Below are 57,671 nucleotides of genomic sequence, written 5' to 3' on the forward strand. Positions count from 1 at the left end.
GACGGACCTGGAGCGTCCGCTGCGCATTCCGGGCATGGGCGTGATCGCGCCGTTCGCGTTCGTGTGCGCGTCGCTGATCCTGTACTGGGCGAAGTGGCCGCTGACGGGTGAGATCATCCTGCTGATGATCGTCGCGCTGCCGGTGTTCTTCTACTTCCAGGCGAAGTCGGGTTTCACGGGCTTCAACGAGGACCTGAAGGCGGCGTGGTGGCTGGTCGCGTACCTGCCGGTCATGGCGATCCTGTCGCTGATCGGCAGCAGGCAGTTCGGCGGGATGGGGCTGTTGCCGTACGGCTGGGACATGCTGGTCGTGATCGTGTTCTCGCTGGTGTTCTATTACTGGGGTGTGCATACGGGCTATCGCTCGGCCTATCTCGACGAGCGAGACACAATTCGCGCAAAAGAGGCTGAGTACGCGACAAGCGGTCTTTCAGGAGAAGAGTGGATGTCGGCGCGCTAATTCGCTCGACGTTGCCAGCGGATCACGCACGTCGTGGTCCGCTTTGCGTTTTGCTCGCATCAAAACGCGACCGTTTCGAGCGCAAACATCGCGTGCTAGAATCGGTTCACGGAGATGGCATTCCTCCCGTAACCGCCGGTTTGCCGGCTAATGATGCCTACGGTTCCTGGGTCAGGAAGTCGTAGGTGCGTCCTTCAGCGTCCTGCTGCCCAGATTTGATCTTCTCTTTTCACGTCTGGTTCGATGTTCCCGCTTTCCGTCTCCTGTCGCCCTTTTGTCGCCGACCGAATGTTCGTCGTATAAACGACGGACGGTTGCGGATTCGCTTCTGGGGAAGTTAATCATCGGACCATCAGTGAAATTCACAGGAGGTTCTCGTGACGAAAGGCAGCCAGCTCACACTCTACGCATCCAACGAGAGTCATCGCAAACTGCACTCGACGGTCGTCGAGTGGGTGCTCGATGAAATAACTAAGGTTGGCATCCACGGGGCGACCGTGACCGAGGTCAGTGAGGGAATCGACGCCCACGGGAAGTATCACGCTGCCCGCTTTTTCGAGCTCGCCGATCAGTCTGTCGCCGTCATGGTTGCGGCGGCGGATGAGCAGATCGATACCTTGCTTGCGAACCTCGACGCCGGTGGCGTTCGAATGTTTTACACCCGTTGTCCCGTTGAATTCGAAACGCTCGGCGAGCCTGACAGCGCGCAGCCGAACCTCTAAGGGAACGACCATGGAATTCCGCAAGAAGCTCTCGTGACCGAATACGGGCGTGGCCTGGTGATTGCGTCGCACAATCCGCATGCGCGCGACGGCCTGCATTAGAATGAAATGGGTCATGGTTCCGCGCGCCTGTTGCCGGAAAGGACTGTGGCTTTGCGGTCCGGCGGGTCCAGTCGGTCCACGGAGATTCGTATGAACGGATATCAACTGACGTTCTACACCGAGCAGAACAAGCGGCACGGTCACAGGACGGTTTGCGAATGGCTGCTGCATGAGGTGAAGGCACTGGGCATACGCGGCGCGACGGTCATCAGCGGCAGCGAGGGCGTCGGACATGCGGGCGCTCATCATGCCGCGCACATGCTCAAGCTCGCCGACCAGCCGGTGCAAATCATCGTTGCCGTCACCGACGAAGAGGCACAGCGTTTGCTCGACGTCGTCCGCGCCGAACGCGTACATGTTTTCTATACGCGTATGCCCATCGAGTTCGGGTTGCTGGGCGAGGACGATCCGCAGCATCATCCAAAGAAGTTCTCGCTATTTCACAAAGGCGGCGCAAACTAAGCGAGTGCGGCTGTGCAGATAGCGACCTCTTGCCTATAGTTGAAAACGTGTCGGCTGGAGATGGCATTTTTCCCTAACAGCCGCTGATCGTGCGCGGCTGATGATGCCTACAGGTTCCGGATGTGCCGGGCCGGTAGGCATTTTTATTTTCCGGCTCTCCCACCTTCACGTCATCCGGGCGTTCAATTGCCACGAGAATGCGAAGAAGATGGAATGTACTGCCTGCCTCGATTGCGGTTCAATGTCGTTCGAAAGCGTTCTGTTCTTCGACGGCCGCTCAACCGCCGACATCGACCGCGCGACTCAACCGTATATCTCGTTCTGAATCCGGTTTACCAGTTTGCGGAACAGATGCGGGCGATGCGTACAGAGTTGGCTGCATCGCAGAAGATGCAGTTTGCGCATGGCCTATATGCGACGATGAAGACAGAAGCTGTCTTCCTTCGCGCAGAACGGCACGAAGGCGGAGCGCGCACGTCCGGGGTATCGCAGGGTGAACCGCTTGAAACGAGCTATGGCGAGAACCTGTATGCGCAAATAGTCAAAGGAGACAGGACCGTGTCAAAAGACAATGGCTATGCGCTGTCGAAACGGGAGTGCATCTTCGGCCGTTTAGCCTTATAGCGAAGAGTGCGCGGCTTATTCCGCCTTCTGCCGGGTGCGCGAGCCTATTGCACTTCGCGTCTTCCAGGTCACGCCGTGCTGCTCGAGGTACTCCCTGATAAGCTGCCGAACCACCTGAGAGGGCGTCAGGTCCTGTGCGGCGCAGAGTTTCTCGAACGCCTCTTTCTTGACAGGGTCGATCAGGACGGTCAATCGGGCACTTTTCGTTTCCATGGCGGGAGTGGGATCAGGTATGTTAATCAAATTATAATGGGTCGCCCGCCTGCGTAACATCAGGAGAATGCTACCGGCGACTAATCGTCGAGCATGACATTCGCTATCGCGCACATCGCCAGCTGCTGACGATCATTCGCCGACCCGATTCAATGCAGTCGCCGACCGACGACGTCTGAAAAGAAACTGCGCAACTGCTCGTCCCAGGTTTCGCTGTCGAGCGTTAGGTCCGCCGTTCCCGACTGCCGCATTTCGGCATCCAGATATACCGCACACAGCGCCCGCGGCTGAACCGGCTTGCGAAAGATCCGGCCATCGCCGTCGAGAAACAGACATGTCTTTCCCCGATACCGGGAACCGCGTACCGACATCGCATCGAATACATGGCGGGCCGACGCCTTCGGATAAACGAAGATGACGTTGATCCCATGGGCTTCGAGTCGGTCGCAAACTTCCGCAAACCGGTAGAGCATCTGGAACCCACGTTCCCCAGCCGTGCCGACGCCGATCACGATCAGACCGTGATCGCCGGACACATCCCGTACGAGACGACACGCATGGTCGTATGACAGCAGAGCCGCGCCAGGGTCAATCACATGAGTTCCTTGCTTTCGCGCGGACTATACGAACCTGCGGTGCCGAATGCTTCATGGCTTGTCCCAGCAGGTTCAGTCCGTAAATGTCACCTGTTATCGATCAGAATTATATGTTAATGACATGATAATACCATGTGCGTCGTAAAACGCCTCGCAAACGTCGATGCATACCGCCTGCCTGCTCAATGAAGCGCTCACTCCGGCCTGCGGGCGGGGCCCCACGTTCGCTCGCGCAGATCGTCGAGCAGCGGAATGATCGCGAGTACCGTGAGCACGCAGGCCAACGGAATGGTCGCTGCGTAGCCGACGTGCTTGAAGCCTAATGCACCCGTTACGCCGCCCGCGAAGAAGCTCGCAAGCATGCGTGCATGCACCTTCAGCCGCTCCCTGTTGGCGAGAACGGGCGCGAGCGCCGGGTCGTCCCGAGACGCGTTCCAGTAAAAGAGCTTGCCGAGTTCGATGCCGATGTCCGTGACGATGCCTGTCATATGGGTGGTGCGGATTTCCGCGCCCGACAGTTTGGTGATCATCGCGTTCTGCAGGCCCATGATGAAACACAGCAGCATGACGGTTGCAGGCACGAATAGCGTGTCCAACAGCGCCAGATGGCTGCCGAGCAATCCGAAGCACAGCAGCAGCGAGGCTTCCAGCAAAAGCGGCGAAGCATATTGACTGTGCAGGCGCTGGCGACGTCCCCAGTTGACGAGCATGGCCGAGCACACGGCGCCTAGCAGAAACGAAATCAGCGAGCCGACGCCCGCGAGCAGCAGCGCGAAGTCGCCGAGCACGGCATCGTCGGCGATGGCGGAGATCACGCCGCTCATGTGCGACGTGTACTGCCTGACGGCGAGATACCCGCCTGCGTTCGCCGCGCCCGCGACGAATGCAAGTGAAAACCCGAGGCGCCTGTTTGCCGCGGTACTCCGGTCCCTTCCCGTCAATGTTCGAAAAAACTGTGCTGGCATGTGAGATCGACTGCTGTTGCCGCGTGGCGTGTACGCGTGTACGTATGAGGCGTGATCTCCTTCGCGTCGGATTCACGCTGGCCTTGGGTCCAAAGCACGGGTCGCAGTCAGGCAGCGGCGAAAACGGAAGTGCCGGCATGAAGCGGCGCACGTCATCGACGTTGTATGGAATCCTGCGGGCAAAGCTGATAGGATGATAACGCCATTATCATACTCTGATAACTGTATGTTCCTGACGCGGGACCGATGTGCCGGGTCCCGACATCGAGCGGAGACATCCCATGCAGTGCGGATTTGCGGCGAACGAACAGCCTGTTCAAACGGAAGGACGCGAACGAAACCGATCGCGTCCACGGTGCATTGAAGGCTGTGCGCGAGCCGCTGATCACCCGTCATGGACCGGTGCCATCGCTGTCCGCCGCCAGGCGCACAAGTAGATACGACACGCGATGGCTACTCCCACCATCCTTCAGGCCGTGCTGCTCGTGATTGCGGGGTGGCTTGCCATCGGGGTTCTGGGGCTCGCCAGCCTGCGCCGCACGCGGGTCGTGGCGCACGGGCTGTTTCCGGCTGGCGCCGCGTTCGGCGTCCTGTTGTGCGCGCTGGGACTTGCGGGTGTGTTTTCCGCTCCTCAGGAAACGGTCCTGCCGCTCGGGCTGCCCGGCCTGCCGTTTCATGTGCGGCTCGATGGCCTCTCATCGTATTTTCTTGCCGTGCTCGGCATGGTCGGCGCTGGCGTCAGCGCGTTTTCCGCCGGCTACTTTCGCAAGGGCGAAGGCACGCCTCCCGGTCTGCTCTGTTTCGAATATCACGTGTGCCTCGCGGGCCTCGCCCTCGTGCTCGTGGCCAACGATGCCTACTGCTTCATGGTTGCATGGGAAACGATGACGCTTGCGGCAACGTTTCTCGTGATGAGCAACCATCGCATTGAAGAAATCCGCCGTGCCGGATACCTGTACTTTCTGATCTCGCACGTCGGCGCGCTTGGTTTGCTGCTGTGTTTCGGCTTGCTGCAGGCGAATACGGGGGACTACACGTTTGCCGGCATGCGGCAGCAGCATCTGGACACGTTCTGGGCCTCAATTGCGTTCGTGCTGGCGCTGTTCGGATTCGGCGCCAAGGCGGGCATCTTTCCGCTGCATGTCTGGTTGCCGGAGGCGCATCCGGCCGCGCCATCGCCCGTATCGGCATTGATGAGCGGCTTTGTCCTGAAGGCAGGGCTCTATGGCGTGCTGCGCACGGTGTTCGATCTCTTGCACGTGCAGATCGCGTGGTGGGGCGTGGTGCTGCTCGCGCTCGGGCTCTTTACGGCGTTGTTCGGCGTCGTGTTCAGCGCGATCCAGACCGACATGAAGCGGCTGCTCGCGTACTCGTCGATCGACAACATCGGTCTGATGTTCGTCAGCATGGGGCTGGCCATTCTTTTCCGTGCGTTCGACATGCCGGCGCTCGCGGCGTTGTCGCTGACCGCGCTGCTCTATCAGATCGCCAGCCACGCGGCGTTCAAGAGCCTCCTGTTCATCGCGACGGGCTCCGTCTTGCATGCAACGGGCGAACGCAATCTCGGACGCCTCGGCGGGCTGATCCGCTTTATGCCATGGACCGCATGGGTCGCGTTGCTGGGCGCGCTTGCGAGCGCGGGGCTGCCGCCGTTGAGCGGATTCGTCTCCGAATGGCTGCTGTTGCAGAGCTTCCTGTTCACGCCGGAGCTGCCCAATTCGTTTCTGAACATGATCGTTCCGCTCGTCGCGGCACTGATCGCACTCGTCGCCGCGCTCGCTGGCTACACGATGGTCAAGTTCTTCGGGATCATCTTTCTCGGACAGCCGCGCGAAGCAAAACTGAGTGATGCCCATGACGCGAGCCCGTGGGAGCGGGCCGGCTTCGTGTGGCTCGCGGCAATGTGCGTATTGCTCGGGCTTTTGCCGGTGCAATTCGTTGCCGTGCTCGACCGGGTGACGCATGCAATGATCGGCGCGGGCATCGGCCAGACGGTCGCGCGGAATGGCTGGCTGCTGCTCGCGCCCGTCAATATCGAACGCGCGAGCTACATGCCCGTCGCTTTTCTGCTGTTCTTCCTTGCATGCTGCGCGCTGGTCTGGGTGCTGGTGCGCCGTTTCTATCATGGGCGCTTGCGCCGCGCGATTCCTTGGGCATGCGGCCATCCGTTCGTGAACGCGCGCATGCAGGATACGGCCGAAGGCTTCGGGCAACCGATCCGCGAAATCTTTGCGCCGCTCTTCAGAATCGAACGGCAACTGCCTTCGCCTTTCGATGCACGCCCCGTGTATCGCGTGGCCGTAACGGACCGCGCATGGGCGCTGATCTACCAGCCGATCGAGCGCATCGTCACGCGTATCGCGGCGGTGGCGGGCTTGCTCCAGACGGGCCGCATCGCCGTATATCTGATGTACAGCTTCCTTGTGCTCATTGTGCTGCTGATCCTGGTGCGACGATGATGACGCCCTCCGGACTGCTCTCGCAGATGCTCGAAATCGTGCTGGCGCTGGCGGCCGCTCCGCTGTTGTCCGGCTGGATCACCATGTGCCGTGCGTGGCTGCAGAACCGGCGCGCGCCTTCTATCTGGCAACCGTACCGGACGCTGCACAAGCTGTTCAACAAGGAATCGGTCGTCGCTCAACATGCGAGTCCCGTGTTTCGCGGCGCGCCGTATGTGATCTGCGCGTGCATGACACTCGCGTGTGCGATCGTGCCGACGCTATCGACGGAACTGCCGCTGTCGCCTGCCGCCGATGCAATCGCGCTCGTTGGCCTCTTCGCACTGGCGCGCGTCGCGATTTCGCTGGCGGCGATGGATGTCGGCACGGCATTCGGCACGCTCGGCGCGCGCCGCGAAATGCTGGTGGGCTTTCTCGCGGAACCGGCCCTGCTGATGGTGCTGTTCTCCGCATCGCTGATCACGCACTCCACTTTGCTCACGCATATCGTCGGCACGCTGAGCCATCAGGAACTTGCGATCTACCCGAGCCTCGCGTTCGCGGGCATTGCGTTCACGATGGTGTCGCTCGCAGAGAATGCACGACTGCCCGTCGACAACCCGACGACGCACCTCGAACTGACGATGATCCACGAGGCGTTGATCCTCGAGTATTCGGGCCGGCATCTCGCGCTGATGGAGCTGGCCGCGAGTCTGAAACTCTTTGCGTATTCGTGCATCGGGCTTGCGCTCTTCGTGCCGTGGGGCATTGCCGAGGCCGGCAATCCCGTTGCGCTGCTGCTCGCGATCCCCGCGCTGTTCGTCAAGCTGCTGGTCGGCGGTGCCGCGCTCGCGGTCGTGGAGACCACGAACGCGAAGATGCGCATCTTCCGTGTGCCGGAGTTTCTCGCCACAGCGTTCCTGCTCGCTGTGATCGGCATGCTGGTGCATTTTCTGCTGGGGGCGTGAATGCACGGTCTCGCGACGCAGATCATCAACCTGCTGGCCGCCGTTCTGCTGATGGTGTCGTTCGCGATGCTCAGCCAGCGGCGAATCCTCTCGCTGATTCACCTCTACACGCTCCAGGGCATCGCGCTCGTTTCGGCGAACCTCGTGCTCGGCTTCGTCACGGACGACGTTCATCTCTACATTTCCGGGCTGCTGACGCTCGTGCTCAAGGTCGGCGTGATTCCGTGGATTCTCTACAGGCTGGTGCAGCGCCTCAACGTGAAAACGGATGTCGAGACGCTGCTCAATATCCCGACCACGTTGCTGATCGGCATCGTGCTCGTGATCGTCGCGTTCAACGTCGCGACGCCGATCAGCCAGCTCGCGTCGTCCGTTGCGCGTGGCACGCTCGGCATCGCGCTCGCGTGCGTGCTGCTGTCGTTCATGATGATGATCACGCGCTCGAAGGCGATACCGCAGGTGATCGGCTTTCTTTCGATGGAAAATGGCCTGTTCTTCGCGGCCGCAGCGGCGACCAACGGCATGCCGATGATCGTCGAGCTCGGTATCGGGCTCGATGTGCTGGTCGGCATTCTGATTCTCGGTGTCTTCATGTTCCAGATTCGCGAGCAGTTCGACAGCCTCGACATTCATCACCTGGAAAAGCTCAAAGATGACTGACGCCTGGGTCCTGCTGCTCGTATTCGCGATTCCATTGTGCGCGGGAGCCGTTCTCGCGCTCGTTGGACAGCATGCCGTGGCGCCGGATCTCAACGTCGGATTCAGCTTCCTCACCTTCATCGCCGCGATGGTGCTCGCAGAGCAAACGGTCGCGCACGGCCCCGCGTTTGCGCTCGGCAAGCTTTTCTTCGTCGATCCGCTCAATGTCTTTCTCGTTGCATTGACGGCCTTCGTCGGCTGGACGACGTCGATCTTCTCGCGGCCATACATGCGGATCGAGCAGAGCCGCGGCAAGATGACGGGCGCGCGCATGCGCCTCTATCACAGCATGTATCAGCTGTTCGTATTCGCGATGCTGCTGGCGCTGCTGACCAACAACGTCGGCATCCTGTGGGTCGCGATGGAAGCCGCCACGCTCGCCACCGTGCTGCTCGTTAGCGTGTATCGCACGGCGGCGAGTCTCGAAGCGGCGTGGAAGTACTTCATCCTGTGCGGCGTCGGCATTGCGCAGGCGCTGTTCGGCACGATCCTGCTCTATCTCGCCGCGAGCCGGCATCTGAGCGGCGGCGATGCATTGCTGTGGAGCAGCCTGAACGCGGTCAAGGGTCAACTCGATCCGACGATCATGTCGCTGGCGTTCATGTTCCTGCTGATCGGCTACGGCACGAAAGTCGGCCTCGTGCCGATGCACAACTGGCTGCCCGACGCGCACGCCGAAGGCCCCACGCCCATTTCCGCCGTGCTCTCCGGTTTGCTGCTCAACGTCGCGCTGTATGCGGTGCTCCGCTGCAAGGTGCTCGCCGATGGCGCTCTGCAAAACGGTCTGCCTGGCCGGCTGCTGGTCGGGTTCGGGCTGGTGTCGGTGCTGGTCGCGACGTTTTCGCTGCTGCGTCAGAAAGACGTCAAGCGCCTGTTCTCGTATTCGTCGATCGAGCACATGGGCCTGATGACATTCGCGTTCGGGCTCGGCGGGCCTACCGCGACGTTCGCGGGTCTGCTGCATATGACGGTTCATTCGCTCGTCAAGTCGGCGATCTTCTTCACTGTCGGGCACGCGGCGCAGAAGGCGCACACGCAGGTGATCGACGACATTCGCGGGCTGTTGCGCGTGAGCCCGACGGTCGGGTGGGGCATGATGCTCGGCGCGCTCGCGATCCTCGGGATGCCGCCGTTCGGCGTGTTCGCGAGCGAGTTCCTGATCCTGACGACGGCAATCAGCGAACTGCCGTGGGCGACGCCGTTTCTGCTGCTCGCGCTTGCGGTTGCATTCGCGATCATCTTCGCGCGCGTGCAGCACATGGTGTTCGGCAAGACCACGGCGACGGCGCTCGAGCATCCGCCGGCGCTGCTGCCCGTATTCGTTCACCTGGGCCTGGGTCTGATGCTCGGGCTTTACATTCCGCCTTATCTTGCGACGTGGTATCGGCAGGCGGCGGCGATGCTCGCGGGGTGATGCATGCGAATCGACGAACTCGGGCTTTCTGATGTCGTGCGGCTGTCGATGTTCACCGGCAAGGCGTCGGCTTTTCTGGCGCACGTCGATTCCGCGACGTGGGTTCGCATTGCCGGCACGATTCGAGAGCATGGCGGGCGCCTGATTTCGCTGTGGGGCAAGGAAGCGGCGAGGGGCGCGTTCGTCGTTTCGGCGGCCTATGCGATGGAAGATGGTCTGCTGTGGGCGCAATTGCCCGTCGCGCGAGACGATGACGGCAAAGACGCTGGCTATCCGGACCTGTCCAGCATCTTTGCGTGTGCATCGCGGATGCAGCGCGCGGTCTACGATCTGCTCGGCCTGCGCGCAACGGGCGCGGCCGATACGCGGCCCTGGCTGAACCATGGCAACTGGCCCGCCGATTACTTTCCGCTGCAGAAGCAAGCGTCCGGAAACGAGCGCTTCGAGTCGCAGGAAGCGGACTATCCGTTCGTGCCCGTCGCCGGCGACGGTGTGCATGAAATAGCCGTCGGGCCGATTCACGCGGGCATCATCGAGCCGGGGCACTTTCGCTTTTCGGTCGTCGGAGAGAAGGTGCTGCGGCTGGAGGAGCGGCTGGGCTACGCGCATCGGGGCATCGAGCGGCTATTCGAGCAGACACCCGTGCTGCTCGGTCAGCGCCTCGCTGCGCGCATTGCCGGCGACACGACGGTTGCCTTTTCGTGGGCGTATTGCATGGCCGTCGAACGCGCCTGGAACGTCTTCGTTCCGCCGCGTGCGCAGTGGCTGAGAGCGCTATTGCTCGAACGCGAGCGCGTTGCCAATCACCTGGGCGATCTGGGCGCGCTCGGCAACGATGCCGGGTTCGCATTCGGCCTCGCGCAATTTTCCCGAATGAAGGAAGACTGGCTGCGCCTGAACGATCGCGTGTTCGGTCATCGTTATCTGATGGATCAGATAATCCCGGGTGGTGTCGCGCGTGACGTGACTGCGGATTTCATCGCGGCACTTACGGACCAGTGCGAACGGATCGAAGCCGAAGTCCGCGTGATGCAGCGCATCTACGACGATCAGTCGGGCTTGCAGGATCGCTTTGCAGGCGCGGGCAAGCTCGCCGCGAACGTCGCGATGCATTTCAGCGTGTGCGGCCTCGCGGCACGGGCAAGCGGGCTGCGCATCGATGTGCGCGTCGATCATCCGTATGCGCCGTATCACGAAGTCGAGGCGCAACTCGTCACCGACAACCGGTGCGACGTGGCCGCGCGCGTCGCCGTGCGGTTCAACGAGGTCTACGAGTCGCTGCGGCTGATTTGTGCGTTTCTCGACGCTCTGCCCGATGGCGACATTGCAGAATCAATCGACGCGGGCCAGCCGCCGTCTTGCGGCGTGGGCTGGGTCGAAGGCTGGCGCGGCGATGTGTTCGTCGCGATCGAGACGGGCGAAAACGGGACGATCTCGCGCTGTCATTGCCATGATCCTTCATGGCAGAACTGGCCGGCGCTGGAGCACGCGATCATCGGCAACATCGTTCCCGATTTCCCGTTGATCAACAAGTCGTTCAATCTGAACTACGCGGGACACGATCTCTAATGTGGCAACTTCTCAAGCGGATCGCGCAGACTGATATTCCGTCCCAGCGCATCCCCACCGACAACGATGCGTGGCGAACCGAGCATCAGCAGCTCCACGCGGAAATTCTCGACGTGCTCGGCCGCGCGCTGTGCATTCGCCAGATCGACGCGGGCTCGTGCAACGGATGTGAGCTGGAAATCCATGCGCTGAACAATCCGTACTACAACATCGAAGGTCTCGGCATCAAATTCGTCGCGAGTCCGCGGCATGCGGACATGCTGCTGGTCACGGGGCCGCTGTCGCTGAACATGAAGGAAGCCGTGCGCCGCGCGTGGGAGGCCACGCCGCATCCGAAGCTGGTGGTCGCCGCCGGCGACTGTGCATGCACGGGCGGCATCTTCGGCGGCAGTTACGCGGTATGCGGGCCGCTGTCGAATCTTGTTCCCGTGGACGTCACCGTACCGGGCTGTCCGCCGCCGCCCGCCGATCTGCTTAGAGGCATTCTCACTGCGCTTCGTACGAGAGGGGACACGTCCGCACCGTAAGCGGCGCATTGTCCGTATTCCCAGCCGCGATCAGTCTTTCGCTTTCCACTAACGCACGATCAGCGCAGCCGCGCCTGACACGCGGCCGCCGCGGAGATCGTCGAGCGCGCGGTTCGCTTCGACGAGCGGATAGCGCGTGACTTCGATATCGAGTTGCGTTTCGCCGACGATTTTCATGAACGCCGCGCCATCGGCTCGCGTCAGATTCGCCACCGACACCACGCGACGCTCTCCCCATAGGAACGAATACGGGAACGCGGGGATGTCGCTCATGTGGATGCCGCCGCACACCACGATGCCGCCCTTGACGATGGCCTTCAGCGCTGCCGGCACGAGCGCGCCGATGGGCGCGAAGATCAGCGCGGCGTCGAGCGGATCGGGCGCGGTTTCGTCGCTGCCGCCTGCCCAAACCGCGCCGAGTCTGCGCGCGAGTTGTTGTGCCGTCGTGTCGCCGGGGCGCGTGAACGCGTACACGCTGCGGCCCTGATGACGCGCAACCTGCGCGACGATATGCGCTGCCGCACCGAATCCGTAGATGCCGACGCGCTGCGCGTCGCCCGCCATGCTGAGGGTCCGGTAGCCGATGAGCCCGGCGCAAAGCAGCGGCGCGGCTTGCGCGTCGTCGTAGTTCGCGGGCAGGTGCAGGCAGTAGCGACTATCGGCGACGGCCTGTTCGGCGTAACCGCCGTCGATCGTGTAGCCGGTAAAGGCGGGCGCATCGCAGAGGTTTTCACGGCCGCCCGCGCAGTACGGACAGACGCCGCATGTCTTGCCGAGCCACGGCACGCCGACGCGGTCGCCGATTTCGAACGCGGTTACGTCCGCGCCACGCGCCGCGACTCTGCCGACGATTTCATGGCCCGGAATCACGGGACGTTTCGGCTCGCTCAACTCGCCATCGACGACATGCAGATCTGTTCTGCACACACCGCACGCGTGAACGTCGATCAGCAATTCGCCCGCCGCGAGCGTGCGGTCAGGCAGATCGCGTTCGGCGAGCAGCGGACTCGAACCATCGAAAACCATGGCGCGCATGATCAATCCTCCTCGCTCGGAGCGGGCAATGGCCGCTACCGATTGAATCGCACAGCCGCGTCATGCGGCCCATCGATTCACATGTGCAAGAGGAATGTTAGCGCGCTGTGGCGGCGTGCGTTTGCGTCAATGCGTACCAGAGGCCGCGTTGTCATCCGGCAGCCGTTTTTCGCGCGCTTGTGCCGCGTGCCCAGGCGCGGCGACAAAGCCGAGCCACGGTTGCCACGCGCGCATCCACATCGCCCAGATCGATATCGGGGACATGAGGGGAGACGTGACGGGAGACATGAGGGGAGACATCAGCGAGAAGAGGCTGGGTTGCAAGAACCACTGCGCGGCCGCTTCGACGGTCGGTACGGCCGTGATGTGAATCGCGATGCTTTCCGCGCCCAGATCGGGCAGCTTGCGTCGCGTGATTTCCACGTCGACGGTCGGCAAGTGGGCAGTCAGTTTCGTTTCCATGCTCAACCTCGCATTGATCGGTGAGGCCGCAAGTGCGGGCGTTTGTCGGCGGACAGCTACATTCTCCGATCACCAGTTTATCGAAGGCTCTGCGTGCTGTCCTCTCGCCGCTTCCGCCTCTTTCAGATGCAACGGTGCTGCATGAAAATGGGACCGCACACATCAATAGATTTGCAATCCGAACTAACGATCGTTCTATTCGTTGTCGTCGTGCGCAGCGATGAACATCGCACCGGGAAGAACGACTCGCGCAAGCTTAAGGCGAAGCGCACCGATGTCGCGGATTTGCCGGAAGTCGCTACGCGTATCGCATTGCCGTTTATTGCATTGCGGCAACAACCGCGCACACCGAAAGCCCACGTTACGTGTAAATCGACAAAAACTTCGCACCTTATGCCGGCTTCGACTGTCAAAGGATAAGGCTGTCGGGACACGCGTCCACGTCGGCCGGGCACGCCCGCGCCAACCGGCACAGGATGTGCACGTGAGCTCCTGCACGCATTCAGATCTGAACGAACAAGGAGGGGCGGTCATGACCACGACTGCCAGTTTTCACATCGGGTACACGCAATACCTCGGCCCCGGCGGCGAGCCCGTGCAGTCCTTGCCGGCCTTCGCGCGGGAACCGGCGGCGCTGATCCCGCTCTATCGCGCGATGGTGCTGACGCGCGCATTCGATTCCAAAGCGGTTGCGCTGCAACGCACCGGCAAGCTCGGGACGTTCGCTTCGTCGGTTGGGCAAGAGGCGATCGGCGTCGGTGTCGCGAGCGCGATGCGCGCCGACGACGTCCTGTTCCCGTCCTACCGCGATCACGCCGCGCAATTGCTGCGCGGCGTCACGATGACGGAAAGCCTGCTGTACTGGGGCGGCGACGAGCGCGGCAGCGACTTCAGCGGGCCGCGTCTCGACTTTCCGAACTGTGTGCCCATCGGCACGCAGGTATGTCATGCGGCAGGCGCGGCCTACGCGTTCAAGCTGCGCGGCGAGCCGCGCGTGGCCGTCGCGATCTTCGGCGACGGCAGCACGTCGAAAGGCGACTTCTACGAAGCGATGAACATGGCGGGCATCTGGCAAGCGCCGCTCGTGCTCGTCATCAACAACAACCAGTGGGCGATCTCGGTGCCGCGCGGCATGCAGAGCGCGGCGCAGACGCTCGCGCAGAAGGCGATCGCGGCGGGCATCGACGGCTTGCAGGTCGACGGCAACGACGTGATCGCGATGCATCATGTCGTGCATGCGGCGCTCGATAAGGCGCGGCGCGGCGATGGCCCGACGCTGATCGAAGCGCTCAGCTATCGCCTCGGCGATCACACGACGGCCGACGACGCCACCCGCTATCGCGATTCCGAAGTCATTCGCCAGCAATGGGCGCACGAGCCGCTCGTGCGTCTGCGCACGTATCTGATGCGGATGAACGTCTGGGACAAGGCGCAGGACGAAGCGCTCGGCAAGGCCTGTCATGCGCAAGTCGAAGAGGCTGTCGAAGCGTATCTCGCCGTGCCGCCGCCCGATGTGTCCGCGATGTTCGATCACCTGTACGAGAGCCTGCCTCACGCATTGCGCGAGCAGCTCGAAGCTGCGCAGCGCTTCGCGCCCGTTGCGGCGAATGGGCGGGAGAATGGCCGGGCGAATGGCCAGGCGAATGGCCAGGCGAATGGCCAGGCGAATGGGCAAGGCAACGGTCAGGAGAACGGTCATGGCTGATCTCAACATGATCGATGCGCTCAATCAGGCGATGGCCTACGAGCTCGAACACGATCCCGCCGTCGTGCTGCTCGGCGAAGATATCGGCGTGAACGGCGGCGTGTTTCGCGCGACGGCCGGCTTGCAGGCGCGCTTCGGCGCGCAACGCGTGCTCGATACGCCGCTCGCCGAAACGGGAATTGCAGGCACGGCCATCGGTATGGCGGCGATGGGGCTGCGGCCCGTCGCGGAAATCCAGTTCAGCGGCTTCCTTTATCCGACGATCGATCACGTGCTGAATCACGCGTCGCGCCTGCGGCACCGAACGCGCGGACGTCTCGCGTGTCCGCTCGTGATCCGCGCGCCGTGCGGCGCCGGCATCCATGCGCCCGAGCACCACTCCGAAAGCCCCGAGGCGTTCTTCGCGCACATTCCGGGCTTGCGCGTCGTGACGCCGTCGTCGCCGGCGCGCGCATACGGCCTGTTGCTCGCGTCGATCCGCGATCCCGACCCGGTGATCTTCTTCGAGCCGACGCGCCTCTATCGTCTCTACCGGCAAACGGTCGAAGACACGGGCGAAGCGCTGCCGCTCGATACCTGCTTCACGCTGCGCGACGGCTCCGACGTCACGCTCGTCAGCTGGGGCGGCGCGGTGCAGGACGCACAGGCCGCCGCCGATCTGCTCGCACAGGAAGGCGTGCTGGCCGAGGTGATCGACGTCGCGACGCTCAAGCCGATCGACATGAACACGATTCTCACATCGGTCGCGAAGACGGGCCGCTGCGTGATCGTGCACGAGGGTTCGCGCACGGGCGGCATCGGCGCGGAGATCGCCGCGAACATCGCGGAGCGCGGGCTTTACTCGCTGCTCGCGCCCGTGCAGCGCGTGACCGGCTACGACGTCGTGGTGCCGCTGTACCGGCTCGAAAATCAATACATGCCGGGCGTCGCGCGCATCGTCGCGGCCGTCAGGCAGGCTCTGGAGGCGTCGTGAGGCCATGAAGATCTTCAAACTGCCCGACCTGGGCGAAGGCTTGCAGGAAGCGGAAATCGTCGAGTGGCACGTGAAGAGCGGCGATGACGTCCGCGCGGATCAACCGTTGCTGTCGGTCGAGACGGCGAAGGCGATCGTCGATATTCCGTCGCCGCAATCCGGCCGGATCGCGAAGCTGTTCGGACAGACGGGCGACATCGTGCATCTCGGCGCGCCGCTCGTCGCGTTTGAAGGCGAGGGTGAGGAGGACGCCGATGCGGGCACCGTGGTCGGCCACATGGAGGTCGGCCAGCATGTCGTGCAGGAGTCGCCCGCATCGCTCACGTCGGGTGTGGGTGCAGGCGGCGTGATCAAGGCGATTCCGGCCGCGCGCGCGCTCGCGCGCAAGCTCGACGTCGATCTGTCGATGGTGACGCCGTCCGGACCCGAAGGCGTCATCACGGCGGCAGACGTGCAGCGCGTCGCGAAGATACTCGGCGAGCTCGGACCGCCCGAAGTGCTGCGCGGCGTGCGTCGCGCGATGGCGCACAACATGGCGCGCGCGCAGAGCGAAGTGGCCGCGGCGACCGTGATCGACGATGCCGATATCCACGCATGGCCGCCGCACACCGACGTGACGATCCGGCTGATCCGCGCGCTGGTCGCGGGCTGCCGCGTGGAGCCGGGTCTGAACGCATGGTTCGACGGCCATACGGGGCGGCGTCACGTGCTGGAGAAGATCGATCTCGGCATCGCTGTCGATCTGCCCGACGGGCTCTTCGTCCCCGTGCTGCGCAACGTCGCGCATCGCGACGCCGCCGATCTGCGCGGCGGGCTCGACCGGATGCGCGCCGATATCCGCGCGCGCAAGATTCCGCCCGAAGAGATGCGCGGCAACACGATCACGCTGTCGAACTTCGGGATGATCGCGGGCAAATACGCGGCGCCCGTGGTCGTGCCGCCGACCGTCGCGATCCTCGGCGCGGGGCGCATCCACGAGCAGGTCGTCGCGGCGGACGGCGTGCCCGCCGTGCACCGCATCCTGCCTCTCAGCCTCACGTTCGATCATCGCGTCGTCACGGGCGGCGAGGCGGCGCGCTTTCTCGCGGCCACCATTGCGGACTTGCAGAGCGCGCAATAGCGGTTCGCCGCAAACGTCGAAGCGCTGACAGGCGCGCGTGCCTGCCAGTGCATTTTTTTGTGTTTCGCCAGGGGAGCGAACGTGAGCTTCTTCAGATGTGTCTTGCTGCGTGCATTCGGCCGCCCGCAAGGCGCGCTCGGACGAATCGGCGGCAGGATCATGGCGAACATGAACGCGCCGTGCGCGGCATGGGCGATCGATCTGCTCGACGTTCGCGCAAGCGACCGCGTGATCGAGATCGGCTTTGGACCGGGCGTCGGCATTCAGCTTCTCGCGCAGAAGGCGACAGCGGGCAAGATCGCGGGCGTCGATCCGTCGCCGGAGATGCTCGCGCAGGCCGCCGCGCGCAACACGCAAGCGATCGCGCGCGGACAGGTCGATCTGCGCCAGGGCTCGGCCGAGCGCCTGCCCTTCGACGACGATATATTCGACAAGGCGCTCGCGGTCAACTCGATGCAAGTCTGGCCCGATGCGGCTGCCGGTCTTGCCGAGCTGAGGCGAGTGATGAAGCCGGGTGCAACGCTCGCGCTCGCCTTCACGATCCATTCGGGTCAACAACAAAGCGGCCTTCTCGAACGCGTGACGGGCGCCCGTTTCGCCGACGCAAAACTGACACAGAAGGACGGCGATGCTTTCTGTGTGACCGCCCGAGCGTGACAGCAAGCAGGCTGTAACGGCTTGGCATTCAACGCACCTGAAATGATCGGCGCACCGGCAGCCGTGCATTCGACGCACGCCAGGATTTGTACTCGCTGCAATTTTCTCTGCGCTTCCCTATAAATCAATCAGGACGAACGCCGCGTTCTTCACAACGGCTGAGCCGTGGGAACGCGCGTGCGAGCGTATCGCTCGCATCCCTCATCGTCCATCGCGGCAAACATGCAGCTGAATCTCACGTCGGCTTCGATCCGCCGAAAAACGCATAACGGGTCGATCTCATCCATGCGCGCTCGCGCATGGAGCGCCCGACCCTATCCGTCGCGCCGGCTGACTGGGCTCCTTTTCTTTTCGACTTCATCGGTGTGCTGCATCACACTCGCTTGCCGCCGCGCGCGAAATAATTTCTTCACAGTGCCAGGCATAACGACCGCCATGGAGGTGCGCTGTGCTTCACCCGACCCTATCCCGCAGCGTGTTTTACATCGCCGTGACGACGGCATGTCTCGCCGGCTATTCCTGCACCGACGCATTCGCGGCGACCGCGTCTCCCGCCGCCGCGTCCGCATCCGCGGGGGCCGTCGCGCCAGCGAAAGAGAAGCGGACCGCACCGGCGAACACGTCCATCGACTTTCCGATGATCGTCGAGCGTTATGGGCCGGCTGTCGTGAACATCCGCGCGGTGGTGCAGGACAAGACGGCGGCGGGCGCGGCGCCCGCTTCGGCTACGGCGCCGGCTTCGGGGCCTGGCTCCGAGGCGATCGACGGTGACGATCCACTCTTCGCGTTCTTCAAGCAGACCATGCCGCATTCGCAGGACGGCCAGAGCAGTTCGCCGCGCGCGATCTCGGGTGTCGGCTCGGGTTTTATCGTGAGCCCGAACGGCCTCATTCTGACGACGGCGCATGTCGTCGATCAGTCGGATGACGTGACCGTTCGCCTGACCGACCGGCGCGAGTTCAAGGCGAAGGTGGTGGCCGTCGATACGCAGAGCGACGTCGCCGTGATCCAGATCGACGCGACGAAGCTGCCGACCGTCAAGCTCGGCGACTCGACGCGCGTGCGAGTCGGCGAGCAGGTGCTGACGATCGGCTCGCCCGACAGCTACCAGAACACGGTGACGGCGGGCATCGTCAGCGCGACTTCGCGCACGCTCGCCGATGGCAGCACGTTTCCGTTCTTCCAGACGAACGTTTCGTTGAACCCCGACAATTCCGGCGGCCCCGTGTTCAACCGCGCGGGCGAAGTGGTCGGCATCGACGTGCAGGTATACGGCGATGGCGAACGTTCCCAGAGCCTGACGTTCGCTATCCCGATCAATATGGCGAACAAGGTGCGCGCGCAGTTGCAAAGCCAGGACAAGAACGCGAACGCGCGCGGCAGCCTGGGCATCCAGGTGCAGGACGTCGATCCGGGGCTGGCGGGCGCATTCGGCCTGCCGCGCGCGGCGGGTGCGCTCGTGATCGCCGTCGACCCGGGCAGCCCGGCTGCGGCGAGCAACCTCAAGCCCGGCGACGTGATCGTAAAACTCGCCGACAAGCCCGTCGAACACGCAGCCGATTTCGCCGCGCAGGACGAGGCGCTGCCATTGGGAACGAAAGTCCCGCTGACGCTCATTCGCAATCGCAAGCAGATGACGGTGATGGTCGGCGTCGGCGCATCGGCGCAACAGCCGGATGCTGCCGGGGGCACGGAGGTGAGCACGAGCATGAGCGGTGCAGGTCCGCTGGATCATCTCGGCCTCACGATGCATCCCCTCACGGATGACGAGCGGCGCACCACGGGCCTCGCCGAAGGTCTGATGGTCGAGAACGTGTCGGGGACGGCGGGCAGCGCCGGCATCAAGCCCGGCGATGTCGTGCTGTCGCTCAACGGCACGCTGGTCGCATCGCAGGATGAACTCGCGTCGCTCGCGGCGAAGGCGGGCAAGAAGGCCGCGTTGCTGATCCAGCGCAATCACGCGCGCAGCTTCGTGACCGTCGATCTCAAGTGAAGCGCGAAGCAGGACGGGCGATCGGCACACGATGCCCGCTCTGCACACCGACTAAAAGCGCAAGACGGGCGGCTGTTCCCGTTCATCTCACTGCCGGCGCGCCCACGTAAGCTGGATAACACCTCGCGCTCGCGGTTTGCGTTAGAGTGATGCGCGCATTGCCGTTCACATCGGCGCAATGCGCGAATCCAGACTTCACGCCCGTCGGCGACCTTTATGGAAAGTGAAAGCACGTCGCGTCGACAGACGCGCGCAGGCAACGCATTCGAAGTGCTATGGGTCTTCCTGCAAATGGGCTGCACCTGCTTCGGCGGGCCGATTGCGCACCTTGGATATTTCCGCCGCGAGTTCGTCGAGCGCCGCCGCTGGCTCGACGATAAGACATACTCCGATCTCATTGCGCTGTGCCAGTTCCTGCCCGGACCGGCGAGCAGCCAGGTCGGCTTTTCGATTGGCTTGCTGCGCGCCGGATGGTGGGGCGGGCTCGCGGCGTGGCTGGGCTTCACGCTGCCTTCGGCAGTCTTGCTGACGGGTTACGCGAGCCTTGCACGACTGCTCGACAACACGCTCGGCAAAGGACTCGTTCATGGGCTGAAGCTGGTCGCCGTGGCCGTCGTCGCGCAGGCGATCTGGGACATGGCGCGCCGCCTGTGTCCCGATCGTGCGCGCGCCGCGATTGCGCTTGCCGCGCTCGCGCTGCTGAGCGTGCTCGATACGGTGTACGCGCAGCTCATCGTGATCGGCGGCGGCGCGTTGCTCGGCATCGTCGTGTGGCGAATGTCGGTGGCATCGTCGGCATCGGTGGCATCGTCGGCACCCGTTGCAGGCAGCGCTTCCGCCGACGCGCACGCCTTCGCCTTGCCGCGCGCCGCAAGCGGCATTGCGCTCGTGCTGTTCTGCGTTCTGCTCGCAGGCTTGCCCGCACTGGAAGCGCTTCTGCCTGCCACGTGGACGATCAGGATCTTCGATGTGTTCTATCGTTCGGGCGCGCTCGTGTTCGGCGGCGGCCATGTCGTGCTGCCGCTGCTGCAACAGGCGACGGTCGCAAGCGGATGGATTTCTGCGAATGATTTTCTCGCGGGCTACGGCGCGGCGCAGGCCGTTCCGGGACCGCTCTTCACGTTCGCGTCGTACCTCGGCTGGATGATGAGCCCTTCATCCGCGCACTGGCTCGGCGCGCTCTGCGCAACCGTCGGCATCTTTCTGCCGGGACTGCTGCTCGTCATCGCCGTGTTGCCGCACTGGCAGGCATTGAGAACGCGTCCGTCCGTTGCCGCATTGCTTGCGGGCGCGAATGCCGCCGTCGTCGGTCTGCTGGCGAGCGCGTTTTATGCGCCTGTGTGGACGAGCGCCGTATTGTCGGCAACCGATTTCGCCGTCGCAGTCGTGTCGCTGTTCCTGCTCACGTGCTGGAACGTGCGGCCTTTGCTCGTCGTGCTGTTGTGCGCGGGTGCGGGAATCGTCGAGACGTTCGTGCGTTGAAGCACTGAAACCCGATCGGCAGCGAGACGCATTGTCTTGCGTCGCCTATAACGGTTAGCGACGCGCACGCTTTCATTCGCCACGACACTATATTCATACGATAAAGACGGCTGCAAGCAGTGCGTACGGACTCTGGACCATCCGGAAAGCACGTCACGCGCATGCTGATTCTTTTCATCGCTCCCGCAGGTCTGTTTCGCGATGGCGTCGCGCGTCTGCTCGGCGACCTGGCCGAGTGCGTGCAAGTGAAATGCGCGGACTTCGCCTCGAACATACTCGACGATGAACGGCTCGCCGACCTCGTCGTGCTCGACGGCGACAGCGTGCCCGACGCGCTCAGCGTGGCCCACGCGTCGCAGCGGCTGCAGACGGGACTGCCCGTGCTCGTGCTGTTGACGGCCGTCGATCCGCAGACCGTCGAGGAATTCGTCGCGGCAGGCGTCGCGGGCCATCTCGACAAATCGGAATCGGGCGAGGCGCTGCTGGATGCGCTGCGTCTTCTGCTCGCGGGCAGCCGGTATCCCGCTTCGACGCCGCTCGTGCCGGATGAAGCAGCGCTGCGTGCAACTGAGAACGATGTGCACGCATCCGATGCGCTCGCCGACGAAATCAAGGAGCACGTGTTGACGCCGCGCCAGATCCAGGTGCTTGCGCTGGCGGCGCGCGGCGAAACGAACAAGTCGATCGCGAAGCAGTTGAACATCACGGAGGGCACCGTCAAGGTGCATCTGTACACCGTGTACAAGGCGCTGAAGGTCGGCAGCCGCGGGCAGGCGAGCGTGGCGGCCGCGCGGCTGCGGCAGATCGGCGATGCGCAGTTGCATCGCGCGCTCGATGGCCAGCTTTCCGTCGGCAGGCTGCTCGCGTTCACGACGCCCACGCGCTTCAAGTCCGGCGAAGTGCTCTTTCACAAGAACGATCCCAGCGATGCGCTGTACTACGTCGTGCGCGGCACCGTGAGTCTCGCGGAGATCAATATCGAAGTGGGGCGCGGCGCGATACTCGGCGAGATCGGACTCTTCTCGCCCGACCATCGGCGTACCTGCACCGCGCGCTGCGTCAGCGATTGCGAACTGCTGATGGTATCGGCCACTGACGCGATGCGCCTCTACTATCAGGACCCCGAGTTCGCGACGTATCTGATCCACCTGATCACGCGGCGACTCGAAGCGGACAAGCTGCGCTCGAAAAGCTAGTTTCGTTTGCAGCGGTTTATTTACATACGCGCTATCAATCGCTGTGCCCTCGTTCCCATCAACGAATGACGCACGTGCGTTGCAAGAAAAAAGGCCGTTTTAAACGGTATTTTTTGATCTATAACACATAGCAATCGCACGTCGATCCGAGGTGTCGGGCGCGCATTCCACAGCGCCCGGCAAGACAGGCGAACCATCCGTTTGTTCGATCAACTCTGCGCAGCGCCATATGGCGCGTGTGCCGCAATTGCATTGCGAGACATTCGCAGAGTTGCCTCATCGCGATGCAACGGATCGTGAGCCGGTAGCAGGTGCTCTTCAAAAAGGCTTGAAGAAGGTGATCACAGATTCTTCCTGCCCATCCGACGGATTGGCGCGCGTCGTCCGCACGGTTCTGTTCATGGACCTCGTGGAATCGTGCCGGCTGATCCAGGACAACGAAGTGGAAGCAGCGGGACGGTGGCGCAAGTTCAAGGCACACATCGAGAACGACATCGTACCCGCGCATCGCGGACGGCTGATCAGAACGGAAGGCGACGGACTGATGGTCACGTTCGTCGAGCTGCGCGACGGGCTCGCGGCGACCTTCGAGATCCAGCACGCGTCGGGCGAAGTCAACACGGGGCTGCCGCCGCAGCAGCACATGTTGTTGCGCATGTGCCTGCACGTCACCGAGCTATACGAAGACGAGCGCGACGTCTATGGCCGCGGCGTCAATCTCGCGGCGCGGCTCTATACGCTCGCGGGGCCTGGCGAGATCGTCGTTTCGGCGCAGGTGCGGGATCAGCTGACACCCGATCTCGATGCCGACATCGAAGATCTGGGCGAATGTCACGTCAAGCATTTCGATCAGCCCGTGCGCGCGTATCGGATCGGCCCGCCTGGTCCGCGTCCCGTGATCGAACGCGGGACCGCATTCCTGCCCGAGCTGCGGCCGACGATCGCCGTGATTCCTTTCGCGTCGCGCGGCAGCGAGGCGGGGCAACAGGTGCTCGGCGAAGTGATGGCGGACGAGATCATCTCGTCGCTGTCGCGCACGGCCGAACTGCAAGTGATCTCGCGTCTGTCGACGACGGCGTTTCGCGAGCGCGATGCGACGCTCGACGAAATCAGTGCGTTTCTCGGCGCGCGTTACGTGCTGTCGGGCGCGTATCGGACGTCGGGCGATCAGGTCGTGCTGGTCGCCGAACTCGCGGAAGCGAAGTCGCGCCACATTCTGTGGACGGCGAGCATCAAAGGGCGCGCGACGCACATCATGCTCGGCGAAGACGAAATGATCGATCGCATCGTCGCCGAAACGAGCGGCGCGATCATCGACCGCGAGTTGCAGCGCGCGCGCTCGCAGGCGCTGCCGACGCTCGAAAGCTCGACGCTGCTGATGAGCGCGATCGTGCTGATGCATCGCGGCGTCTCGCATGATTTCAATCGTGCGCGCGACATGCTCGAAGCGCTGATCGAGCGTGCACGCAGACAGGCCTTGCCGCATGCGTGGCTCGGGAAATGGCACGTACTGCGTTTCAATCGAGGCTGGACCAACGATCGCGCCGCCGAGGCGCAGGCCGCGCTTGGCTGCACGCGCCGCGCACTCGACGCCGATCCCGAATGCTCGCTCGCGATGACGATCGACGGCTTCGTGCATACGAACCTCCTCAAGCAGCTCGACGTCGGACAGCAGCGCTACGAAAGCGCGCTCGCGGTCAATCCAAACGATTCGCTTGCGTGGCTGCTCAAAGGCACGCTGCTCGCATTCGAAGGCGAAGGCGATGAAGCCGTCGACGCGACCGAGCGCGCGCTGCGCCTGTCGCCGCTCGATCCGTTGCGCTACTTCTACGAATCACTGGGCGCGACGGCGGCGCTGTCGGCCGGGCGCTATGAGCGCGCCGTCGAACTCGCGCAGCGCTCGTTGCGCGTGAATCGCACCCATACATCGACATTGCGCGCGCTGGCGATTGCGCAATCGCTGCTCGGCGATGTCTATGCCGCGAGGCTGACGCTCAACGAAGTACTCGCGATCGAGCCGACGCTGACGGTCACGAGCTATCTCGAACGCTCGCCGAGCGGCGCGTACAAGACCGGGAAGATATGGTCGGAAGCATTGCGGCAGGCAGGCTTGCCTGCGTAAAAGAAGGTTTGAATGCGGTGCAGGATTCCTGACAGAGGAGGCCTATCGTGAGCGGACTTGGCGGTGCAGGAGGAGCAGGGGGAGCGGGTGGCGCAGGTGGTGCGGGCGGCGCAGGCGGAGCGGGTGGCGCAGGCGGTGCGGGCGGTGCAGGCGTGCCTTCGGGCGGCGGCGGCGCGGGCGGCGTCTACGATGTGGGCGGCGGGTCGGCGGATGGGCCGCTTCTTGCCGGCGCGCTGATCGGGCATCGCGATGGCATTGTCGGCAGCTGGCATCCGCCGGAACGCGTCACGGTCGATTTCGACAAGCAGAACTTCTGTGCAATCGACGACTACCGTCAGCTATGGCGATGGGAGCCGTGGGTGCGCGCGACGGTGTTCGATTTCGAGCTGCTGTCGAACCTGCACTTCTGGATACAGAACGAAGGGAGCAAGACGCTCGCGTATCCGCAGCTCTCGCACCGGCCGGCGAGGGGCGGCACCGGAATCGATATCGTGAGCCTGCATCGTCCGGATAAGGACGTGTTCGCGAAGCAGGCCGAATGGCTCGACTTCTATGCGGACCTTCGCGAAGATCGCTCAGCGGAAATTCTCTGCCAGATGGGGCCGCAACTGGCCTTCTGGAGCATGCTGATCTATCTGCATCCGAGCCGCACGCCGAAGACGATCGAACTGCTCGATACCGCAGTGCGCCTCGCGATTTACGCCGAAATCCGCTTCAAGCATGCAATCGCGGCGCCACGAGCGGTGGAGTACTCGCAACAGGTGCAGCCGATGATCCAGACGCCGGGGCACGGTTCGCTGCCGAGCGGCCACTCGACCCAGGCGTTCATCATCGCCGTCGTGCTGTGCGCGCTGTTCAAGCAGGGCCGCCATACCGTCTACTACCAGCAGGCGATGCGCCAGGCGTATCGCGTCGCCGTCAACCGAACGGTGGCGGGCGTTCATTTCCCCATCGACAGCATTGCGGGTCATGTGCTCGGCATCGCGCTCGGCGAGTACTTCGTCGCGCGCTGCATGCGCAACCTGAGGAAGCCGAGAGGAAGTGCGAAGCGCGATCCTCTCGCAGACGGCAAGATCACGTCGCGCGAGTTCAAGGGGCATGTGCTGTCGGCGAAGAACCCTGACGGCAATCCCGACTTCGATTATCACGAGCCGCTGAGCGACGACGATGTCGATGCATACGCAAAGGCGCACAAGATATCGAAGGCGACCGTGCTGGCGAAGTTTCCGTTTCTCGGCTGGAAGAAGCCGGGCGCGCAATCCGTCGACGGTTCGAACATTCTGTCGTGGCTGTGGAGCCAGGCTGAGAGCGAGTGGAACGGCAACGCCCTCGCGAACACGATGTTCTAGCGTCTTCATCCTGTTCGAGCGAGGTGGGCGATGACCTGGCAATCGTTGACGGGCAAGACGGGCGCGTGGAGCGGTCTGGACTGGACGGGGCGCGCGAACGGCACGGCGCGGGCCGACCCGTATCTGGCATGGGCCGATGCGACGCTGTTCGCCGATCTGGGCGGACCGCCTGCGGGCTGGGTGCGCGTCATCATCGAGCTCGAAGAGCTTGGGCCGGATGGCTCGCCGTTGACGGCGCAGTCGTTCGCGGAGAGTCTCGAAAGCACGCACGCGGGGTGGAAAGCGTGGCTACGTGTGTCGTCGCTCTATCGCTATCCGCCGCGCGATCTCGAGCACACGCACTTTCTGACGGCCTCCATCACGAAAGTGTTCTTTGCGAAACTCGATACGACGTTAAAGGGCTTCGTGAAGCGCTTCGAACTCGGCATGCCGATCGTGCCCGACGATCAGCCTGCTGGCGCATCGCAGGCCACGACGGCGCTCGCAACGGGCACGGGCCCGCAGTTCGCTGCCGCTTCCCAGGCAAAGACAGGCGCAGCGGGCGCGAAGCGCGAGCGCATCGTGTTCCTCGGCGTGATGGACGACGGCCTCGCATTCGCGCACGAACGCTTTCGTTCTTCCGGCGATCCGTCGGCCACGCGGATCGAATACTTCTGGAATCAGGACGACACGCCCGGCACGCCGCCTGGTCTGCACTATGGACGGGAACTTTCGAAGGCCGGCATCGACGATATGCTCGCGCGTTACACGCAAGGCGGATTGATCGACGAAGACGCCGCGTATCGGGAGGCAGGCTATATCGGCGTGCGCAGGCGCTGGGCGCACGGAACGGAAGCGCTGGACCTCGCAGGCGGCGTGCGGCCCGGCGATCTGCATGCGGCTTTCCTGCAGCGGCAGGGCGACGAAAGGAAGGCGCTGGAGAAAGTGCGTCTGATCGGCGTGCAGTTCAGGACGCCTGGACGGACCGTGCGCGATACGTCGGGACTCTGGTTCGCCACTCAGGCGCTCGATGCGATGCGCTACATCTTGCGCCGCGCCGACGATCTCGCGCGAAGCCACGGCCACGACTACTGCGTGGTGCTCAATCTGAGCTACGGCTATATGGCGGGACCGCATGACGGCAGCTCGATCATCGAACGGGCCATCGACGAGCTGATCGCTCAGCATCGCGATCTGTCCGTCGTCGTGCCCGCTGGGAACAGCAACCTGCTGCGCTGTCATGCGAATATCGAGCTTGCGCATGGCGAATCGAAGAGCCTCACATGGCGTGTGTTGCCCGATTGCGCGACGCCCAGTTTTCTGGAGATCTGGTTGCCCGAGCACGCCGATCCGTCGAAGGTCAAAATTCAGGTGTGCCCGCCGACGGGCGATAAAAGCCCTGCCATGTCGGTGAAAAATTTGTACGCGTGGCAACCGGGCAGCAATGTGCTGTGCGCATCCGTGTATCTGGACCGCGTCGCGACGGGCGACAACAGGATGATCCTGATCGCGCTCGCGCCCACGATCACGCGCGATCCGTCGCGCGATGCAACGCCGGCAGGCAACTGGAGCGTGACTGTATCGAACACGGCGCGTCGCGGCGACGCGCTGAACATACACGCGTGGGTACAGCGCAACGAAACGGCGTTCGGCTTTCCGATGCGCGGACGCCAGTCGCGCTTCGACGATCCGCTCTACAAGCGCTTCATCTCGGGTTCGCATGTGAGGGACTTCGATGAACGCAACATGGACTCGTGGATAAGGCGCGGCAGCACATTGAGTTCGATCGCGACGGGTGACTATACCGTCGTGGTCGGCGCTTATCGGCGTACGGACGGCAAGGCGGCGCTCTATTCATCGACGGGACCTTCATTGCGCACGAAGCAGAGGAACGGACCCGACGCGACTGCCGTCGGCGAGGACTCGCCCGCTTGCATCGGCGTGCTCGGCGCCAGCACGCGCAGCGGAAGTCTCGCCGCTATCACGGGGACGAGCGCGGCCGCGCCGCAGGTGTCGCGTCTATTCGCGCAAGCGAAGGTGACGGGCGATGCCGTGGTCATCACGCCGATGACGGCAGCGAAGAAGGCATCGAAGAATGTGTCGCAGAAAACAGCGAAGATCGCGCCGACGACGATGAATCCGCTCGCAAGCCGCAAGTGGATCGAACAGAAAGCGGCCGATGAAGACCAGCCGGGCGCATCGCCGCATGAACTTGTCCACGCCTGTCCTGCCACGGCGCGCCCGCCCGCCGTGCCCGTCGGAGAGCATGCGTGGCTGCCGAAATTGCCAGCGGAGCGGGGCGGCGCGGGGCGCTTTCAGTCACGCCGGTCGAAGAAACGCGGCATCGATCCGTAACGCGAATATGCAACGGGGCCTGTCTGCGCTGACAGGCCCCGCTTCGTGCCGGGCTTTCAAACAGCATGCAACCGCTTCGCTTAGTTGCCGCCCTTGAAGAGTTCGTTCAGACGCGCGGCTTCACCACTCTTTTGCGAGCGTACGAGATCCTGATAGACCTCGCTGCGCGTCTTTCCATGCGAGATGGTCGCGCCGCCCGACATCGACGTTGCCGACATGCCGGGGCCTTCCGAGTTGACGACGGTTTCCGGCGTCGTGGTTGCCGTGTTGGTAGCGCTTTCCTGTGCATACGCTTGCGACACTGACAGGCAGAGCACGCTGCCGCAGAGGATGAGCATCGTCTTCATTTGAGTCTCCTTCGAACAATTGCAGCGCATTACGCGGTTGCGCCGGACCGAGACAAAAGCGTGGGTCGCATTGGAAGAAAGCGGACAGCCACGCCGACTTTAGACGTGCACAACCATCAGAATCTGTAGCAAGACAGGATTGAATTCGTTGACACGTAGTCAGCCTCGCGAAAGCTCGGCCATGCGAAAGATGACTGTGCGGCCACGCGGCTTGAACCCAGTATGGTTTTCGCGGGCGCCTGGGCCTATATGACTTTGGTGGTAAGCGGGAATATAAAGTGTGCGTGCTTCAACTACTTCCACGCGTAACGCAAGCCGACCCACACGCCGCGCGGCGCGCCGATTCCGAGAAACTGCTCGTTGGTGACATTGTTCGGATCAAATGTATGGTTCGGCCCATTGAAGAAGTTCTCGCCGAGAATCGCAAAGTTCGCATAGTGCTTGTTCAGCAGATTCCTGACGGTCGCGAATACCTGTAGCTGCTTCGTCACGTTGTACGTCGTATCGAGATCGATCAGGAAGTAGCCCGCCACTGTGCCGTTCACATCCTGATTATTCTCGTCGCCGCGCGCGAAGATACTGCCGCGATACGTGAGGTTCGCGCCGATGTTCCACATCGCGATCGGTGTGTAGTCGACGCGCAGCTTCACGGTATTGGCGGGAATGCCCGGAATGCGGTCGCCCGGCTTCACGGTGATGTTGCCGTTCGCGTCGGCGCTCGAATTGCTCGCGCTGCTCTCCGTCCATGTCGATTGATACGTCGCGTCCACATAGCTATAGCTCGCGCTCACGCCGACGGGGCCGTACTTCGTGCGCGCCGCGAGCTCGATGCCTTGACGGCGCGTCTTGCCGACGTTCTGAAAGAAGCCGAGCGTGGTCGACGCGCCATTGCTGCTGACGAACTGGATGTCGTCGTCGAGCGTCGTGCGATAGAGCGCCGCACTCCATGTCGTATTGCCGCCGAGCCTTCCGCGCGCGCCGATTTCAAACGTCTTCGAGATCACGGGTTTCAGAGCCGGGTCGGCGATGAAGTCGTTCGGCAGCGAGCATGGCGCGTTCGCGTCCGCGCACGCGAGTTCGATCGACGTCGGCGAGCGCATGCCTTCGTTGTAGGTCGCATAGGCGGTGAAGTTGTCGGTCGGATTCCAGTTGACGCCGACGGCGGGATTGAACCGCGAGAACACATGGCGGCCATCGAGCAGCGGCTGCTGGCCGCTCTCGTCGCCGATCGTCGTGCGCGACCAGTTATAGCGGCCCGCAAGCGTCATCGACCATTGCTCGTTGAACGAAAACGTGTCGTTGAAATAGAGGCCGTATGTTTCGTTGCGCGTCTTCGCATCGGTGGTCGGCACGAATGGACCCGTGCCGATCGTCGCGCGCGTGTCGGTGAAGACCGCGTCTTGCGACGACTGGGTGAAATGCGAGTTCGCCAGATCGGCGGCCACGCCGAGCACCAGCTCATTGCGTTTGCCGAAGAGCTGTTGCAGCAGCGACAGTTGCAGGCTGCCGCCATAGCTTTCGGTGAAGATCGTCGATTGCAGGTTAATCGCGGGCGGCACATCGTCGGGACCGCCGGGATCGAAGTCGTCGTTGACGTTGCTGCTCACGTTCTCGTTGCGGTAGTGGCGATAGTAGAGATTGCCGCTCAACTGGATATGGGGCGTGAAGTAATGCTCGCCCGCGATTGTCAGATAGCCGACCTCGTTCCTGTTCTGATCCGGAAACGTGTAAGCCTGCGAACGGTTGTCGAGGAACGAGCGCGGGATCGTCTGCGAGCCGTCGAGCGTGTTGTCCGCAGCGCCCGCGGAGATCGACAGCGTGTTGTCGGCATCGTGATAACGCAGCTTGCCGAATGCCTGGCGCAGACGGCTGCCGTTGTGATCGGCCCAGCCGTCGTCGTTGATTGCGTTCGCCGTGAAGTAGTAGTCGAGGTTGCTGCCGATCATTCCGCCTTGCTGGATCTGCGCGCTCTTGCGTCCCCACGAGCCGCCGCTGATCTCGGCCTCGCCGCCCGGCGACGTGCTGCCGTTCTTCGTCGTGATCGCGATTGCGCCGCCGAGCGTGTTGAGGCCGAAGGTCGGATTCGAGCCGGGAATAAGCTGGATCGTTTCGATTGCGGCTTGCGGTATCAGGTCCCAGTTGACGACGTCGCCGAATGGCTCGTTGACGCGCACGCCGTCGAGAAACACGGACAGTCCCTGCGGCGTGCCGACCAGCGGCGAAGCCGTGAAGCCGCGATAGTTGATGTCGACCTGCGACGGGTTGCCTTGTGCATCGTTGATATCGACGCTCTGCAGATTGCTCGCGAAGTAGTCGGTGAGCGTGTTCGGATGCTGCCCGGCAATCTCGCGGCCACGGATGGTCTGCACGTTCGCGGGCACGAGCTCGATGGCCGTGCCGATGCCGACGAGCGGCGTCGTGCCGATCACGAGTATCGACGGCTGTACGGTTTCCTGCGGAGGGTTCTGGTTTTGCGCGACATCTTGCGAAACGCTTTGCGATTCGTTTTGTGCCGTGTTTTGTGGTGCTTCGTGCGTTGTCGCTTGCTGCACGCTGATGGGTGTTGTCGCTTCCTGCGACCATGCGCCCGCGCTGAGACTCGCCAGCGCGCCGCCGACTACGAGCTGAATCGTGCCGTTGCGCGGATGCCGGCGCGCGCGCCGCGACGTGCGCCGCGTATGTTTCATGGTTGTCGTCTCCAGCGGGTTGTTCTAGCGTTGTCGGCGGCGACCGATCGTTGGGGCTACGCATGAATGGCTGTCTGCAGCTTGTAGGCTGCTGCATACCTTGACCACCGACCGATGCAGCGTCGCATATGAAGGGTGTGTATCGCCCGGGAAGCTTTCCCGATTCTTTCGGGAAGCCTTCCCTGACGCATCCAGGAAGCGAAAGGCGCCCGTCGGATGAGTAGAATGAGTCACTGCTTCCATCGATACGCTCATGCCCGAAGCTCTCTCTCCAGTGAATGCGAACCCGGCGCCGGACCCGCGGCAAGCAGCAGGCAGCCGGGCCGATGCGGCGAGCGCAACGCAAGCGCCCGCCGCGCAACAGCGCGCGACGCCGTCGCGCGAGGCGGAGGGTCACGCGAAAGGTCACGCGCAACGTCACGTAAAAGGCCACGACCGCGCAAAAGAATCACGCTCGGCCGCATGGATCGAATTCGTGTGCGTCGTGATGCTGGCGGCGATCGTCTGGGCGTTGTGCGCGACGTTCGATGTCAGCGAGCTTACGTATCACTGGAGCCGCAATAGCGAGCGCTATCAGCTCGACGAACTGCCCGTGACGATGTTCGTGCTCGCCGCGGGCTGCGCATGGTTCGCGTGGCGGCGCTATCGTGAATCACAGAGGGAATTGCTGCGCAGGCGCGCAGCGGAGGAGAAGGCCGAGCGGTTGCTCGCCGACAACCGGCGCCTTGCGAGCGAGGGCATCGAAGCGCAGGAAGCGGAGCGCCGTCATCTCGCGCGTGAACTGCACGACGAACTGGGTCAGTACCTGAACGCGATCGCGCTCGATGCCGCGCGGATTCGCGATCTGTCGGCGGATGGCGATGAGATTCATCGCGCGTCGCTTGCCGTGATGCAAAGCGCGAGCTTCGTCTACCGGCAGATCGGCGGAATGATCCGCAAGCTGCGGCCCATCGGCCTCGATGAACTCGGCTTGCCGAGCGCACTGGAGCATTGCGTCGAAGGCTGGCGCGAACGCCTGCCCGATGCGTCGTTCAAGCTCACCATCGACGGCGACTTCGACGGCTTCACCGACGCGCTCAACATCACGCTCTACCGCTTCGTGCAGGAAGCGCTGACGAACGTGTCGAAGTTCGCGCGCGAGTCGAACGTCGAGATCTATCTGGTGAGAGCGCCGCTTGACGGCGAGCGCGGCGGCGAGGTCGTCGTGACGGTCGCCGACGACGGCCCCGGCGCCGATCTGTCGAAGCCTCGGGCGGGGCTAGGTCTCGTCGGCATGCGCGAGCGTGTCGAGGCGCTCGGCGGCGAGTTCCATGTCGCGAGCGAGCCGGGACGAGGCTTTCTGCTATGCGCGCGCGTGCCGCCTCATGTCGGGCTGCCCGAGCCCAGCGTTCCGAGTGTACCCATCGAACCCGACGAGCCGAAGAGTTCGTGAGGCGCAGCCAGTTCGGAGAACTGTAGCCCGAGACGCTGCGCGATCTGCACGAGCTGCACGCCATTGTTCGCGCCGAACTTCTGCCGGATCGCCGACTGATGATTCGCAATCGTCTTCTGGCTCAGGCCGAGCCGCTCGGCGATCACGGGCAGCGTATAGCCCTGCACGAGCAGACGCAGCACTTCGAACTCGCGCGCGGACAGCTGGCGTCCGGGCGGTCCTTCGTTGAACATCGTCCGCAATGCGAGCGCGTGGGAGACGTCCGCGCTCAGATAGCGCACGCGCCGCGCGACGGCGCGCACCGCTTCGACGAGCACATCGGGGGCGCTCGCCTTCGTCACATAGCCGCTCGCGCCCGCATCGAACGCGCGGCGCACGAAGAGCGCCTCTTCGTGCACGCTGAAGATCAGCACACGCGCATCGGGCTCGCGCGCGAGCATCCGGCGCATTGCTTCGATGCCGCTTGCGCCCGGCATCGCAAGATCCATCACGACGACATCCGGCTGCAACGCGCAGAAGCGCTGATAAGCCTGCATCGCGTCGGCCGCTTCGCCCGCGACGCGCACATCGGGGCTCAGTTCTAGCAGACGTCGATAGCCTTCGCGCACGACGGCATGATCGTCGACGAGAAGCACGGAGATGGCGGACGTCGTCATGATCGCGTTTTCTCTTTTGGGGGCGTCGCTGTCGTTGTCGTTCCCGTTCCCGTTGCCGCACGCGTGCCGCCATGTGCGCCGCTTTCCGAACCGCCGGCGAACCGCCGCGAGTTCGCGTCGTTGCGGAACATGACGGGCTGTTCGTCGGGTGCAAGCGCCGCGCCGCGCCGGGCCGCGTCGCGCACGACGTTCACGACGTGCTCGTGATGCTCCGACTTGTCGCAGACGGGATCGGCATTGGCGGCGTCGTGTGTCAGCAGATACGCCTGGCAGCGGCAGCCGCCGAGGTCTTTTTCTTTTTCGTCGCAACTGCGGCACGGCTCCTTCATCCACTCGAAGCCGCGAAAGCGGTTGAACGCGTCGCTCGCGTACCAGATGTCGGCGAGCGGCATCTCCTTCACGTTCGGAAACGTGAGGCCCGGGAGCGAGCGCGCCGAATGACAGGGCAGCGCGGCGCCATCGGGCGCGACGCCGAGGAACACCGAGCCCCAGCCGTTCATGCAGCGCTTGGGCCGCGTTTCGAAGTAGTCGGGCACGACGAAGAAGATCTTGCAGCGGTTGCCGATCTCCTTGCGATACCGTTCGACCACGGCTTCTGCTTCGCGCAGCTGCTCGGCCGTCGGCATCAGCTGCGCGCGGTTCGCGTGCGCCCAGCCGTAGTACTGCGTGTTCGCAAGCTCCAGATATTCGGCGCCCATCGCGAGCGCCATGTCGATGATCTTGTCGACGTGCGGCAGGTTATAGCGATGCAGCACGCAGTTGAGCACCATCGGAAAGCCGTGCGCCTTGATCGAACGCGCGACGCGGTTCTTCAGGTCGAACGTGCGCGTGCTGCTCAGAAAGTCGTTCAGCTCCTGGGTCGAATCCTGAAACGACAACTGGATGTGATCGAGTCCGTTCGCCTTCAGCACGTCGAGCCGCGCATCCGTCAGTCCGACGCCCGATGTGATCAGGTTCGTATAGAAGCCGAGCTTGTGCGCTTCGGCGACGAGTTCTTCGAGATCGTCGCGCATCAGCGGCTCGCCGCCTGAAAAGCCGAGTTGCGCGGCACCGAGCTTGCGCGCCTCGCGCAATACGCCGATCCATTGCGCGGTGCTCAGCTCGTCGCGATGATGGGTGTAGTCGACCGGGTTGTAGCAGAACGCGCAATGCAGCGGACAGCGGTACGTCAGTTCCGCCAGCAGCCACAACGGCGGGCCGACATCGCCGCGCTCCGGCTGCTGCGCGTGCTCCCGTTCCGCAATCGCGAGATCGCTCATGCTGTTACTCCAGCCAGCCACGCGAGCGCGCGTGGTCGACGAATGCCTCGACTTCGGGCGCGAGGCCCGTCGCGTTGAACGCCTGTTCGAGTTCGGCGACGAGCGTCGGTATGTCGCGCGTGCCGTCACAGCGCAACAGGATTTGCGCGGCGCTCTGGTTCAGCTTCACCATGCCCTCGGGATACAGCAGCACATGCGCATCCTGTGCCGGTTCCCATTGCAGACGGAACAGGCTGCTGAGCTTCGGGCCGCGCTTTTCACTGTTTTGCGCGGCATTTTCATTCGTGGGCGTGTTCATGCGGGGAAAGCCTTTTCGATTGCGTCGAGCATGGTCCACAGAATGTCGAGCTTGAACTGCAGGATGTCGAGCGCGCGTTCCTGCTGCTCGCGCGTGCGGAAGTGATCGAGCGTGACGGCGAGGCCATGTTCGACATCGCGCTGCGCAAGCGAGATGCGCGAGCGGAAATACGCAAGTCCTTCGGGCTTGATCCACGGATAGTGTTCGGGCCACGTGGCGAGCCTGTCCTTATGAATTTGCGGCGCGAAGATCTCCGTCAGCGACGAGCACACGGCTTCCTGCCACGGCGCACGGCGCGCGAAATTCACATACGCGTCGACGGCGAAGCGCACGCCCGGCACCACGTGTTCGAGCGACCACAATTCGTCGCGCGACAGGCCGACGGCATCGCCCAGGCGCGCCCATGTTTCGATGCCGCCTTCGTCGTCGCCATAGCCGTCGTGATCGAGAATGCGCAGCACCCAGCGGCGGCGCGTCGCGCGGTCGGGGCAATTGGAGAGAATCGCGGCATCCTTCAGCGGAATATTGATCTGATAATAGAAGCGGTTCGCGACCCAGCCGCGAATCTGCTCACGTGAGCATCCGCCGCTGTTCATCTTCACGTTGAACGGGTGATGAATGTGATACGCCTGACCCTTCGCGCGCAACTGCGCTTCGAATTCTTCGCCGGTCCATGCGGGGCCGGCATCGCTCTTGAGAGTCATCGATCGAATCTCCGTTTCCATGTCTGTACTGGCAGCGCGCGCTGCCGCCTACAGTTCGAACAACATCCCGTCGTGCGCGACTTCGATGCCGTGCTGCGCAAGGATGCGCCGCTCGGGACCGTCGTCGATCAAAATCGGGTTCGTGTTGTTGATATGTATTAGCACCTTTCGCGCGTTCGGCCTATCGAGCGAATCCAGCACATCGATCATGCCGCCCGCGCCCGTTTGCGCAAGATGACCCATGTCGGCGGCCGTTTTCTTCGACAGGCCCAGCTCGATCATTTCGTCGTTCGTCCACGTCGTGCCGTCGACGAGCAGCAGATCGGCGCTGCGCATCGCTTCGCGGATCTGCGGTTCGAGCACGCCGAGACCGGGCGCGTAGAACACGCGCTTGCCCGAACCGGGCGCGGTGAGCAGCAAGCCGATGTTGTCGCCGCGCTCGGGCGCCGTGCGATGCGGCGAGTAGGGCGGCGCCTTGCTCGACAGCGGCAGCGCCTCGATGCGCACGCCAGGCAGCGCGCCGATTTCGAACGGGCCCGCATCGAGCGCAATCGTGCGACGCTCGGTGCCGCAGTAGTGCGACAGGATCGAGACGATGGGAAAGCCCGTCGACAGGTCTTGCCACACGGACTCGGTCGCATGCAGCGCGAGCGGCGCGCTGTTTTCGCGCAGCATCAGCAGGCCCGTCACGTGATCGATCTGCGCATCCATCAGCAGCACGGCGGCGATGCCCGTATCGCGGGCATGGCGTGCGGGCTGCATCTCCGGATTCGCAGCGATCTGCGTGAGGATATCAGGCGACGCATTCACGAGCAGCCACGCAATGCCGTCGACGCTGACGGCAATCGACGACTGCGTGCGCCGCTGTGCATTGAGCGTGCCCTTGCGCACGCCGTCGCAGTTGTGGCAGTTGCAGTTCCATTGCGGAAAGCCTCCGCCCGCCGACGAACCGAGTACCTTGATCTTCATTGTCCGCGCGCTCCTGAACAGGCCGTGAAAATGCGCTTCGACTGATGATCGTCGAGTGTCATCGCAGTCATGGCAGCATCCTGCGCAACAGTCCGTCGCGATCGATCAGCTGATGCTTGATCGCGCCCGCGACGTGCAGCGCGATCAACACGATGAAGATCCATGCGGCGATCTCATGAATGCCGAACCAGAACTCGCGTATCGGCTTGTCGTCCCAGCCCCATTTCGGCAGCAGGAGTCCCCAGAAGCGCGTGCCGTATGTGTTGAACGACGAGCCCAGATAGCCCGTCACCGGCATCGCGATCATCGAAACGTATAAAAGAACCTGCGTGGCGCTCGCGGCGGCGCGTTGCCACGCTCGCATCGGCGGCAACGGCGGCCTGCCGGATACCATGAGAACTCCGATGCGGATCAGCACCAGCAGGAAAATCGTCAAGCCAAGCGACTTGTGAAAGTTGATCAGCGTGGCCTTGAAGGGCAGGCCGCGCGGCAAGCCGACCATGTACAGGCCGATTGCCAGCATCGCGATGATGCCGAACGCGATCAGCCAGTGCAGCACGATCAGCGACATCGGGTAGCGTGTTGGCGCTTCCCGTTCCCTGCGCGCGACGTCGGTCGAGCGTGTGGCGTTCATGATGTCGGTTCCCTCGATCATTCTGCGGCGCCCGCATTATTCGACGATCAGCAGTTCGCCGCGTCCATCGACGGCAAGATCGCCCGTGTAGCGCTGCGGCAGCCTGCGCGCATCGAGCGCTGCAAAGGGCGTAAGCCGTCGCTTCATTAACGCAGATGCAGAAGCCATCTCGCTGCATTGCGCGGCGAGCGTGCGCGCGAGCAGCGACCAGAACACGTCGAAGCCGCGCCCGCCGGCCGTAAAGGTTGGCGGCACGCGTTCCGGCCGTTGCAGCAGCAACAGCGTGCCGCGCCGCATGCCATAGCCATAGTGTGCACCCAGACGGCCAGCGATGCCGATCGTGCCCGCGACGAGCCGCGACGCCGGGTAATCGCCCGTATCGCCGCCGATCAGCACGGTGCCGCGCCGCATCCGGTCGGCGAGGCGCGCGCCCGCGTTGCGCGCGACGATCAGCGTGCCGCCCGTCATGCCTTCCATTCCGCCCAGCCGCGCACCCGCGACGAAATCGCCGCTGCGGCCCTCGACCGTCAGACGCCCGCCGCGCATTTCGCAGCCGGTGAAATGCCCCGCGTCGCCTTCGATGTCGAGCGTGCCGCCCGTCATTCGTAAGCCGGCGTAATCGCCGACTGGGCCTGTTACGCGCACGCTGCCTGCATCGAGCTGCGCGCCGACGCCATCCAGCCAGCGCGCGTCACCTTCGATCACGACGCGCGCTTCTCCATCATTCGTCGCGAGCGATACGTCGAACAGATCGCCGATCGCAAACGCTTCGTTGCCGGCGGACAGCAGCAACCGTTCGATCGCGTCGCCCGACAGCGCCGACAACGCCGACGGCAGCAGCGGCGAGCCGTCGACGCGAAAGCCCGGCGCGTGCTTCACGCGCAACGTAATCGCGGTCATGGCGCGCCGTCCTTCGCGGCATTCGCTGCGCCGCCCGACGTGTTGCCTGATGTGTCGCCCGACGTGCTGCCCGTCTCGCGCTGCACAATGCCAGCGGCGAGTTCGCGCAGCCTGAAATGATAGGGCCCGAGCTTGCCGCCATAGTTCCCCGCTGAAATGCGCACGACACCACTGCCTGCCGCCGATGCCGCGTCGATGCCCGCCGTCATGGCCTCGCCGACGTCGGCATCCGTTAGTCCGTCGATCACGATTTCGAGTACGCAGCCTGTCTGCGCATCGAGTTCGCTGCGATGCGACAGGCCGATCAATGTCGGACAAAACGCATCGTTCGTCGACGCGACGGCGCCTTTGTATTTCGACCCGATCTTCGACCCCGAACGCACGACGCCGCCGGGAAACGGCGTAATCACATTCGCGAGGCGATGCATTGCGGCGACGGCGGCTTCCGCTGCCGCCAGCGCGCTGTCGAGATCGCGCGCGAGCAGCAGCAGATTGCCGCCGCCGACGGCCTTCACCGTCTGCACCGTTTCCTCGCAGACGAACTCGCCGTCCATCACGGGCACGCGCCAGTAGCGCACGCCGTCCAATACCTTCGAAATCTGCCAGCCGTCGCCGAAAAAGCGCAGCGAGCCGCCGAGCGGCGCAAGGTCCGACAGCGGCGCGCGCGTGATCGCGGGATCGATGCCGTTGTAGACGGCCGTCGTCGGGCACGTCAGCACGCATTGGCCGACGCGCCGCACGATCTGCTTCGCCAGTTCCTTCGACGACACCGCGAAGATCAGCACGGAGATGCCGGGCCGGCCATCGGGCGACGCGTCGGCGGGGATTTCGTGCTCGATGCCCGCCTCGCAGCCGCAGTCGATCACCGACGTCGCGAAGCCCGTCAGCGAATCGGCCGCCGCGCGCGCCCAGCGCGGCGTGTGCGCGGTGATGACGAGCCGCGTCGCCTTCATCGCGAAGGCTTCCGCGAACGTGTCGTCGATCAGGGTGTCGTTGATCTGCATCGCGCGTTGTGCCCGGTCTTACGCTCACGCCCGCGCGAAACACGCGACGGGCAACAGCCGTCCGCCACGGCAGCACGCGCAGATTTCGTCGTCGCTGATCGCGGCATGGGCGAAATTGGTGGCCAGATTCGCTTCGCTGTACTGGCGCAGCGTCGTTTCGATGCTCCTGTCGAAATCGGGGGAGACGAAGTGGATGCCGCCCGTCGGCGTCGATACGAGATTGCCGTCGCGCGCGACCAGCTGGCCGTCCTTGAACACATACGCGGGCGACGTGAACATCCGCTCGCGGTCGGCGTCGTCGCGATAGACGGCGATATCGGCGGCGGCGCCCGGCCCGAGATGGCCGCGGTCTTTCAGGCCGAGCAGTCGCGCAGGGCCCGCGCGCGTGACGATCGCGATCTCGTACAGCGAGTACTCGCGCTTCAATTCCTGTAGCGCGCTCGCGACTTTCGCTTCGGGATGCAGCCGATCCAGCTGCGCGTCGCGGAACGGCTTGTCCATCAGCAGGCGAATCAGATGCGGATAGCTCGTGAACGGGCCGCCGTTCGGATGATCGGTCGTCATCGACACGCGCCACGGGTCGTTCATCAGCAGGAAAATCTCCAGCCCGATGATCCATTGCAGCGCGTTCACATAGCTTTGCTCGCGATAGCGGAACGGCACCACGCCGCAACCGGCATCGCATTCGATATCGCCGACGATCCACTTGTGCGGCCGCGCGATCGGTGCGTTCTTGAACTGCATCATCGTATCGCCGGATGCCGTGACCGTCTGCCCGAAAATGATCTGGCCGACGTCGATCGACACGTTGGGTCGCGCGTTGGCAGCTTCCGCGATCGCGCGTGCGCCCGACGAAAACTTGCGCGGACCTTCCGTGCCGTAGCTGTGGAACTGGATGTGCGTCAGATGGATGGGCAGACCGTCGGCGGCATCCATCGTCGCGATCGTCGAATCGATGTTGCCCGGCACGCCGAGGTTGCTCGCATGCACGTGCAACGGATGCGGCACGCGCAGTTCCGTCAGCGCGCGCGTCAGCGTGCGCAATACGTCGCGTGGCGTGATGCCGTAGTGCGCATGCGCCTCGTCGACATCGAGCGAGCGCTGGTTGAACTTGAACGCCGAAATGCCGCCGGGATTGACCACCTTCACGCCGAGCGCGCGGCTCGCGTGCATCGTCCAGCCGACGTAATCGCGCAGGCGCTCGAAGTCGTCCTTCGCGGCGAGCATCTGCAGGAACAGCTCGTCGTTGCCGAGCATCACGTAAGCGCCGTGATCGATGATCGGCGTGTCGCCCATTTCCAGATGCGCGTGGCGCGCATTCGACGCGATCATCGCGGGCTCGAACGCGGCCGTGTAGCCCATCTCCGCATAGCGATAGCCGGTGGCGAGCGTGCCCGGCGTGCAGACGCCGCACGACGGCATGCGCAGATAGCGGCCCCGTTCGTCCTGCACCGCTTCATACGCGGCGTCGCGCGGCGCGTCGTCGCGATGATCCTCGGGCAGCAGCAATCGCGACAGGTTCGTCTTGCCGCCGCCGATGTGCGAATGCAGATCGATGCCGCCCGCCATCACGATCATGCCTTGTGCGTCGTAGTCCACGTCGACGGCGCCATCGGCGGGCGGCGCGACGATGCGGCCTTCGCGGATATACAGGTCGCGCACTTCGCCGTCGATGCCGTTCGCGGGATCGTAGAGGCGGCCGCCCCGCAGTCGCGCGATGCTCATGACGGCCTCCGCGTCAGCGCGGCGCGCGCGGCGAGGTCGTCGGCGAGATGCGCCGCGATCGTCGCGACGCTGGGCAGCGCAATGTTGCGCGCGGGATGCAGCGGCACGACGACGGACGCATCGACGCGAAACAGATGTCCGTCGCTGTCGATGCCCGGCGTCGCGACGGGAATGAACACGGTCTTCGCGCCGCGCGGCGCGATCGACGATGCGAGCGTGGGCGCGCCGAGCACGACGACGGGCACGTCGTCGCGCAGTTCGGCGGGCAGCGCATGCGGCTCGAAGCTCGCGATCCACAACAGCGCGTCCACTTCGCCCGCTGCAAGCAGGCGTGACATCCGATAGCGATACGGATCGTGATCGAGCGGCGGCGTGCCCGGCAACCGGTCGGGCTTCGACACGCGCGTGCGCAACGGAAAGCCCGACAGCCATGTGACCGCCTGATTGACACTCAATGCGCCGTCCGCGCCGCCGAGCGTCAGCACGCCCGCGCGGCTCGTCCTGTTGATCGCCTTGACGATACGGTGCAGCGCTTCGATCAGCAGCGCCGCATGCGGTTGCGGCAAAGCGGCGGGCTCGATCACGAATGCCGTGTAGCGCGCCTCGTGTATCCGCGCCATCAGCGACGCAAGCTCGGTCGCGATGCCTGTGCCGTCTTCGAGCGCTTCGGGCTTGCGGCCTTCGGCAATCGCCGACCACAGCGTGAGCACGTCGTGCAGCGATGCGGCGGAAAGCATCGAACCGGCGCGCGCGTCGTCGAGGCGGCTCGCGACGGGATCGACCTCGCAGCCGACGAAGCGGATCTCGCGCTGCATCGCCGTGCCGCTCGCGATGCGTTCGTAGAAGCGCGGATGCTGCGCGGACGGCTCGCAGCCGACTGCGACCAGCAGGTCCGCACGCGAGCGCACTTCCGAGAGCGTCGTGAAGAACGCGCCGCGATCCTGCAATGCGAGCGTGGCGGCCGTCATCGCGTCGCCTTGCAGCGAATCGACGATGGCGCCGCAGCCGGCCGCGAGTGCGTATAGCGCGCGCGCTCCCGCGATGTCCGTTGCGCAGCCGAACAGCGGGCGGCGCGATCGGGCGAGCACGGTGACGGCTTCGTCGAGCGCGGCATCGAGCGATGCGGGCGTGCCGTCGATCGAAGGCGAGCATACGTTGTCGCTTGCGTCGTAGCGCGTCAGTGCGTGCGCGAGGCGCGGGCAATCGGTGAAGGGCGCGGCGAGCGTCCCGTCGTTGCCCGGATGGACCTCGATGTCGTCGCACAGCAGCGGGCAGAACGGGCAGGTCCAGTCGGTCGTCGCCGCGGTGAACGGCAATGGCCCATCGGCGGGCGACGCCGCATTGGCATTCGTGACGTGAGAGTTGGACTCGTGCATGAGGAGCCGTTCAGCAAGGTCCGTGCCGATTTCAACGAGGCCGCATCGTGCACGCATGAGGGGCGGCTCGCACGGCGCAACGCGTGCGTGCGCGTCATTGCGCGCTATTGCGGTGCTTACCGATGGGTCACGCGTCCCACGCTTTTTGGCGCAACGCATCGAACCGTCGAACGCGAGCGCGCACGTTCAGCGAATGAAGCAGTCCCTCGTTGCGCGCGGCTCGGCGCGCGCAGCACAGTATGTGCTCCGCGCTGCAACAGTGTGTCACTTCGGGACACCACGGCGCGCAATGTGCAGGCGACGCGCGCCGTTGCTGCAACGCAGTCCGTGTGGCATGGATATTGTTTCGCGGTTCACGCCGAAGCGTCCGCGTTCACTGTGCGCGAGTTGGAAGTGTGTCGATGAGCCTGCCGTCATGAAGCGCCGACGCGATCAGCCATGCATCGGCGCCGCTGCGTGCCGCTGCATCGAGATCGTCGCGATGACGGATGCCGCCCGCGCCGATCAGCGTGCGCTGGCCCCGCTGGTGCAACTCGTCTTGCTGGTCAGCTTGCGCGCGGATCGCGCCGAACGTATCGAGGTCCGGGCCTGCATCGGCGCCGACCTGATCGAGCGTCATCACGATCACGCGTGAAGGCCATGTCGAAGGCGAACGCAGCGTATCGGCGATGCCCGGCGCCGCGATCAGCTGGCCGCTGCGATGATCGAGCGACAGGATGGGCGCATAGCCGGCCGCTTCGGCTTCGCGCAACGCATCGGGCGAGCGCAGCGATTCGGAGCCGAACACGGGCACGATGCGCGCAATCGCCTTGCGCTCGAACGTGGAGCCGATGGCGGAAGCGATGCGCGCGAAGTGGTCGAGCATCGACGGGAAGTCGGCGTAGCCGGCGTCGAGCCAGATTTCGAGCGGCGCGCTTTGCGGGTCGTGCTGGCGTGGATCGGCGAGGCTCGCGGCAAGCGTGGCGAGCGTCGATGGGTCGGCATCGCGCGACATGATCGCGCCCAGGTCGGCGACGTACAGCACATGCGCGCGGCTCGCGGCGAGCAGCGCGCGAGCGACGGCGAGCGGTTCGCTCGTCGCGCAGAGGGAAGACTGGATGGGCCGATAGTTTGCGCGGTCGCCGCGTATCGCGCGCACCGCGTGAGCGTCGAGCAGATCGAGTACCGGAATCACCTGCATGCGGAGACGTTCCTTGATGAAACTCTGGGTTTATGAGTATCTCACCGGCGGCGGCATCGACCGGCAGTTCGCGGACAACAGCAGTCTCGCGGACCTGAGCGCGCTGGTCGTCGAAGGCCGCGTGATGCGCGATGCGATTGTCGGCGATCTGCGGCAGCTCGACGGCGTGCAGGTGAGCTTCGCCAGCTCGCGCTTCGAAACCGTCGACGAAGGCGTCGCGCATTGTCGCGCGAAACCCGGCGAAACGATGCTCGAATTCGTCGCGAGAGCGGCGCGCGAACACGACTATGCGTGGATCGTCGCGCCCGAGTGCGACGGCCTGATGCTCGATCTCGCCGATGTCGTCGGCCCCGGCCGCTGGATCGGCTGCACGACGGAAGCCATCGCGCTCGCGTCGAGCAAGCGGGCGACGGCGCAGCGCCTCGCGTCGCGCGGCATCGCCGTGACGCCTGCGCTTGAAGCGGCGCAGATCGACGCGCGCACGCAGCGGCGCTGGGTCGTCAAGCCCGACGACGGCGCGGGCGGTCTCGATACGCATGTGTTCGACGATGCGGACGGCGCGCGCGCCGAATATGCGGCGCGTTGCGCGGCAGGGCGCGACACGGTGCTTCAGGAATGGGTGGACGGCGATCCGCTGAGCCTGTCGTTGATCTGCGATGGCCGCGATGGTGGCGATGGTCGCGGTAGTGGCGATGGGTCGCGTGCGACGCTCGTCAGCATCAACCGGCAGCGCATCGGCGTGGCTGCGGCCGTCGCGGGGCATCCGGGGCAGGTCGTCGGCTTCGAAGGCGTGGACATCGGCTGCATTGACCGTCACGGCGCGCAAGGCCGTGCGCTCGATGCGCTCGCGCAACGGGTCGCGGCCGCGCTGCCGGGGCTGCGCGGGTTCGTCGGGATCGATGTCGTGTGGCATCCGAGCCGCGGCCCTGTCGTCATCGAAGTGAATCCGCGCGCGACCGTCGCGTATGCGGGTCAGTCCGCGCGGCTGGGCCGCAATCTCGCCGCCGACGTGCTCGCGGCGCACGGCCTGCATGTCCGCGCGCGTCCCGCTGTCGATCACGCGCTTTCCACTTGCGGAACGGGAACATGAGCGCACTCTCTGCTTCGCGCGAACCCGCGATCTTCGGCTGGGATGTCGGCGGCGCGCACGTGAAGGTGTCGCGCGTCGATGCATCGGGTGCCGTCGCCGATATCGCGCAATGGGCCTGTCCGCTGTGGCAGGGGCTCGAACATCTGCATCGCGCGATCGACGCCGTGGCGGCGCGCTGGCCCGATGCGCTTCACGCGTGCTCGCGTCACGCGGTGACGATGACGGGCGAAATGGTCGACCTGTTCGCGGACCGCGAGCACGGCGTACGCGCGATCGTCGATGCGCTCGCCGCGCGCATCGGCAGCGCAACGGTCTTCTTTGCGGGCGCTTCGGGTTGGCTCGACGCCGCATACAGCGTCACGCAATGGCGAGCTGTGGCATCGGCGAACTGGCTCGCGACGGCGCAATACATCGCGACGCGCATGCGCAGCTGCGTGCTGATCGACATCGGCAGCACGACGACGGATATCGTGCCCGTCGTCGCGGGGCGCGTCGTGGCGCGCGGCGCCAACGATGCGGCGCGCCTGACGACGGGCGAACTCGCGTATCACGGCGTCGTGCGCACGCCGCTGTGCGGCATCGCGCATCGGATCGCGTTTCGCGGCGAGACGACGGGTGTGATGAACGAATGGTTCGCGACGAGTGCCGACGTTTACCGGCTGACGGGTGAGCTATGGTCGCCGCACGACCAGCACGCGAGCGCGGACAACGGTCCGAAGACGGTCGCCGCGAGTTGCGCGCGGCTCGCGCGGATGATCGGCCGCGATGCCGCCGATGCGCCCGAGCACGAATGGCGCGAGTTTGCGCACGCATGGCGCGACGCGCAGTTGCAGGCGATCGGCGCGAGCTTCGCGCAGGTGTATGAAGCGCATCCGTCGTTGCAAGGGGCGCCCATCGTCGGCGCGGGGTGCGGGAGATTTCTGGCGGCGTCGCTGGCGCGCGCGAATGCGCTTGATTACGTGGACTTCGGCACGCTGACGCGCACGGCGGCGAGCGCGCCCGACCATGCTGCCGAATGGATCGCGACGTGCGCGCCGAGCGTGGCCGTCGGATTGCTGATGGCGAACGGGCTCGAGGAGCGGCGAGCATCGACGCGCGCTGCGTGAGTGTTGCCGCGAGCGCATGTGGCATGCGCGACATGCCGCTCGCTGCGCGAACGTCTCTGCGGGCGTATGTCGTTGCGCGGCATGCGGCACGTGTCAATGCGCTACACGCGCGGCCACTTGCGGACTCGCGGCATCGGGCGGGTGGCGCGTAGCAAGGCGCCGACAAGCATCAGCGTGGGTGAGGCAGGGGGCATCAGCGGAGGCAAGGAGCGCGGCACAACGCCGCCGTGGAGTCGAACGAGAGCGAGGTAACGGACATGTGGGTGGTGAAGATCGGGGGAAGCCTGAGTCACGACCCGTCGCTGCGTGACTGGCTCACGCAGCTTTGGGAAGTCGGCGGCGGGCGCGTCGTGATCGTGCCCGGCGGCGGGGACTTTGCGGACTGCGTGCGGGCGTATCAGCAGGAATGGCAGTTCGATGATCTCGCCGCGCACAACATGTGTCTGCTCGCGATGACGCAATACGCGCTTCTCATGCAGGCCGTCCTGCCCGATCTCGTGCTCGCGACGAACGAAGAACTGATCCGGCGCGCGTTGCGCAAGGGCAAGGTCGCCGTGTGGATGCCCGTGTGCCTGATGCGCGTCACGCCCGATTCGATGACCAACTGGGACACGACGTCCGACAGCCTCGCCGCATGGCTGTCGACGACGCTGAACGCCGAGCGCCTGATGGTCGTGAAGTCATGCCCGATCGGCGAAGGCGTGCCGCTCGTCACGCTCGCGTCGAAGGGCGTGGTCGATCCGAGCTTCGTCCACTACGTGAAGGAGGCGAACTACGAGGTCGAGTTGTTCAGCAAGACGGATGTCGCGCTGGTGCGCGAGCGGCTGTTGAATGCGTCGGCGGCGTGAATGTTCTTGAGCGTCTGGTTTCGAGCGCTGTATTTGAGTTCTGTATTTGAGTTCTGTATCGGCGCTGCGCTGGTAAGGCGCACGGCGCGTGTGTGCGCATACGCATTACATCACGCGGCAGCGCTCGGTGCGGCGTGATGCAGCGCGTCCGCCCATTGCGCGACGCGGCGCGGATCGAGCCGCGATGTGCGGCCGTTTTCGCAAAGCGCCGTGCGAAATCCGGCGACGTCGGGTGCGATCGCGCGGATCTGATCGAGTTGTGGCCAGCCGAGCGAGCCCGCGATGCACGCCATCGCGCCCGACGCACGTATCGTCGCAACGTAGCGCGCGAGCGTCGCGCCGTCGATGCAGTCGAAGAGCGTGCGGCCCGTCTTGCCCGCCGTATCGAACACGATGCCTTCGAAGCCGAGCGTCGCCGCATGGTCGACGAGCGACGCGTCGATGCCGTCGTCGGACAGCAGCACGGGAAGCACGGTCGCATCCAGGCCGGCGAGGTGCGTCAGACACGCATGCGCATGCGGCCCCGGCATCACGCCGACTTTCACGAAGTCCACGCCTGCATCGCCGACTTCGGCGACGCGCGCCGCGATCGTCTCGAGCGCATCGGACGGCAGGTCGCCGATGGTCGCGCTGATCGGCTTGACCGGGTAACGCGCGCGCAGCGCATGCGCGATGCGCCAGAGATCGTCGAGGCGCACGCCGCCCAGCGCGCCGTCGAGCGGCTCCTTCAGGTCGATCAGATCGGCGCCGGCAGCGGCGGCGTCGAGCGCTTCTTCCGTCGAGCGAACGCTGGCGAGCAATGCGGTCATCGAAGTCTCCGGATGTGCGATGCGCGGGCAGTGCGTGGGCGATGCGCGGATGGCGGCATCACGTGGTGCCTGCGTGCGACGATGCGGGCGCGCTGCTCTTCCCCGACTCCGACGCGGTGCCTGTTGCGCGAAAGCGTTCGACGGCGGCCGTGATCCATTGCCACGCGGCGAGTTCATCGGGGCCGGCTGTCTTGTCGATGGCGATCTGCAGATAGGCCATTTCGCGGTCGACCTTGTCGGCGGGCAGCATGAACAGGCGGCTCACCAGAATCGCGCCTTCGACGACGGCCGCCTGCGCGCGATTGAAGCCGCCGAACGGCGCGTGCATTTCGCTGTGCACGCAGCGCATGTGCAGCACGGGGCGTTGCGGATCGTCGGTCATGTGATCGAGCAGCAACTCAGTGTGCGCGAGCGATTGCTGCAGTCGCACACTGCCGACGCGGCTCGCGGCGCGGGTCGGCCAGTCGCGCTGTGCGCCCGTCACGCAGCCGGCGAAGATGCGCACGTCGGTCGTGAAGTTGATGACGGCGGCCTGGGTTTCGAGGATGTTGTCGAGGGTTTTCGACGGTTTGAACGGGGCCAGGATCGCGAGTCCATGCTCGAAGCGCACGCCCATCGGCGCCACGTGGGGGTGGCCGTCGCTTGACGCTGTCGTGATTACTGTTTCATGGATCATGGATGTGGGGTTTTCTGTGTCTGCGACGCTGTTTGCCTTTTGGGTTTTGTGTCTGCGACGGCTTTTTGTTTTGGTCTTTGGTTTGTTGCCGGCATCCGCGATTGCTTGCTTTGCCTTTCGCGGGCATACGCGATGCGGTTTTCGTCTGCGATGGCTTTTTGCTCTGGTCTGTATGGCTTGCCGCCGGCATCCGCGATGCGCCTCGCGGCGCAGGCGTTGCCCCTGTGCGGGGCGGCACCTACTTTTCTTTGCAGCGGCAAAGAAAAGTAGGCAAAAGAAAGCCGCTCACACCGCCAATGCTCTGTATTACCCACGGGCCCTCAACGTCCCCGTGTTTCATGCGGCAGCGTGCTATCTCATGCACGTTGCCAGCGCGTTTATCTGACGCCTCACCTGCATCATGCACCGGAACTGCGGCGCGCGACATCGAATATTCCCAAGCCCCTTTGCGGCAAACTATGTGTAGGCATTCGCGCCGCACAGGACACCTTCGCTACGCGAGGCGGCTCAGATGCGGGCGTTGCCGTCTATGACACAGCAACCTCGTTCACTACCGACATGCAGCGCTGAGTTTTCGATGCCCTTCGTTGTGCCGTGTGTGCATGAAGCGGGTCAGGCGTTTGGCCAGAGCGTGGGCAACGAATGCAAGCGAGCACACTGCCGCAAGAAACACGGGGATGCTGAGAGCCCGTGGGTAAGTGTCAAGCACTGGCGGTGTGAGCCCGCTTTCTTTGCTTACTTTCTTTGCGGCGGCAAAGAAAGTGAGTGCCGCCCCGCACAGGGGCAACGCCCGCGCCGCGAGGCGCATCGCGGACGCCGGCGGCAAGCCATAAAAACCAAAAACCAAAGCGTCGCAGACCCAAACCGCAATCGCGGACGCCGGCGGCAAGCCACAATAACCAAAACCAAAGCGTCGCAGACACGAAACCGCATCGCGGATGCCAGCAACAAGGCAAAAAACCAAAGCCGTCGCAGACCAAAATCTCAGATGCCCGCGCCAAGGGCAAAACAAAACAGCGTCGCAGACATCAAGACAGGAAATTCAAAAAGCGAAAGGGCCGGCCCGAAAATCGAGCCGGCCCCGGCCGGCTATCTAGTAGCGATATACATCGTGACTTCAAAGCCGAAACGCATATCGGTGTAGCCAGGGGTAGTCCATTGCATAGTCGTCCTCCTTTACGAGTGAAACGGCGGTCCCATTTGCGACCGACGCCCTCGTGACTTACAGGACACCCGATCGCGTCGGCCCATGTTGCTGATGCAACTGTCGTACCAGACACCCAAACTGCCGGAAATGGTACCGTGCGACGCGCCCCGAACCAGCTTACGCGCCTTTCTGTAGCGGAACCGCAGCAAAGTGTTCCACGAGCCGATATTCCATTGTGGACGCATTTTGCGTCATGTGCACGCGTCTTAACGGATCGCTTAAGCCTGCTGAAAAAAATCGTGAATTCACTTCATCCCGTGTGCCGCCTACATTGACCTCCAAGGCCCGCGGACGTCGATGCCCGCGAGCATTTCCCATAAGGCGCGCAGCGCTATTCGCCGACGACGGCGCACGCCGCACCGCGCCAGCGTCCCCCACGACGCGCCAGACAAAAACGCCGTACGGCAACCATCTTGCATGGGACCCGAGCAAGGCATGAGACGGAAGTAAGTCGGGACAAGAGTAAGGCGCCAAAGCGCCAAACGCTGGTCGACGCGCCAACTTCCGTCGATATGCCGGCTGTGGTCGACAGGGAGACATCGTCATGAACGCCGTCGTTAAAGACGACAAAGCGGACGCGAAAGCGAATCCCAATGCGAATCCCGAAGCGGAGCTCAAAGCGCACTCCAACGCGGAGCCCGAAACCGGGCTCGACGCGCCGACGAAAGCGCAAGCGCCGGGCGCGCAGCCGCGAGTCGATCTGCATGTGCTCTTTCGCCAATCGGGTCTCGCTGGCGTGCCAGACGAAATCGACCGCGATCTGGGCGGTCTCGCGCCTGGCAGGACGCGTATCCGCGAAATCGCCGCACAGCGGCTCGCCGGATGCGCGCCCACTCACCGCGCGCGCCTGCGCGAGGCCCATCGTCCGTTCGCGGATACGCTGGGCAGCGGTGCGAGCGCCAACCCCGCCGATCCCGCCGCGCTAACGCTGCTGACTCCGCCGATATCCGCGCGAGCAGCGTGTTCTCCGAATCTGTCGGTGACGAGGCGAGCCACGCCACCGAACCCGAGTTACCCACTTCGCAGGAGAGCATCATGTGTCACGCAAACATTACGTTGACGAGGTTCCTGAGCGGCGATGCCGGGCATCCGATGTCGACGCGGCCGCCCACCGCGTTGCAGGCGGTGCTGCATGAAGTCGCCGCATCGGTGAGGACGATCGCGGCTGCGCTCGCGCGCGGCACGCTCGGCGAGAGCGCGCACGCCGATTCCGTTGCGGGCGGCGCGGTGCTCGCGCGCTCCGCGCGTCGACGCAAGCAGGTCGGCAAGCTGGAAACGGATTTGCGCAGCGGCAGCGCGAACGACGCGAGCAGCGCCGCCTACCAGCTCGCATTCGATCCGCTCAACTGCCCGTGGAGCGCGGACGTCAACGGCACGGCAGGTTCGATCTTTTCGGTGACGCACGTGCGGTCGCCAGCCAGCGATGCGGCGAACCGCGAGCTTCGTGACGGCGCGTATGTCGAATCCGACGGCGAACACAATGGCGAGCCTTATGGCGCGGCGCTCCTTCAATCTGGCCGCGAACAGGTGGCGGCCGGCTACACGATCTACGGCCCCGCGACGATGCTCGTCTTCACGCTCGGCGAAGGCACGCACGGCTTCACGCTCGATGGCGAGACGGATGAGTTCGTGCTCACGCATCCGTCGATCCGCATTCCCGACGACACGGCCGAGCTTGCCGTCGATGCGTCCAACGAGCGCTTCTGGGAGCCGCCCGTGCGCCGCTATGTGCACGAGTGTCGCGAGGGCCGCGCCGGGTGCCGCGAGCGCGATTTCAGCCTGCACTGGAGCGATGCGCTGGTGCCGGAAGTTCATCGCATCCTGATGCGCGGCGGCCTCTTCCTGATGCCGCGCGATTACCGGACGCGCTCCGCAATGCGCGCACGGCTTTCCGCCGTCTACGATGCGAGCCCGCTCGGCTTTCTCGTCGAGCAGGCGGGCGGCATGGCGACGACGGGACGCGAGCGCGTGCTCGATGCCGCGCCGCGCGCGTTCCACGAGCGCATGCCGCTGATACTCGGCTCGGCGAACGAAGTAGCGCGCATTGGCCGCTATCACCGGGAGCACGATCTGGGCATCGACGCGCCGTTTGCGTCGCCGCTTTTTCGTGAGCGCTCGTTGTTCCTTTCGGAAGCGACGGTCTGACGCGTGGCCCGCACAGGACGGTAGCAGTGCTAAAGCGCTAACTCCAGCCGACAGCTGAAGCGCTTGCTACTGCCATCGAGGCTTTGCATGGGACGGGAGTGAGTGCTCCGCACCAACTCCCGTCGACAGCTCTGCATGGGGCTGGAGTAAGTGCTGAAGCACCAACTCCAGCCGACAGCTCTGCATGGGACAGGAGACAACGCATGTCAATCAGACATCCGATCGTCGCGGTGACGGGATCGAGCGGCGCGGGCACGACCACCGTCATGAAAAGCTTCGCGCACATTTTTCGCAGGGAGAAGATCAATGCGCAGATCATCGAAGGGGATGCGTTCCATCGGTATGACCGTCTCGGCATGCGCGAAGCGCTGCGGCGGAGCGAGCAGGACGGCGTCCGAAACTTCAGCCATTTCGGCCCCGATGCGAATCTGCTCGAAGAGCTGGAGCAGCTGTTCTCGAACTATGGCGCGTCGGGCACCGGCCAGTTCCGCCGGTACGTGCACGACGATGCGGACGCCATCGTCTACAAGCAGGACCCGGGAACGTTCACGCCGTGGCAGGACATTGCGCCGGACACGGACATGATGTTCTACGAAGGGCTTCATGGTGCGGCCGTGACCAGCAAGGTCGACATCGCACAGCATGCGGATCTGCTCGTCGGCGTCGTGCCGATCATCAATCTCGAGTGGATCCAGAAGCTGCATCGCGACCAGACGCTGCGCGGTTATTCGCATGAGGCCGTCGTCGATACGATCCTGCGGCGCATGCCGGATTACGTGAATTACATCTGTCCGCAGTTCTCCCGCACGCACGTCAATTTTCAGCGTGTGCCGACCGTCGATACGTCGAATCCGTTCACCGCGCGGGAGATTCCGCAGCCCGACGAGAGCTTCGTCGTGATCCGGTTTTCGAAGCCGAAAGGCATCGATTTTCCGTATTTGCTGACGATGCTGCACGACTCGTTCATGTCGCGGCCGAATGTGATCGTCGTGCCCGGCGGCAAGATGGGGCTGGCGATGCAGCTTATCTTCACACCGATGATCCTGCAGTTGCGCGACCGGCAAACTAGGGTGTGAGTAGGTGACGCCGGCGGGGGCCTGTTGTCGTGCGTCCCGGTTGTGTGTGGTTGGCTGACGGCCTGTAGACCGTACCCCGCGCGGGGCCGTCAGCTTTTTTTCTTTATGGCGCCGGCTCGACGGCGCTGCGCTGCGGCCCAGGCTGATATGTTCCGTCCGCCTGCCTATCCGGTCCATACAGGCTCCACGAAAACTTTCGACCTTTTCTGATATACGCGTCTGTGCGCCTCCGGCACGCTGAGCCCAACTTCATAAAAGGGGCAGAAAGATGGCAGACGCATTGGACACGCTGTTCATCGCCTCACGCGATATGGGTGCAGGCACGGGGAGACAAGCCTACTTCCTTGACGTGCCCGGCATAGAGGGCGCAGGGGCGCTGTCCGTTGTTTCGTTTGAAGCCACGGAAAGGCTTGGCGAACCTTACCGCATCACACTCCGTCTCACGCATCCCGATGCATTGTCACGGGCCGATTACCTGGGCCGGAACGCGACGCTCTCCATTGTTACCGAACACGCGCAGCGCCGCACATTTGCTGGCTGGATCACGCGCTTTGCGAGGCTCAAGACGACCAGGGACTTCACCAGTTACGAACTTGCAGTCGAAGCGCATGTTGCGAAGCTCGCGCACATACGCACGAGCCGCATTTATCAGCACGTGACTGCTCCGGAGATCATCGAACAGGTTTTGAGGCGACACGGATTCAGGGGCCATCAATACAGTTTCAGGTTGCGCCGCCAATATCCGCAGCACGCGTTCCGCTTGCAGTATCAGATGGATGACCTCGCCTGGGTGCAGCTTCTGATGAGGCAGGAGGGCATCTATAGCTATTTCACGTCGGGCGAGCATGGCGACATCGTGAATCTGTGCGACGACATCGATCACTATGTCTATCAGCCCGCACTCGATGTCCCCTACCGCGAGCAGGCGGGGCTGGAGTCCGGCGTTGAAGCGGTGACTTCGCTTGCGACCGTCGCCAGCACCGTTGCGCAGTCGGTAGCGGTAGCCGACTACAACCCGAGCAGTGCCTGGGAACGGTTCAGGGACGAAGCCAACATTGCCACCGATGACAGCACCACCTACGGGCAGTTCTATGTGTGGGGCGCGCATCACCTGGACGCGCAGGGTGCGAAGTGGGAGGCACAGCTCAGGCATGAGGCGGCGATTGCGTCGCAGATCGTCTATGAAGGTCAGAGCAACGTGCTGGCGCTAGCGCCAGCGCGCATTCTGCACATCGATGAGATATTGCCCGATGCGCCTCACGGTCAGGTGATTGTCGAGGTCACGCACCGCGGCGCACGCGACGACGCCTATACGAACTCCTACAAGGCCATTCCGTCAGACCGCCGATTCAGGCTTCCGCTCAACGAGGAAACCTGGCCGAAGATCGGCGGCACGCTGAGCGCGCGCATTACCTCGCCAGGCAAATACAAGTACGCGTATGTGACGCAACAGGGTCATTACGTGGTGCGCTTCGACCTTGATTTCGACGAATGGAGTGCAGGGGGCGAAAGCGTCCCGTTGCGCCTTGCGAAGCCGTTCGCGGGCGCGCTCCAGACTGGCTTTCATTTTCCGCTGCTGGACGGCACCGAGGTCGCTGTCGCTTTCCATGACGGCGACCCGAACCGACCGTATATCGCCCACGCGATGCACAACAGCCAGGCGATCGATCACATCACCAGTGACGACCGCTGGCTGTCGCGCAACGTGATCCGCACGCAGAGCAACAACAAGTTTCGGATGGAGGACTGGGAGGGCCAGGAAGGGATCAAGCTGTCAACCGAACATGCGGGCAAGACGCAGCTGAATCTCGGTTATCTGGTTGATTCGAAGAAGCAGAAGCGCGGCGAGGGTTTCGAACTGCGCACGTCGGGCAGTGGTGTGCTGCGGGGCGGTAGCGGTTTGCACCTGACGGCCTATGACCGGCCGGGCGCGAGCGGCCAGCAACTGGACATGCAGGAAACCATTGCGCAGCTTGAACAGGCGCTGGCGCTCGCGCATGCGCTTGCGGAGTCGGCGAAGGCGTCGAAGGCCGAACCTGCCGATACGGACGCGCAGAAGGCCATCAATGATGACTTCAACCAGCTAAAGCAGCCAGGCCTGCTCGCGAGCGCGCCTGCATCGATAGCTATCGTCGCAGCCAAGGGGGTGCAGATTGCGGCTAGTCACAGTATCCAGACTATCGCCGGAAAGGACGCTGATTTCAGCATCATGAAGCGCTTCACGATCGCGGCGGGCGAACTGATCTCGCTCTTTGCGCACACGCTGGGCGTAAAGATATTCGCGGCCAGGGGCCCGGTTCGGATTCAGGCGCAAAGCGACACACTGGCCGCGACCGCAATGAAAGACCTCACCGTGACAAGCACGGCAGGCCGGGTTGTGCTGTCTGCAAAGGACGAGGTGTGGATCGGCGCTGGGGGATCCTATATCAGCATCACGGCGACCGGCATCAGGCAGGTAACCCCGGGCGACTACATCGAGAAAGCAGCGTCGTGGCAAAAGCAGTCGCCCGATGCGGCCATGAAAAAAGCAGCACTGCCCTGGACGACCGACCTTCCCGACACGGGCCAGCACGGCTCACGGTTCTCTGGGTAACGATCGTTGTTCACCGCTACCAGTCGTGCACGACAACCCTACAGCAAGTAATGCGATATGACGACACAACCTGCCGCATCCGAAAAACCCGTTTCGACTGAACCGTCCATCCGCTGGACCTATCCCTTCGCGACAAAGGACAAGAAGCCTGTTGCCGATCCGCAGACGTGCTACTCAGCATTTGGCCTCATGGATGACGGTTACTATCCGCTCGGCGTGAACGGCTTTCCGCATGGCGGCGTGCATTTCGGCGCGGCGACCGCAAGCTATCTGTATCAGGCGGACGGCGTGCAATGCATCGCGGACGGAGAGATTGTGGCTTACCGGATTGACGATGCGTACCCGCATCTACATTTCGCGCAGGATGGTAAATGGGCGATGTATTCGACCGGCTTCGTGCTCGTGCGCCACAGGATGACCCTGCCGCCCGCACCTGGCACCACGGCAACGCAGTCCGCTGACGAAATGCAGATGGTGTATAGCCTCTACATGCACATGGCGGACTGGAGCACCTACCTCGCTGACGGGAAGCTCGCGCGTCCGTGGTGGTGGGAAGGCGTGGACGCGTACCGAATCGGCAGCAAGGCTCACCAGCTTCCGGGGCACGATGGCAGCCCGGGTACGGCGGGCGCGTTTGTCTGGACGGCGCCGAAGACGGGCAAGCGCGTCGGCTTCCTTCCGGAAGGCAGCGAGATCACCATCAACGAGAGACGTGGCCAGTGGGCGCATATCAAGACGATTACAGCGGGCACGATGATCAGCCCGACGAACGGCGGCGTGTTTGGCTCGGATGACCTGAACGTACCCTGGCAGCGTCCGGACAGCCACACGCCGGATGGCGCTGCTTCTGCACACGAAGCACCGCCCGCGCCGGTCACGTCCGAGGGCGACTGGGGCTGGCTTTTCTTGCCCCATCTGCAACCGGTGAAGGAGCCGACTGGCGTGGGTACGGTGGTGATTCCGCACGTGCCGATCAAGATCAAGGCCGGTACGCTGCTCGGGCAGATCGGGGAGTATCACGACTACGAGCGTGCAACGCCGCTGCCGCCCCGTCCGGCTCGGCTGCTTCTTCATCTCGAAGTGTTCGCCGGTCCGGAGTTCTCTGCCTTCCTCCAAAAGAGCCGTGCACGCGCTGCACAGTCACCAGCGGACCAGCGCACCGTTTTTGTCGTCAATGCAGGCGCGAGGCTGGTGCCGGCACCCGCACCGGCCAATACGCGACTTGGCGTACGTGGACCCGTTGCAAAAGTCACGCTCATGCAATGTCCGGCGAGCGGTCCGTGGGTGTTGGTACAGGCCTTATGCCATGCTCAAGGAGCCCTGCTGGTGAAAGACGGGCCGCCCGTGTGGATCGAGCGCGACAAGCTGGCGACAGCCGGTAACGGGACTCCCGCATGGAGCCAGTTCCCGTTGCAGCTTCAGGCCATAGCTGAACCCGCGTGCGGCTTGATCCATACATCGTCGCTCGCCGAACTGGACGCCCTGGATACCGCGGACAAGGCCGTCGACGAACGTGGTGTGCGCTGGTGGCGAATTCCGATTGGCAACGCGAAAGGCCAGCCTGCGCGTGGATGGGTTTGTGAAAAAGGACATCCGGGCACGCAGTGGGATAGTCCCTGGGCGTGGCCCGGCTTCGAGGTCGTGGACGCGACGGGAATCAGCCTCACGGATGCTTTCCGGCGTGCGCTGGTCGTAACGGGCGTGGCTGACTGGAAGGAGCAGCGGGAGTTCGAGCCATCGACCGAGGCGATCAATGGAAGTGCGCTTTTGCTTAGGCTCGAACGCATCGTCGCGGCGCTTGATACAGACAAACGGAATAGCAAGGATGCCGGAAATGTCGTGACCGCGCGTGCGTTACGGGCCGCCCTGCGCGAGCCCTGGCTTGCCCAGGAACTGTCGCACATCATCATGCGCTATGAAAGCGAATGGGGCGGTGATATGGGACGCTGGCAAGCCCTTACGGCACTGATGAAAAATGCAAAGCAGAACTGGCAGTGCGAACTGGAACGCATCAGGAAGCTTCAGTGGTGGGACGAAGTCAAGGGCAAGGTCGCGGACTTCCCGGCGAGCCCGGTCGTCTATCACATTAATCCGGTTGCGTTGGTGGCGACTTTTGCGATTGCACGAAAAAGAAGAGATTACGACCTCGGCAAATTATCAAGTCAATATGAAACCGGTGGTAGAGGGCCAATTACCATTTCAGGAGGGCAGGGTGATCCAGGTGGCGTTTCATACGGTTCTTATCAAATGACAAGTAAGACGCGACAACGGGACGGTTCCTTTATCATCGGCGGCACAGTTCAAAAATTTGCCAATTCACCAGATTTTCCATGGGCTTCGGAATTTGTTGGATTGACTCCGGGCACACCGGGGTTCTCGCAAAAATGGAGAGCTATTGTCTCTGAAAACACGGCAGAGTTTACGCGAATTGAGCATGAGTTCATAAAGAAAACACACTTTGATGTTCAGATTGCCTATGTGAAGGCTCAGACAGGAGTCGATCTGAGATATCACTCCCATGCAATCAATGATGTTGTATGGTCGATTTCGGTACAGAACGGGCCTTCAACGGACGTTATCAGTACAGCTATGAGCAATCTTGTCATTGCCGCAACAGAAACAAGAGCGTATGACATGGCTTTGATTGACGCTATATATGCGGAACGAGGGAAGAAAGATCCGCAAGGTAGGATGATTCGATTTATTCATTCTTCATCGGCCATACAAGATGGAATATCGCATCGCTACGGATCGGAAAGGCGT

Annotated in this window: 49 protein-coding genes, 1 pseudogene and 2 riboswitches (1 of these 52 running past the window's edge); of the genes and pseudogenes, 29 read left to right on the forward strand and 21 right to left on the reverse strand. The window is 63.7% G+C overall.

The features are described from left to right. The 4 genes and pseudogenes from BMW76_RS25685 to BMW76_RS25700 form a co-directional block, all read left to right on the forward strand. Window positions 1-460, forward strand: a pseudogene (locus BMW76_RS25685) (amino acid:proton symporter); the annotation flags it as partial. A 101-nt stretch (window positions 461-561) separates the two neighbouring features. Next, a riboswitch (Fluoride riboswitch) is annotated at window positions 562-627 on the forward strand. A gap of 210 nt (window positions 628-837) precedes the next feature. Continuing rightward, window positions 838-1,182 carry a DUF190 domain-containing protein gene (locus BMW76_RS25690; RefSeq protein ID WP_090870318.1) on the forward strand — a complete coding sequence of 115 codons (345 nt, stop codon included), beginning with the start codon at window positions 838-840 and terminating at the stop codon, window positions 1,180-1,182. 192 nt (window positions 1,183-1,374) lie between these two features. Further along, a complete protein-coding gene (locus tag BMW76_RS25695) occupies window positions 1,375-1,746 on the forward strand; it encodes a DUF190 domain-containing protein (RefSeq protein WP_090870320.1) in 372 nt (123 codons plus the stop codon). A 47-nt stretch (window positions 1,747-1,793) separates the two neighbouring features. After that, window positions 1,794-1,863: riboswitch (Fluoride riboswitch) on the forward strand. A gap of 96 nt (window positions 1,864-1,959) precedes the next feature. Beyond that, on the forward strand, window positions 1,960-2,370 hold the full coding sequence (locus BMW76_RS25700) for a hypothetical protein (RefSeq protein ID WP_143062327.1): 411 nt from the start codon (window positions 1,960-1,962) through the stop codon (window positions 2,368-2,370). A gap of 15 nt (window positions 2,371-2,385) precedes the next feature. On the opposite strand, the gene BMW76_RS25705 is transcribed toward BMW76_RS25700, so the two are convergent. The 3 genes from BMW76_RS25705 to BMW76_RS25715 all read right to left on the reverse strand — a co-directional run bounded on the left by BMW76_RS25705 (window position 2,386) and on the right by BMW76_RS25715 (window position 4,144). Further along, window positions 2,386-2,583, reverse strand: a complete 198-nt coding sequence (locus BMW76_RS25705; RefSeq protein WP_087736466.1) for a ribbon-helix-helix protein, CopG family — start codon at window positions 2,581-2,583, stop codon at window positions 2,386-2,388. Window positions 2,584-2,732: 149 nt separating this feature from the next. Then, window positions 2,733-3,179 carry a hypothetical protein gene (locus BMW76_RS25710; RefSeq protein WP_177200500.1) on the reverse strand — a complete coding sequence of 149 codons (447 nt, stop codon included), beginning with the start codon at window positions 3,177-3,179 and terminating at the stop codon, window positions 2,733-2,735. A gap of 194 nt (window positions 3,180-3,373) precedes the next feature. Beyond that, complete coding sequence (locus BMW76_RS25715; protein WP_090870324.1) at window positions 3,374-4,144, reverse strand: YoaK family protein; 771 nt, start codon at window positions 4,142-4,144, stop codon at window positions 3,374-3,376. A 449-nt stretch (window positions 4,145-4,593) separates the two neighbouring features. On the opposite strand from BMW76_RS25715, the gene hyfB reads away from it, so the two are divergent. From hyfB to BMW76_RS25745, 6 genes are read left to right on the forward strand one after another with little or no spacing between them, the layout of a single operon-like run. Further along, complete coding sequence (gene hyfB / locus BMW76_RS25720; RefSeq protein ID WP_090870326.1) at window positions 4,594-6,603, forward strand: hydrogenase 4 subunit B; 2,010 nt, start codon at window positions 4,594-4,596, stop codon at window positions 6,601-6,603. After that, on the forward strand, window positions 6,600-7,550 hold the full coding sequence (locus BMW76_RS25725; protein ID WP_090870328.1) for a respiratory chain complex I subunit 1 family protein: 951 nt from the start codon (window positions 6,600-6,602) through the stop codon (window positions 7,548-7,550). The genes hyfB and BMW76_RS25725 overlap by 4 nt, the downstream gene beginning before the upstream one ends. Continuing rightward, window positions 7,551-8,210: a formate hydrogenlyase gene (locus BMW76_RS25730; protein WP_087736440.1), complete on the forward strand. Its 660-nt coding sequence runs from the start codon at window positions 7,551-7,553 to the stop codon at window positions 8,208-8,210. Next, a complete protein-coding gene (locus tag BMW76_RS25735) occupies window positions 8,203-9,663 on the forward strand; it encodes a hydrogenase 4 subunit F (RefSeq protein ID WP_090870330.1) in 1,461 nt (486 codons plus the stop codon). Before BMW76_RS25730 ends, BMW76_RS25735 begins: the two co-directional genes overlap by 8 nt. A 3-nt stretch (window positions 9,664-9,666) precedes the next feature. After that, window positions 9,667-11,232, forward strand: coding sequence for a hydrogenase large subunit (locus BMW76_RS25740; RefSeq protein WP_090870332.1), 1,566 nt, complete (start codon window positions 9,667-9,669; stop codon window positions 11,230-11,232). After that, on the forward strand, window positions 11,232-11,759 hold the full coding sequence (locus BMW76_RS25745; RefSeq protein WP_090870334.1) for an NADH-quinone oxidoreductase subunit B family protein: 528 nt from the start codon (window positions 11,232-11,234) through the stop codon (window positions 11,757-11,759). Before BMW76_RS25740 ends, BMW76_RS25745 begins: the two co-directional genes overlap by 1 nt. 48 nt (window positions 11,760-11,807) lie before the next feature. On the opposite strand, the gene BMW76_RS25750 is transcribed toward BMW76_RS25745, so the two are convergent. Both BMW76_RS25750 and BMW76_RS25755 read right to left on the reverse strand, forming a co-directional pair. Next, complete coding sequence (locus BMW76_RS25750) at window positions 11,808-12,794, reverse strand: zinc-dependent alcohol dehydrogenase family protein (RefSeq protein WP_090870336.1); 987 nt, start codon at window positions 12,792-12,794, stop codon at window positions 11,808-11,810. Between the two features lie 126 nt (window positions 12,795-12,920). Then, the gene (locus BMW76_RS25755; RefSeq protein ID WP_090870338.1) at window positions 12,921-13,256 is read right to left on the reverse strand and encodes a hypothetical protein; all 336 of its coding nucleotides are present in this window, start codon (window positions 13,254-13,256) and stop codon (window positions 12,921-12,923) included. A gap of 532 nt (window positions 13,257-13,788) precedes the next feature. On the opposite strand from BMW76_RS25755, the gene pdhA reads away from it, so the two are divergent. The 10 genes from pdhA (at window position 13,789) to BMW76_RS25805 (ending at window position 28,187) form a co-directional block, all read left to right on the forward strand. Then, complete coding sequence (gene pdhA / locus BMW76_RS25760) at window positions 13,789-14,961, forward strand: pyruvate dehydrogenase (acetyl-transferring) E1 component subunit alpha (RefSeq protein WP_245763386.1); 1,173 nt, start codon at window positions 13,789-13,791, stop codon at window positions 14,959-14,961. Next, window positions 14,954-15,934: an alpha-ketoacid dehydrogenase subunit beta gene (locus BMW76_RS25765; RefSeq protein ID WP_090870340.1), complete on the forward strand. Its 981-nt coding sequence runs from the start codon at window positions 14,954-14,956 to the stop codon at window positions 15,932-15,934. Before pdhA ends, BMW76_RS25765 begins: the two co-directional genes overlap by 8 nt. Window positions 15,935-15,938: 4 nt before the next feature. Then, complete coding sequence (locus tag BMW76_RS25770; RefSeq protein ID WP_090870342.1) at window positions 15,939-17,054, forward strand: dihydrolipoamide acetyltransferase family protein; 1,116 nt, start codon at window positions 15,939-15,941, stop codon at window positions 17,052-17,054. An 81-nt stretch (window positions 17,055-17,135) separates the two neighbouring features. Continuing rightward, window positions 17,136-17,711: a class I SAM-dependent methyltransferase gene (locus BMW76_RS25775; protein ID WP_245763387.1), complete on the forward strand. Its 576-nt coding sequence runs from the start codon at window positions 17,136-17,138 to the stop codon at window positions 17,709-17,711. A 448-nt stretch (window positions 17,712-18,159) separates the two neighbouring features. After that, complete coding sequence (locus tag BMW76_RS25780) at window positions 18,160-19,704, forward strand: trypsin-like peptidase domain-containing protein (protein ID WP_090870345.1); 1,545 nt, start codon at window positions 18,160-18,162, stop codon at window positions 19,702-19,704. Between the two features lie 216 nt (window positions 19,705-19,920). Further along, the gene (gene chrA, locus BMW76_RS25785) at window positions 19,921-21,186 is read left to right on the forward strand and encodes a chromate efflux transporter (protein WP_090870347.1); all 1,266 of its coding nucleotides are present in this window, start codon (window positions 19,921-19,923) and stop codon (window positions 21,184-21,186) included. A gap of 161 nt (window positions 21,187-21,347) precedes the next feature. Then, window positions 21,348-22,382 (forward strand): LuxR C-terminal-related transcriptional regulator, encoded by a 1,035-nt coding sequence (locus BMW76_RS25790; RefSeq protein WP_090870349.1) that lies wholly within the window; start codon window positions 21,348-21,350, stop codon window positions 22,380-22,382. A gap of 400 nt (window positions 22,383-22,782) precedes the next feature. Continuing rightward, entirely contained in the window at window positions 22,783-24,504 is a 1,722-nt protein-coding gene (locus tag BMW76_RS25795) for an adenylate/guanylate cyclase domain-containing protein (RefSeq protein ID WP_245763388.1), read from the forward strand. Between the two features lie 47 nt (window positions 24,505-24,551). Then, window positions 24,552-25,853 carry a phosphatase PAP2 family protein gene (locus BMW76_RS25800; RefSeq protein WP_090870351.1) on the forward strand — a complete coding sequence of 434 codons (1,302 nt, stop codon included), beginning with the start codon at window positions 24,552-24,554 and terminating at the stop codon, window positions 25,851-25,853. 30 nt (window positions 25,854-25,883) lie between these two features. Beyond that, a complete protein-coding gene (locus BMW76_RS25805; RefSeq protein ID WP_090870353.1) occupies window positions 25,884-28,187 on the forward strand; it encodes a S8 family serine peptidase in 2,304 nt (767 codons plus the stop codon). 80 nt (window positions 28,188-28,267) lie between these two features. On the opposite strand, the gene BMW76_RS25810 is transcribed toward BMW76_RS25805, so the two are convergent. Both BMW76_RS25810 and BMW76_RS25815 read right to left on the reverse strand, forming a co-directional pair. Further along, a complete protein-coding gene (locus tag BMW76_RS25810; protein WP_090870355.1) occupies window positions 28,268-28,534 on the reverse strand; it encodes a hypothetical protein in 267 nt (88 codons plus the stop codon). Between the two features lie 293 nt (window positions 28,535-28,827). Continuing rightward, on the reverse strand, window positions 28,828-31,221 hold the full coding sequence (locus tag BMW76_RS25815) for a TonB-dependent receptor (protein ID WP_090870357.1): 2,394 nt from the start codon (window positions 31,219-31,221) through the stop codon (window positions 28,828-28,830). 253 nt (window positions 31,222-31,474) lie between these two features. Between BMW76_RS25815 and BMW76_RS25820 the strand changes: the two genes are divergently transcribed. Further along, window positions 31,475-32,653, forward strand: coding sequence for a sensor histidine kinase (locus BMW76_RS25820; protein WP_245763389.1), 1,179 nt, complete (start codon window positions 31,475-31,477; stop codon window positions 32,651-32,653). Here BMW76_RS25820 and BMW76_RS25825 read toward each other — a convergent pair. From BMW76_RS25825 to BMW76_RS25880, 11 genes are all read right to left on the reverse strand, one after another. Further along, entirely contained in the window at window positions 32,584-33,309 is a 726-nt protein-coding gene (locus BMW76_RS25825; RefSeq protein ID WP_090870359.1) for a response regulator transcription factor, read from the reverse strand. The two genes, BMW76_RS25820 and BMW76_RS25825, sit on opposite strands and share 70 nt — an antisense overlap. After that, window positions 33,306-34,568: a pyrroloquinoline quinone biosynthesis protein PqqE gene (gene pqqE / locus BMW76_RS25830; RefSeq protein WP_090870361.1), complete on the reverse strand. Its 1,263-nt coding sequence runs from the start codon at window positions 34,566-34,568 to the stop codon at window positions 33,306-33,308. The genes BMW76_RS25825 and pqqE overlap by 4 nt, the downstream gene beginning before the upstream one ends. 4 nt (window positions 34,569-34,572) lie before the next feature. Further along, window positions 34,573-34,866, reverse strand: coding sequence for a pyrroloquinoline quinone biosynthesis peptide chaperone PqqD (gene pqqD / locus BMW76_RS25835; protein ID WP_090870363.1), 294 nt, complete (start codon window positions 34,864-34,866; stop codon window positions 34,573-34,575). Beyond that, window positions 34,863-35,570: a pyrroloquinoline-quinone synthase PqqC gene (gene pqqC, locus BMW76_RS25840; protein WP_090870494.1), complete on the reverse strand. Its 708-nt coding sequence runs from the start codon at window positions 35,568-35,570 to the stop codon at window positions 34,863-34,865. Before pqqC ends, pqqD begins: the two co-directional genes overlap by 4 nt. A gap of 48 nt (window positions 35,571-35,618) precedes the next feature. Beyond that, window positions 35,619-36,539, reverse strand: coding sequence for a pyrroloquinoline quinone biosynthesis protein PqqB (gene pqqB / locus BMW76_RS25845; protein WP_090870365.1), 921 nt, complete (start codon window positions 36,537-36,539; stop codon window positions 35,619-35,621). Between the two features lie 67 nt (window positions 36,540-36,606). After that, window positions 36,607-37,173 carry a cytochrome b gene (locus BMW76_RS25850; protein ID WP_090870496.1) on the reverse strand — a complete coding sequence of 189 codons (567 nt, stop codon included), beginning with the start codon at window positions 37,171-37,173 and terminating at the stop codon, window positions 36,607-36,609. 36 nt (window positions 37,174-37,209) lie between these two features. Beyond that, entirely contained in the window at window positions 37,210-38,073 is an 864-nt protein-coding gene (locus BMW76_RS25855) for a formylmethanofuran dehydrogenase subunit C (RefSeq protein WP_090870367.1), read from the reverse strand. Then, window positions 38,070-39,077, reverse strand: coding sequence for a formylmethanofuran--tetrahydromethanopterin N-formyltransferase (gene fhcD, locus BMW76_RS25860; RefSeq protein ID WP_245763390.1), 1,008 nt, complete (start codon window positions 39,075-39,077; stop codon window positions 38,070-38,072). Before fhcD ends, BMW76_RS25855 begins: the two co-directional genes overlap by 4 nt. A 24-nt stretch (window positions 39,078-39,101) precedes the next feature. Next, entirely contained in the window at window positions 39,102-40,802 is a 1,701-nt protein-coding gene (locus BMW76_RS25865) for a formylmethanofuran dehydrogenase subunit A (protein ID WP_090870369.1), read from the reverse strand. Further along, complete coding sequence (locus BMW76_RS25870; RefSeq protein ID WP_143062328.1) at window positions 40,799-42,178, reverse strand: molybdopterin-binding domain-containing protein; 1,380 nt, start codon at window positions 42,176-42,178, stop codon at window positions 40,799-40,801. Before BMW76_RS25870 ends, BMW76_RS25865 begins: the two co-directional genes overlap by 4 nt. Before the next feature lie 373 nt (window positions 42,179-42,551). Beyond that, window positions 42,552-43,358, reverse strand: coding sequence for a HisA/HisF-related TIM barrel protein (locus BMW76_RS25880; protein WP_090870373.1), 807 nt, complete (start codon window positions 43,356-43,358; stop codon window positions 42,552-42,554). A gap of 16 nt (window positions 43,359-43,374) precedes the next feature. Here BMW76_RS25880 and BMW76_RS25885 point away from each other — a divergent pair, with 16 nt between their 5' ends. The 3 genes from BMW76_RS25885 (at window position 43,375) to BMW76_RS25895 (ending at window position 46,402) form a co-directional block, all read left to right on the forward strand. Then, window positions 43,375-44,448: an ATP-grasp domain-containing protein gene (locus BMW76_RS25885; RefSeq protein WP_090870375.1), complete on the forward strand. Its 1,074-nt coding sequence runs from the start codon at window positions 43,375-43,377 to the stop codon at window positions 44,446-44,448. Beyond that, a complete protein-coding gene (locus BMW76_RS25890; protein ID WP_090870378.1) occupies window positions 44,445-45,554 on the forward strand; it encodes a hydantoinase/oxoprolinase family protein in 1,110 nt (369 codons plus the stop codon). The genes BMW76_RS25885 and BMW76_RS25890 overlap by 4 nt, the downstream gene beginning before the upstream one ends. A gap of 257 nt (window positions 45,555-45,811) precedes the next feature. After that, a complete protein-coding gene (locus BMW76_RS25895) occupies window positions 45,812-46,402 on the forward strand; it encodes an amino acid kinase family protein (protein ID WP_090870380.1) in 591 nt (196 codons plus the stop codon). A 110-nt stretch (window positions 46,403-46,512) separates the two neighbouring features. On the opposite strand, the gene BMW76_RS25900 is transcribed toward BMW76_RS25895, so the two are convergent. From BMW76_RS25900 to pqqA, 3 genes are all read right to left on the reverse strand, one after another. Beyond that, window positions 46,513-47,211, reverse strand: coding sequence for a (5-formylfuran-3-yl)methyl phosphate synthase (locus BMW76_RS25900; protein WP_090870382.1), 699 nt, complete (start codon window positions 47,209-47,211; stop codon window positions 46,513-46,515). Between the two features lie 58 nt (window positions 47,212-47,269). Then, a complete protein-coding gene (locus BMW76_RS25905) occupies window positions 47,270-47,887 on the reverse strand; it encodes a DUF447 domain-containing protein (protein WP_090870384.1) in 618 nt (205 codons plus the stop codon). A 1,089-nt stretch (window positions 47,888-48,976) separates the two neighbouring features. Then, a complete protein-coding gene (gene pqqA, locus BMW76_RS42610; RefSeq protein WP_082426903.1) occupies window positions 48,977-49,051 on the reverse strand; it encodes a pyrroloquinoline quinone precursor peptide PqqA in 75 nt (24 codons plus the stop codon). 587 nt (window positions 49,052-49,638) lie between these two features. On the opposite strand from pqqA, the gene BMW76_RS42015 reads away from it, so the two are divergent. The 5 genes from BMW76_RS42015 to BMW76_RS25930 all read left to right on the forward strand — a co-directional run. Next, window positions 49,639-50,154, forward strand: coding sequence for a hypothetical protein (locus BMW76_RS42015; protein WP_245763392.1), 516 nt, complete (start codon window positions 49,639-49,641; stop codon window positions 50,152-50,154). Then, the gene (locus BMW76_RS25915; protein WP_090870500.1) at window positions 50,130-51,239 is read left to right on the forward strand and encodes a class 1 fructose-bisphosphatase; all 1,110 of its coding nucleotides are present in this window, start codon (window positions 50,130-50,132) and stop codon (window positions 51,237-51,239) included. Before BMW76_RS42015 ends, BMW76_RS25915 begins: the two co-directional genes overlap by 25 nt. 203 nt (window positions 51,240-51,442) lie before the next feature. Continuing rightward, a complete protein-coding gene (locus BMW76_RS25920) occupies window positions 51,443-52,315 on the forward strand; it encodes a phosphoribulokinase (RefSeq protein ID WP_090870386.1) in 873 nt (290 codons plus the stop codon). A 268-nt stretch (window positions 52,316-52,583) separates the two neighbouring features. Continuing rightward, on the forward strand, window positions 52,584-54,908 hold the full coding sequence (locus BMW76_RS25925; RefSeq protein WP_090870388.1) for a type VI secretion system Vgr family protein: 2,325 nt from the start codon (window positions 52,584-52,586) through the stop codon (window positions 54,906-54,908). Between the two features lie 57 nt (window positions 54,909-54,965). Further along, window positions 54,966-57,671: the 5' portion of a VgrG-related protein gene (locus tag BMW76_RS25930; protein ID WP_245763393.1), read on the forward strand. Its footprint extends 39 nt past the window's final position; the window shows 2,706 of its 2,745 coding nt (coding positions 1-2,706); it begins with the start codon at window positions 54,966-54,968; its stop codon lies beyond the right edge, outside the window.

Origin of the sequence: Paraburkholderia diazotrophica, from assembly GCF_900108945.1 — a bacterium.
GTDB classification, from domain to species: Bacteria; Pseudomonadota; Gammaproteobacteria; order Burkholderiales; family Burkholderiaceae; genus Paraburkholderia; species Paraburkholderia diazotrophica.

Coding starts and splice junctions, on each gene's coding strand:
- pqqB (WP_090870365.1), bottom strand. CDS start 36,539: ATGAAGATCAAGGTACTCGGTTCGTCGGCGGGCGGAGGCTTTCCGCAA.
- BMW76_RS25855 (WP_090870367.1), bottom strand. CDS start 38,073: ATGACCGCGATTACGTTGCGCGTGAAGCACGCGCCGGGCTTTCGCGTC.
- chrA (WP_090870347.1), top strand. CDS start 19,921: ATGGAAAGTGAAAGCACGTCGCGTCGACAGACGCGCGCAGGCAACGCA.
- BMW76_RS25905 (WP_090870384.1), bottom strand. CDS start 47,887: ATGATCCATGAAACAGTAATCACGACAGCGTCAAGCGACGGCCACCCC.
- BMW76_RS25925 (WP_090870388.1), top strand. CDS start 52,584: ATGGCAGACGCATTGGACACGCTGTTCATCGCCTCACGCGATATGGGT.
- BMW76_RS25745 (WP_090870334.1), top strand. CDS start 11,232: ATGTGGCAACTTCTCAAGCGGATCGCGCAGACTGATATTCCGTCCCAG.
- BMW76_RS25870 (WP_143062328.1), bottom strand. CDS start 42,178: ATGCACGAGTCCAACTCTCACGTCACGAATGCCAATGCGGCGTCGCCC.
- BMW76_RS25895 (WP_090870380.1), top strand. CDS start 45,812: ATGTGGGTGGTGAAGATCGGGGGAAGCCTGAGTCACGACCCGTCGCTG.
- BMW76_RS42015 (WP_245763392.1), top strand. CDS start 49,639: ATGAACGCCGTCGTTAAAGACGACAAAGCGGACGCGAAAGCGAATCCC.
- BMW76_RS25805 (WP_090870353.1), top strand. CDS start 25,884: ATGACCTGGCAATCGTTGACGGGCAAGACGGGCGCGTGGAGCGGTCTG.
- BMW76_RS25880 (WP_090870373.1), bottom strand. CDS start 43,358: ATGCAGGTGATTCCGGTACTCGATCTGCTCGACGCTCACGCGGTGCGC.
- BMW76_RS25715 (WP_090870324.1), bottom strand. CDS start 4,144: ATGCCAGCACAGTTTTTTCGAACATTGACGGGAAGGGACCGGAGTACC.
- BMW76_RS25735 (WP_090870330.1), top strand. CDS start 8,203: ATGACTGACGCCTGGGTCCTGCTGCTCGTATTCGCGATTCCATTGTGC.
- BMW76_RS25865 (WP_090870369.1), bottom strand. CDS start 40,802: ATGAGCATCGCGCGACTGCGGGGCGGCCGCCTCTACGATCCCGCGAAC.
- BMW76_RS25815 (WP_090870357.1), bottom strand. CDS start 31,221: ATGAAACATACGCGGCGCACGTCGCGGCGCGCGCGCCGGCATCCGCGC.
- BMW76_RS25695 (WP_090870320.1), top strand. CDS start 1,375: ATGAACGGATATCAACTGACGTTCTACACCGAGCAGAACAAGCGGCAC.
- BMW76_RS25770 (WP_090870342.1), top strand. CDS start 15,939: ATGAAGATCTTCAAACTGCCCGACCTGGGCGAAGGCTTGCAGGAAGCG.
- pqqD (WP_090870363.1), bottom strand. CDS start 34,866: ATGAACACGCCCACGAATGAAAATGCCGCGCAAAACAGTGAAAAGCGC.
- BMW76_RS25755 (WP_090870338.1), bottom strand. CDS start 13,256: ATGGAAACGAAACTGACTGCCCACTTGCCGACCGTCGACGTGGAAATC.
- BMW76_RS25795 (WP_245763388.1), top strand. CDS start 22,783: ATGGACCTCGTGGAATCGTGCCGGCTGATCCAGGACAACGAAGTGGAA.
- BMW76_RS25890 (WP_090870378.1), top strand. CDS start 44,445: ATGAGCGCACTCTCTGCTTCGCGCGAACCCGCGATCTTCGGCTGGGAT.
- BMW76_RS25825 (WP_090870359.1), bottom strand. CDS start 33,309: ATGACGACGTCCGCCATCTCCGTGCTTCTCGTCGACGATCATGCCGTC.
- pqqC (WP_090870494.1), bottom strand. CDS start 35,570: ATGACTCTCAAGAGCGATGCCGGCCCCGCATGGACCGGCGAAGAATTC.
- BMW76_RS25700 (WP_143062327.1), top strand. CDS start 1,960: ATGTACTGCCTGCCTCGATTGCGGTTCAATGTCGTTCGAAAGCGTTCT.
- BMW76_RS25750 (WP_090870336.1), bottom strand. CDS start 12,794: ATGCGCGCCATGGTTTTCGATGGTTCGAGTCCGCTGCTCGCCGAACGC.
- pqqE (WP_090870361.1), bottom strand. CDS start 34,568: ATGAGCGATCTCGCGATTGCGGAACGGGAGCACGCGCAGCAGCCGGAG.
- BMW76_RS25810 (WP_090870355.1), bottom strand. CDS start 28,534: ATGAAGACGATGCTCATCCTCTGCGGCAGCGTGCTCTGCCTGTCAGTG.
- BMW76_RS25820 (WP_245763389.1), top strand. CDS start 31,475: ATGCCCGAAGCTCTCTCTCCAGTGAATGCGAACCCGGCGCCGGACCCG.
- BMW76_RS25790 (WP_090870349.1), top strand. CDS start 21,348: ATGCTGATTCTTTTCATCGCTCCCGCAGGTCTGTTTCGCGATGGCGTC.
- BMW76_RS25885 (WP_090870375.1), top strand. CDS start 43,375: ATGAAACTCTGGGTTTATGAGTATCTCACCGGCGGCGGCATCGACCGG.
- BMW76_RS25725 (WP_090870328.1), top strand. CDS start 6,600: ATGATGACGCCCTCCGGACTGCTCTCGCAGATGCTCGAAATCGTGCTG.
- BMW76_RS25920 (WP_090870386.1), top strand. CDS start 51,443: ATGTCAATCAGACATCCGATCGTCGCGGTGACGGGATCGAGCGGCGCG.
- hyfB (WP_090870326.1), top strand. CDS start 4,594: ATGGCTACTCCCACCATCCTTCAGGCCGTGCTGCTCGTGATTGCGGGG.
- BMW76_RS25850 (WP_090870496.1), bottom strand. CDS start 37,173: ATGAACGCCACACGCTCGACCGACGTCGCGCGCAGGGAACGGGAAGCG.
- BMW76_RS25740 (WP_090870332.1), top strand. CDS start 9,667: ATGCGAATCGACGAACTCGGGCTTTCTGATGTCGTGCGGCTGTCGATG.
- BMW76_RS25705 (WP_087736466.1), bottom strand. CDS start 2,583: ATGGAAACGAAAAGTGCCCGATTGACCGTCCTGATCGACCCTGTCAAG.
- BMW76_RS25765 (WP_090870340.1), top strand. CDS start 14,954: ATGGCTGATCTCAACATGATCGATGCGCTCAATCAGGCGATGGCCTAC.
- BMW76_RS25730 (WP_087736440.1), top strand. CDS start 7,551: ATGCACGGTCTCGCGACGCAGATCATCAACCTGCTGGCCGCCGTTCTG.
- pdhA (WP_245763386.1), top strand. CDS start 13,789: ATGACCACGACTGCCAGTTTTCACATCGGGTACACGCAATACCTCGGC.
- fhcD (WP_245763390.1), bottom strand. CDS start 39,077: ATGCAGATCAACGACACCCTGATCGACGACACGTTCGCGGAAGCCTTC.
- BMW76_RS25900 (WP_090870382.1), bottom strand. CDS start 47,211: ATGACCGCATTGCTCGCCAGCGTTCGCTCGACGGAAGAAGCGCTCGAC.
- BMW76_RS25915 (WP_090870500.1), top strand. CDS start 50,130: ATGTGTCACGCAAACATTACGTTGACGAGGTTCCTGAGCGGCGATGCC.